The following is a 56,661-nucleotide window of genomic DNA, read 5'->3' on the forward strand; positions in this document are numbered from 1 at the left end:
GCGACCGAGGGCACCACCTACCGCAACCCCAACTTCACCCAGCAGTACAACGGTTCCGCGGCCGTCGGCATGATCAGGGGCTCCTACCACTTCGCGCTGCCGAACCGTTCCGACGGCGCGACGCAGGCACGGTTCTTCGTGCAGAACGGCGGCGGCTGGTCCCGTGACGGCCGGACGCTGCCCGGAACCCTCGACATCGAGTACAACCCCTACGGCGGCGACACCTGCTACGGCCTGAGCCACGCCGCGATGGTGAACTGGATCCGCAGCTTCAGCGACACCTACCACGCGCTCACCAAGCGCTGGCCGGTGATCTACACCTCCATGCAGTGGTGGGACAAGTGCACCGGCCGCAGCGGCGACTTCAGCTCCACCAACCCGTTGTGGCTCGCCAGGTACGCGGCCACGGTGGGCCCGATGCCGTTCAAGTGGCCGTTCCACACGATCTGGCAGTACACCTCGTCGCCGATCGACCAGAACGTCTTCAACGGGGGCGCCGACCGGCTCGCCGCCCTGGCGTCGGGATGAGCCGTGCGCGCCCCGGTCCGCAGGTCTGAACTCCTCCTGCTCGTCTTCCTCGGGATGGTGTTCGCGGTGTCGTCCACCCTCGTCGTGGCCTCCGTGACGCACATCGAGAAGATCGGGCTGACCATCGTCGGTCTCGAGGACGGCGCGGTGCTGAGGGCGGCGGCCTTCCGCGACGTCCACATCAGCGCGGGTGATCCGGACACCCTGGAACGGGTGGAGGTTCTCGTGGACGACGCCGTGATCGCGACGCGCCGTGACGGAGACCGGCTGACGATGGAGAGCTTCACGCCGACCGAGGGGAACCACGCGCTGATGGCTCGTGTCCGCAGCACCACACCGTTGATCATGGATGTCGTCGTGGACCACGAGTTCACGGTCGACAACGCCGCGCCATCCCCGTGAGCAGTCCGATGTGGACCTCCGCCGTGTCACTCGATGCGGTCGAATCCGGGACGGAACGATGACTCCCACGACCGTGCGGGTACCTGTCGGCTGCCCGATCGGCTGATCTCCAGGAGAACGACATGAAGACCAGGACGACCGCACTGGCCGCACTGTTCGCCGCGATCCCGCTGGTGCTCGCGCCCACGGCCGCGAACGCGATCGCGTGCTACGGCGACTTCAGCGACACAGTCGGCACGCTGACGAAGATCACGCGCGAGGAGTTCGTGTCACGGGTCTGCCAGGCACAACTACGACCGGGGACAGACCCCCGGGACGTTCAGGAGCTCAAGGACGTCGTGCTCCCGAAAGCGGTCTCCGGACTGGGCAGCATGGAGATGATCTACCGTCACGGCAAGCCCGCGATCGACGACGTCGTCGAGAAGTGCTACTCGCCGGAGGACTTCTGCAGCCCCGACGCCGTCGGCCGCGCCACCCGGTGCATGAAGGACGAACTGCCGGACGCCGCCATGAACGCGCTCGGCCCCGAATCGCTGGCCTCCAGCTGTGAGGGCCTGAAGGCCGCGGCGGCGACCGACCCGCAGGCGTTGCGGGACAGGGCCCGCGCCGCGGCCGAGTCCTACATCGGTTTCCTTCGGAGCCGGCAGAACTAGTGACGTGGCCCGGAACGTTGCCGGGCCACGCCGCCAGCCCTGACGACGTGCAGGCGCGCCGGATATCTCCGGCGCGCCTACACGTCGTTCTGCTGACCGGCGACCGCCCGCGCGAGCTCGGCCGCGTGTTGCATGGCTTCGGCGCACAGCGCCATGTGTCCCAGGGACTCCACCTCGTCCGACAGGTCGTCCGCCCCCGTCACGGGTGCCAGCCTCGTGTCCGCGATGGCGCGCACGATCGCCGCCGTCGCCGTGGCCATCCGCTGCGCGAGAGCGGCGATCGCGAGCATGACGTTCTCGGCCTGACTGGAACTGATCGGTGCGTGCTGCTCGCCGCCAGGGGATCGGCCGAGGCCGGCGTCCCACGTGGAGGCTGCCACGCACAGCGCGTCGACGAACGGTTGCCAGGCCGCGTCCGTCTCGGTAGCGGATTCGTGCTCGTTCAAAGGATACCTCCGGTCAGGTCCTCATTGGGTACCCGCGGCGATGACGGTCCGTGAGGAATTCACTAGACAGGGTGCTTCCAGGTCGGACATGTCTGGCGGAGGGGACGGCGGGTAGCCACTTACCACATGAACCACCCACGTTCAGGAAAGGGACATGAGCATGGCTATGGATGATCTCCTGAACGAGGGTTCCCGGCACTTCCGCACCCGGTGGCTCGGTTACGACCGGGCCCAGGTCGACGAGGAGTACGCCCGGCTGGAGGCACAGCTGGAGCTGGCCTGCACCGACCGCGACGCCGCCCTCGAGACGGCCGAGGACCTCGCCCGTCACCTGGAGGAAGCGCGTTCGGAGCTCGCGGAGTACCACACGCTCCACGCCGGGCACAGCAAGGACAACGCCGTCTCCGGGTGCATCCGCTACCTGCTGCACGTGGCCAGGCGCAAGGCCGACGAGATCGAGGCCGAGGCCCGCGCCCGCGCCGAGGACGCCGTGCAGCGCGCGGAGGAGGCCGCCGGACGCCAGGCCGTCCTGCTGGACGAGGCCGAGCAGGAGAGCCAGCGCAGGCTGGCCGAGGCGAACCGGCGTGCCCAGGAGATCGTCGGTGAGGCGCTGGAGCGGTCCCGCGTCATGCTCGCCGAACTGGCCGAGCGGCAGCGGCTGCTGGACCAGTGGTACGCCGAGGTCACCACCGCGCCGAACATGCCGGCGCCGAGGAGTCCCGAGCCGGCACCGGCCGAGACTATGCTCGCCGGCCCCGACACGACCCTCTCCGGCCCCGACACGACCCTCTCCGGCGCCGGGAAGACGCTCGCCGCCGACACGACGTTCTCCGCTCCGGAGAAGACGCTCGCCGCCCCCGACACGGAGCTCTCCACCGCCGACGCTCCGAGCGTGACACGATGACCGCGCTCGCGAACGAGTCGGTGCGGATCACGGCGACCTGCGTGCTGGTGGACGTTCGCGACTCGGGTGCCAAAGGCGTTCGATGGGCTGCCGCGTGCGCCGAGGCGCTCGGTGTCGGCCTGGTGGTGCACGAGGGTCCGAAGAACGCCCCCACGCACAACGCCGTCGCGGAGCTGCTCGCCGAGCACCCCGACCTGCCCGTCCACATCGAACACTCCGAGTGCACCCCCGGCCGCTGGGAAGGCGCCCTGGTGGTCATCTCCCGCGCTCGCGCCTTCGCCGCGCCACCTCTCGCGGGCCTCGACCTCCGTGACGTCGTCGTCGTGGGCGGTTCCGCCGCCGCGGTCGCCTGCCGCTTCGGCGTGGTCACGGCCGTCCTCGACGCGGTGGGGCGCGAAGGCGTTCTGCAGCGGGCGACGGCTTTCTGCCGCGCGCGAGGAGCCACCCGCCTGCGCGTGCTGACGCGTCCGTACCTCGACGCCGCCGACTCGCTCGACGCCGCCGCGGACCTGGTCCACGCCGCCTGCCCCGACGTCATCGTCGAGCTGGTGCGCGAGATCAGGTCGGTCCAGGACGAGACGCGGCTGTTCCCGAGCGACCTGCTCGTGGTGTCCGGACGGGAACGTGGTCCCGCGGAAGGCCTCCAGCCCGCCGCCAGGGCGGCGTTGCACCACGCGCCGTGCCCAGTGCTGTTCAGCTGCTCGTGATGGGGGAGTGAAGTCGTGACCGTCGGAAGAATCGTCATGTACGTCTTCGCCGCGATGCTCGCCGGAGTGACCATCGGCCTGTTCAAGAGCCTGCCGCAGGACGTGCCCGCGCAACACGTGGCGCAGCCGCAGATCCCGGTCATGGGCACGACCATCTCGGTGAGGCCGGCACCTTCGTCCTCCACGCCTTCACCACCCCCGTCGGAGCCGCCCTCGTCCGCCGCGCCGACGACGCCGCTCGCGCTGGCCGGCCAGGGCGTGTTCCGTCCGGGACCGGAACTCCCGCCGGGGGTTCCGGTGCGCGCGCAGGGCGAAGGGTGGTGGCGCACCGTGCCGGGCACGACCGCGCAGGTCGGCACCGGAAAGGTCCACACCTACTCCGTCGAGGTCGAACAGGGTGCCGTGGTGCCGCAGGCCCAGCTCCCGTTCGCCGCGGCCGTGGACGAGGCCCTCGCCGACCCGCGGGGCTGGACCGCGTCGGGCGACGTCGCCTTCCGCCGCGTCGACGTCGCCGAGCCGGACGTGCGGATCCGGCTCACCGCGACGGAGACCGCACGGGCGATCTGCGGGTTCGACCTCCCCTACGACACCTCCTGCTACGTCGGCGGTGTGGTGTACGTGAGCGCGCCGCGCTGGTTCCGGGGAGCCCAGTCGTTCGCGGGCGACCTGGAGGGGTACCGGAAGTACGTCGTCAACCACGAGGTCGGGCACTTCCTCGGCCACAGGCACGAGTCCTGCCCCGCCGACGGCGCCCCCGCGCCCGTGATGATGCAGCAGACGTTCTCGGTGTCGAACGACAAGCTCGCCGAGATCACCGCCGCCGCGCCCCAGGGACTGGCGGTGGCCCGGGACGGGAAGACCTGCGTGGCGAACCCGTGGCCCAACCCGGGGGTGACCAGGTGAAGATCGCGATGGTCTCGATGCGGGAGAACCCGCTGACCGCCCTGCGCGACCAGGACGTGACCGGGCCGCGCCTGCACGTCGCCAAGCTCTCCGAAGCACTGCACCTGCACGGGCACGACCTGACGGTCTACACCCGCCGGACCGACGCACGCCTGCCGGAACGGGTGCGAATCGCGAACGGGTTCGAGGTGGTGCACGTGCCCGCCGGACCCGTCCGGCAGCTCGACGTCACCCCGTACGTCGGCGAGTTCGCGCTGTCGCTCCAGAAGATCTGGACCGGCGACGCCCCGGACCTGATCCACGCCCACCACTGGACCTCCGGCTTCGCGGCGGTGCTCGGCGCACGCCACAGTGGAATCCCTGTCGTGCAGAGCTACCACGCACTCGAGGGAGGCGACTCCGCCACGTACGAGCGGCTGGTCGGCCGCGAGGCGGCGTGCGTGATCGCCACGTCGGGCCACGAGACGAACGAGCTCGCCAAGCTGGGGGTGCGCCGTTCGAAGATCTCGACTGCTCCCTGGGGTGTGGACCTGCGAGCTTTCACGCCGAACGGCCCCAGCGCACCGCGCAACGGGATGCCGCGCATCCTGACGGTCGGAGGCCTCGCGCCGCACGACGGGGTCGACGACCTGATCAGCGCCCTCGCCACGGTGAACTGGGCCGAGCTCGTGGTCGCCGGTGGTCCGAGCCGCTCCGCGCCGGACGCGGACCTGGCGCGACTGCGGGAGCTTGCAGGCCGGCGCGGTGTGGCGCACCGGGTCACCTTCCTCGGACGTGTGCCGCACGCGGAAATACCCGCTCTCCTCCGTTCCGCGGACGTCGTGGCGTGCCCGCAGTGGCACGAACCGTTCGGAATCGTGCCGATCGAGGCGATGGCGTGCGGGGTTCCGGTGGTGGCGTCGGCGGTGGGCGGCCTGACCGAGACCGTGGTGCACGGCGTGACCGGCGTGCACGTTCCGCCTCGGGAACCCAGCGCACTGGCGCGGGCGCTGCGATCACTGCTGTCCAACGAGGTCCAGCGCCAGGAGATGAGCTGTGCCGCGGAGGACCGTGCGCGCGTTCGCTACGACTGGCAACGCATCGCGCTCGAAGTGGGCCGGGCCTACCAGCGCGTGGGTGCACCGGCCGGAAAAGAGGCGATCCCAGCGCTGCGCTGACGCAGTCAGGCGCCGTCGCGCAGGGAGTGGACCATGCTCCGCAGCACCCGGAACGCGGCCGCCTGCTCGTCCCCGCTCAGGCCGGCCAGCATTCTGACCTCGACGGACCGGACCGCCGCCGTCGCCTTCTCGAGACTGCGCCGCCCGCGAGGCGTCAACCGGGCAGGAAGGACCTTCCCGACGGGCGCCTCGGCGGGCCTGCTCACGTAACCGTCCCGTTCGAGGGCCTGCAGCAGCACGTTCATCGACTGCCGCGTCACGAACGCGCCGCGCGCGAGCTCGGAGTTCGACAAACCGGGCCGCTGAGCCAGCAACTCGAGGCAGGAGTAGTGCGTCACGCTCATCCCGAGCGGCCGCAGCACCTCCTCCATGGCGGCGCGAAGCACGCTCGACGCCTCCTTCAGCAGGTAGCCCAGCGACGTCTCCAGGTCGACACCGTCTTGACTCATGTCAGCATTCTGACATAGATTGCCCCGTGTCAGAATACTGACACGAAGCGAAGGAGCACCATGCCCGCCACCGGCCCCGACTTCATCTCGCTGCAAGCACGCGACCTCAAGGCCTCCCAGGCGTTCTACGAGCGGTACCTGGGCCTCGTCCGCTCACCGGCCGGACCTCCGCACGCCGTCGTCTTCGAGACGAAGCCGATCGCGTTCGCACTCCGCGACGTCCTCCCCGGCACGGACCTCGACTCCGTCACCCAGCCCGGCGTCGGCGCCGCGATCTGGCTGCACGCCACAGAAGTGCAGTCCATCCACGACGCCCTCGCCGCTGACGGCCACCCCGTCGTCTCGGCACCGGTCGACGGCCCGTTCGGCCGTACGTTCACCTTCGCCGACCCCGACGGCTACCACGTCACCCTCCACGACCACGCCTGACAGGCCTGAACCCCGCACGCCCGGCGAGGACTGTGCGCGCAAAGTGTCGTGAAATTCGGTACTGGCTGTGCCGGGACTAGACGCGGTGCGTGGCCTGCAGGAGGCCACACATCGACTGCCGCGTTTCGTGTTCGACGAGATCTGCGATGGAACGGTGTCGCGCGGGCAGTGCAGCATCCGCAAGCTGCGGCTGAGGACGTTCGCCGAGGCGCTCGTTCACGAAATCCAGCACTTCAAGGTGAACGCACTGCTCGATCTGGTGGCGAGGGCGAGGACGAGTGCCTGTTCTACGCGTCGTGGCTGGACTACCCGCGGTCGTTGACCGGGCTGCTGCACGGCATCTACGCGTACACGACCGTGGTGGAGTTTCTCGTGCCTGCGGCGCGAACTGGCGCCCACGCACTACAAGCGCGGCGCACCGCTCGACGTGCCTGGCGACGTGGAATTGGCCGCCCAGCGGTTCATGGCACGACTCGCGGTTCCGCCGGAGGACGTCTCGTGGTCCGGCCTGGCCGTTGTCCTGGGATCACCCACTTGTCGCGAAGGCCCGAACTCGTCCGTGGTGGCGGCACGCTCCGGGAACGCACCGGATCCGGTCAGCTGGCGGTGACCGGGCCGCCAGCTGACCGGCGCTCACAGCTGCATGGTGTCGGTGTCGCAGTTCGCCCTGATGTACTGCTCGGCCGCGATGGTCGCAGGGTGGTCCTCACCCAGGACCCTCTGGAACGCCGTGACGGTCTGACGGTGCAACGTCCTCGCGGCGGTGTGCTCGCCCAGCGCCTCCAAGTCGATCGAGAGGTTGAGCGACAGCGCCAGCGTCGAGGGGTGCTCGGGACCGAGCACCCTTCGGGATCGTTCCAGCGCCCCCTCGCTCAGGGCCCTCGCCTCTTCCACCCGGTCGAGCGCCGCCAGGTCGCTGGCCAGGTTCGTGGCGGCGACCAGTGACGACGGGTGGTCGGCGTCGAGGACCTCGAGCAGGTCGGCGTATGCCTGCCTGTCGATCCGCAGCGCCTGCTCCGACTCGCCGCGAAGCCGGTGGATGACAGCGACGTTGAGCGCGGCGATGAGCGTGTACGGGTGACGTCGCCCGCGGAGCTCCTCGAACCGCCTGTAGCTGCGTTGCGCGAACTCGTCCGCCTTCTCGAGGTCGCCGGAGTGCCGCAGGTCGGTGGAGAGGTTCATCAAAGCGGTGACCGTGTCGATGTGGGTGTCGCCGTGCCTGCTGCGGTACCGGTCCAGGCAGTCCTCGGAGAGCTGCTGGGCCCGCATGTGGTCACCCGCTTTGCGCAACGCCACCGACAGGTTGCGTTTCGCCCCGATCACACGGGGATGGTCGGGACCGAGTTTCTCGAGGTCGTACATCGCCTGGTCCTGGCTCTGGGCCGCTTCCGCGTAGTAGCCGCATTCGCGCAGATCCACGCAGAGGGCGTTGCGAGAGCCGAGCGTCTGCGAGTGGTCTGCTCCCAGTACGGCTGTGCGCCGGCGCAGGGTGTCCTCGTCGAGCTCGCGTGCCCTGGCGAAGTCGCCCATGAGCCGCAGACAGCCTCCGAGGTTGTGCGCGTACCTCAGTGTCGTCGGATCGTCTTCGCCGAGCAGCTGCCGCGCCCGGTCGTACACCGTCTGCTGCAGCTCGAGCTCTTCGCGGAACCGGCCTTCGGACCGGCGGTCCGCCGCGACCACGTCGAGCATTTCGAGCATGCTCTCGTGGTGTTCACCGACGCTCTCGGCGAACAGCCGGTGAGTCTGCTCGTTGAGACTGATGGCTTTGTCGATCTCACCGAGCCTTCTCATGGCCACCGCGAGGCGTAGGGACAACTTGAGGATGTCCGGCGCGGCTTCACCCAGTGTCTCCGTCCACGAGCCGACCGCCTGCTCCGCCAGGTCTCGGGCACCGCCTAAGTCACCGGTGTTCAGCAGGTACCTGACCAGGCTGTCGATCAGTTCGCGGACCCACTCGTCCTGGCAATCCACGGCTTGCGACGCCAGCACGTGCGGCAGCAGCTCGGCGTACCGGGGCCAGTTCTCCGTCGAGTCCGGGTCTCCTGGAGCGCCGTTGGAAAGCAGGACGTGCGCGGCGTGCCGCAAGTCCGCCTGTTCCACTGGCGAAAGACTGTTCTTCAACACCGTCTGCACCAAGCGGTGCAGTTGCAGGGAGTTGGTGCGGTGGTCGAGCTTGGCGAGGCTGTACCGGCTGATCTGGCGCACGGCTCGAGCGAGCTTGATCGGGTCACGCAGCGCAGCCTGCAGGTCGTGCGGGACAGGGGCGCTGCGCACACTGCGGAACAGCCGCTGCGAAATGGGCTCTGGACCGAAGAACGCACATACCTGCAACAACTGCAGGGCGTCGGGGTGCTGGTCGCGCAGCCGATCCAGCGGAACGTTCCACACCGCCGCGACCACGGGAACCTGTGTGTCGTCGAACTCGTCGGAGTCCAGCAGTTCTGGCCGGTTCTGCTCCAGCAGTTCCAGGTACTCGGGCACCTGCATGCCCGTGGTCGCCCGCCACGCGGCCGCCTGTTCCACGGCGAGTGGCAGGTCACCGAGCGCTTCGGCGAGTGCGTTCGCTTCGGCTTCGTCGATCTCTCCACCGCGCCTGTGGAGCAGTTCGATGCTTTCCGCGCGTGTGAAGAGGTCCACGTGCACGGAGCGAGCGACGCCGCTCCACTCGGGGTTGCGCGACGTGACGATGATGTGGCCCGTCCCCATCGGGAAGAACTGCCGCACTTCGCGCGGGTTGTCCGCGTTGTCGAAGACCAGCAACCAGCGTTTCGCCGGATCGTAGGTGCGCAAGGTCTCCAGCACGGCGGGCACCGCCGTGTCCGCGGACCCCGCCGTCGCCACTCCGAGCCGCTTGGCGAGCTCGACGAAACTGAAGGTGATCTGCGCGGACTGCTCGGCGGGCACCCACCACACGAGGTCGTACTCGGTGGCGTGGCGGTGGATGTACTCCACCACCGTCTGGGACTTTCCCACACCGCCCAGACCGTGGAGCGTGCTGGGAAGGACGGCAGTCGTTTTCGCAGCGTTCAGCCGGTCCTGCAACTGCTCGAGCAGCTCGGTCCGCCCGACGAAGTCGGGATTTCGCAACGGCACAGACCCCCAGATCTTTGGTTGCGTGCCGGACGTGTGCCGCTCACGGTCCGGAGTGTGCGTGCCGGGTGCGCTCACTTGGTCAACTCCTTGCGGCGTATTGGTTTCCTGCGGCTCCGCTGCCGTGTCGACCTTCGGCTGGGAGGTTGTGATCACGTATTCGTCTCCGTCAGGTGTTCGGCGACTGGGGCCATCCAGGTCCGCTGAGGTGTCCGTTGGCCGCGGAGAAATCAGGAACTCGTCGAGCGCCCTGCGGAGTTGCTTGGCGCGTGGGGCATGTGGTCCAGCGAGTGCCCGCAACACGGCGGCCTGGACTTCGAGGTAGGGGCGGTTTTCCGGCGAGACGTCCGAAGCGAGGACGTGGGCCGGATCGTCGAGGGCGGTGCGGAGGTCACGCAGCGCGGCGATGTCCGACCCGGCGTGGTCGTCGAGAACACGGGCGACGCGTGCCGTCTCCATCCGGCGGCCGGTGGACAGGAGCTCTTCACGCACACCGTTCGCGAACTCGTAGGCGACCGCGTGCGCGGACGTGCCGGAGGACGGGATCCGGTGCATCAGGCCGCCCAGTGTGACTTCGGCGAGTGCGGAGAGATCGGAGCCGGGCAGCAGCACGCGTTGCACCAGCTTCATCAGCGGCGGGCTCAACGGTGTCGCCGCGAGCAGGCCAGCGAGGTGGAACCCTTCGCTGGACGCGTGAGTGCGGAACCGCAGCACCCGTTCCTCCGCCGACAGCACCTCGTCGTCGTCCGGCTCGAGCGGCACTTCCTCCGGGTGGGCGCTCACCAGGGTGGCCGTGGTCTCGACGGTCTGCGCGCCGGGCGAGGCGATCAGCCGGGACCAGCCCGACATCCATTCGGCGGACAGGCCGAGCACGGGCACGGGTGCCACGCCGGGTGTGGTGAGTCCGGGGACGCGGAGACGCTTGTTCGGCACACCGGGCGCGGGGGAGCGCAGCCGCATCCGGCGCGTCACGATGCCGCCCCACGACCAGAGCCGCTGCGCGAGCGTCTGCACGATGGCGACGGGCATGTGCTCCGCCCACAGGTGGAGCGCACGGCTCATCGCGCCGCTGTGCCACGCCCTGCCGATGGTGTCCGTGAGCACCAGCACTACGCGCCTGCCTGTGGGATCGACGAGGAAACCGCAGTCGTGGGCGGCATCTCCCTCGCTGCGCAGCGGCCTGTCTGGCAGTTCCGCGCTGCCGGTGTCGAAGAAGTAGGTTCGCACGTCGCGGAAGGCGCCCTGCTGTTCGAGCATCGCACGGAACTCACGGGTGGTGTGTTCCCAGATGCCACCCGCCACAGCGGTGTCGACGACGAAGGCGACGTCGAACCGGCGTGAGGGGGCCGCCGTCAGCTCGGGTATCCAGAGACCGTCCTGGGCGGCGCGGATCGCCGTGGCCTCCTCGTCGACGACCTGCTGCCACGGCGACGGGTGCCGCCGGGACAGTGGGCGCAGCGCACGGCTGATCGCGCGGCGTTCCGGCATGGCGGGCATGGTCGGCCATGCCGACACCGCACGGCCCTTCCTGTCGGTCGCGTCCGCGACACCGGTGAACACCACGGTCTCCGGGCTGGGCGTCCACTGCTGGAAGCGCTCTGGTGCCGGCTCGCGCCCGGTGATGTCGAAGGGCTCGGCTTCCGGAGTCTCCCGTGGTTGTTCTTCCTGCGGCGCGGGCGTTTCCGAAGTTGACCCGGATGGTGTGGAGATCGGCCCGCCGAGTTCCGGCGGCACTTCCCGAGGCTCTGGTCCGGGGCCGTGGATTCGTGCTGCCAGCCACAACGAGTCCCGAACCTCGCGGTACGACAGCCCGCTGGTGGACAGCCTTCCGACGTCGCCGTCGGCGACGTCGAAGTGCTGGAGCACCACGTCCTGCACGGGGGGAGGGTTCAGTGGGCTCTTCATCTTGGTTCCGCCAAAGGGTGCCAGATGGCGGTGAGCAGGTTCCTCCACTCGTCATCGGGTGTGTAGGCACCCGATGTCGCCAGACCGGTGGCGAGGTGAACGGCGTTGAGGAGCTGGTCCGCCGCCAGCCCGCCCACCTCGCCGCTGCGTTCGAGGAACTCGGTGATCAGGCGGCCGGTGTCGGCGCGTTCATTGCCGTCGAAGTGGGCCGCGACCATGGCGCCGAGCTGGTGTGCCCCCGGATTGTGGATGTGCAGGCGCAGACAGCGGCGCAGGAACGCCGGCGGGAACTCGCGCTCGCCGTTGCTGGTGATGATGACGATCGGGAACTCGCGGCACCGGACCAGTCCGTTGTGGATGGTCGTGGTGTGACCCCGGTCGTGGGTCAGCACGGGTACCTCGGCCTGCCGCTTGGAATAGCGGACCAGCTCCGGGATTTCGTACTCGCCTTCCTCGAAGACGTTGAGCAGGTCGTTGGGCAGGTCGATGTCGCCCTTGTCGAGCTCGTCGATCAACAGCACCCGCGGGAGGTCCGCCGGCAGCAACGCCGTGCCGAGCGGTCCGAGGTGGATGAACTCACCGATGTCGGCTTCGCCCTCGTGCGCCGCGGCCTGCACCCTGGCGATCGCGTCGTAGAGGAACAGCCCCTGGGTCAGCGTGGTCCGGCTGCTGACCGGCCATCGCAGCACCGGGCCCAGGCCCAGCTCGCGGGCTATGAGGTAGGCGAGCGAGGACTTGCCCGTGCCTGGTGCTCCGGTCACGAGCAGCGGACGCCTCAGGTAGATACTGGAGTTGACCATGGCGACCTCGGCGGGGTGCGGGTCGCGTGGCCGCCGCGGGACCGCGCCCACCCGGCGTTCACCCTCTCCGCCGTCGTCCTCGGGCCGCGATGTGTTGCCCTGTCCGGAGAACTTGCGCCACGGCGGTGGCGCGGGAAGGTTTCCGAGTGGCGACTCCGCCACCGAACCATCGCCCCGGTACACGTGCCACGTGGTCATCCGACCGCTCCCTCCACGCCCGGATGTCCCGGCCGGTGTGGAGTCACCAGGCGGGTCGGGTCGTCGTACAGCACCGTCAGCGCGCCGCCGACGTGCCGTTCTTCCAGTGCTTTCGCGTATGCGCTCAACCGTGCGTGGCGGACCCGTTCGAGCAAGTGGTCCGCATCGTCATCGTGCATCAGCCGGTCGATTGCTGAGGTGAACTCGAGCTAGGCGGAGTCCTCGCGGTGGAGCAGGGTCAACGGCACGCCAACCGTGATGCCGATCGAGATCTTGCGCTGGTCCGTGCTCTGCCTGCGACGATGCGCTGAGCATGAGGGCCACGGTGTCGGACCTCCTGCTCAGCGCGGCCCGGAGCTGGCGCAGACCGCGTTCGTCCGTTCCGTAACCCCGTGGCACGCTGTGCGGCTCGACGCGGCCGGCGTGCTCGAGCTGTGCCGACAGCACGTCCCAGCGACGGCGCCAGTCCCGGTGGTAGCGGCGTGACCGCATTCGCTCCGTACTGCGGACGGTCTTGGGGTAACGGCATCCCACCGGCTCGGAGTGCGGGGCGTTCTCTCAGGACCACCGGTCCACGTCGAGCGTGCCCAGATCGTAGATGTCGAGCACGAACTCGATGCGGATGTCGGGCTGGCGTTCGCCCGTCGGCCCCTCCACTCCAGCTTGAGCGCGAGGTGGGCGATCAGCGTCGGCGAAGAGGCCGGGATCGCTGTGCCCGATTCCCGCTGGACCTCGTCGCGCAGCGCCGAAATCTCCTCGTCGAGGCCCATCGCGGCGACCCGCTTCAAGAAGGCCGGCGACCGCGGCAGTCCGTCGGTCGCGCGTTGGGTGATTCCAGCGCATAAAGAATGCGCGGATGAGTTGTGTGCCTGCCCAGATCGGGCGCAGAGGAACTCCACCCGCGGCACGATAGATGTCCGCGATGTCAGGATGACTTCACCCGCCGGCAACTTCGGGAATCGCGAACAGGGCACCGCGGAGCCGGGCCACACGTTCCTCCTCGACGTACCGATGACGCAGCACATCCAGTTGCCGTGAGTACCGCGCGCCACCGGCGAGGTTCCTTAACGCACCGGCCAGGTGGTCGAGCCCACCGCCGTGTTCGACGCAGAGGATGGCGAGGTTCTGCGCGCAGGACAGGAAGTCCGGCTGACGAGGCATGGCGAGGGAGATCTCGTTCGGCAGCATGCCGGGCAACTGGGTCCTCACCTCCTCACACCGCAGTGCAGGCACCGCAACGATGACGTCGAGCGGTGCGTCCACTTCGGCCGGACGGTTGTGGCTGCTCGAGACTCCTCCGGCCACTATGGGTTGCGGCTGGCAGGGGCAGCCGCGCCTGCGAGCGGATCCACGCGATCGAGGGTCCTTCCTTCAGGCGAACCGGTACTCGCTGGTACTTCTCGGGTTCGGTGTGCAGCACCGGGGCGTCCGCATTTCCGTTCTCGACGACCCTCCGCAGCCGGCCGTCACCGCTGCACGCATGGCCGGGAATGTAGGAAGTCGGCCGTTGTGCCTGGCCTGGATCGACTTGCCCGGCGCCGTCACGGTGAACGTCGCCGGGCTGGCAAGAACCAGCTGTCACCGGCCCGATCAGCCGGACGCGAGCCTCACACCGCGCCGCCAGACCCCTTGGATGCCGAGCGTGTCGGAGATGGCCGACGTCGGGTCTCCCTCGACCAGGAGCAGGTCCGCGCGCAGGCCTTCGGCGATGCGCCCGCGGTCGGTGAGGCCGAAGCGACGTGCCGGGGTGCTCGTTGCCGCGCGCAGGGCCTCGACGGGGGTGAGGCCTGCCTGGACGAGGTACTGGAGTTCGTGGTGAACGCTCGCGCCGTGGGCGAGTCCGCCGAGGAACGGCACCGGCACCGATGCGTCGGTGCCCACGATGAGGTCGACGCCTGCCTGGTGCAGTGCCGCGACCGACGCCATGACGTCGCTGAGAGCGCCCTTGTGGTAGAGGTCGAAGCTGGAGCGCAGCGTCTTCATCCACGCGTCGTCCAGCCGGGAGCTCACTCGGGGGTCCGCCGCGAGCTCGGCACCCGTGATGCCCATCAGCGAGGCGTTCAGCACCACGCACGGCACGACGAAGGCGCCGGAACGGGCGATCAGGCCGATGACCTGGTCGTCGTGGGGCCGGTCGAGGAACAGGTGGGCGAAGCCGTCGACACCGGCTTCGAGGGCCATCCAGGTGGCGTCGACGGTCAGGGCGTGCGCGACCGTGAGCATGCCGTGGCGCTTGGCCTCCGCGACTCCCGCGTCCAGGGTCGCCTGGTCGAGTGCGGGGATTCCCGGATGTCCTTCGACGCTGCCGTCGTCCACCATGAACTTGATGTAGTCCGAGCCGGTCTCGACCAGCTGGGGGATGAAGGCGACCGCCTGCTCCGGAGTCGTGGAGAACGGCATGACCGGCGGGCCGAAGTCACCGTTGGGGTAGCGGACGGTGCGGTCGCCGACCGGCTCGAAGCCTTCCGGGAACAGTTCGCTGGGATGTCCTCCCGGCGGGGTGATGGCGAATCCCGCGGACCGCACGTCGGCGACTGAGTCGTTGTCCGTGATGTGTCCGCGGTTGCCGCGCGTGTGGCTGCCCTGCATCTCCAGCTCCGTGGTCACCCCGAAACGCAGGGCGAGAGCGAGGGATTGCTCGCTGGTGTGGACGTGTGCGTCGATCAGGCCCGGCAGCAGGGTGCCGCCGCGTGCGTCGACGATCTCGGCATCGGCGGGGGCCTCGCCGCCGACCGCGGTGATCAGTCCGTTCTCGACGAGAACCGTCCGTGCGTCAAGGACTTCACGGCCATCGAAGATCCGTGCGTTGGTGATGGCGATGGTCATGGTCGGTGCACCTTTCGGAGAAGTGGGGGTGGATGAGCCGGCGGCAGGACTACTTCCTCGCCTGACGAACGCCTCGGCGCCAGACCTCCTTGATCGACAGCGAGTCACTGATCTTCGTCGTCGGATCGCCCTCGACCAGCAGCAGGTCCGCGCGTGCTCCCGCGGCGATGCGGCCCCGGTCGAGCAGTCCGAACCGCCGCGCGGGCGTGGACGTGGCCGCTTTCAGCGCTGCGACGGGGGTCAGGCCGGCTTGGACGAGCAACTGCATCTCGTGGTGGACGCTGGCGCCGTGGGCCATGCCACCGAGTTCGGGCCACGCGACGGACACGTCGGTGCCGACGAGGACGTCCACCCCGGCGGTGTGCAGGGCCGCGACGGTCGCGAGGACCGCGTCGAAGTCGCCCTGCGGGTACTTGCCGAGGCTGCCGTTGAGCGTGGCGAGCCACTCGGGGCTCAGCTTCGGGCCCACGCGCGGGTCGGCCGCGAGTCCGGCGCCGGTCCGGCCCATGATGGAGGCGTTGAGGCACAGGCACGGAGTCACGAACACACCGGACCGCACCACGTTCTCGATGATCTGCGGTGTGTGCGGCCGGTCGATGAACAGGTGCGCCAGGCCGTCCATGCCGGCGGCGACGGCCTGCTCGGTCGCCGCCACGGTCAGCGTGTGAGCGACGGTGAGCTTGCCCAGCCGTCGCGCCTCCAGCACTGCCGCCTTGACCGTGGCATCGCTCATCATCGGCAGGCCGGGCGCGCCCAGGACGTGCCCGTCCTCGATCATGATCTTGATGAAGTCGGAACCGCCCTCCACGCGCGTGCGCACCGCGGCGATGGCCTCTTCCGGCGTGGTGACCTCCGACTCCGCCGGGTTCGCCGTGGACTCACCCTCCGGAGGGCCCTGCCCGTCGCCCGTGTCCGGCTGAGCGTCGTCGGGGACCAGTTCGCTGGGGTGTCCGCCCGGTGCGGTCAGGCCGAACCCGGCTGAACGGACGTCGGCCAGGTCGTCCCGGTCCGCGATCGACTTCCGGCCGGCCGCGTCGAACCCGCCCTGCATCTCCAGTTCCGTGGTGACGCCGAACAGCAAGGCGTCACGCAGACCTTCCTCGGAGGTGTGCACGTGGGAGTCGATCAGTCCCGGCAGGAGCGTGGCTCCCGCGGCGTCGACGATCTGGGCGTGCGACGGGGGAGTGCCGGTGATCCCGGCGATCGAGCCGCCCTCGATCAGAACGGTGTGCTGGTCGAGCACTCGCTCCCCGTCGAAGATCCGCGCGTTCGTGATGGCCGTCAGGCCCGGCGACCGCTGCGGCGTGTCACCGGCGCAGGCCCCCAGCAGCGTTGACGAGCCCACGGCGGCTGCCGTCAGCCCCGCCGTCTTCAGCAGCCCGCGACGGTTGATTGCACACATCGGAACGACCCCCTTCTTTGACTATCGGCATGTATATGCATACCGTCTATGTATGCAATCTACATGCTTTTTGAGGGGCGCCGCGCCGCCGCTGAGAGTTCCCTCAGCTGGCAGGACGGTTGCCGCCGCGCGGCTGGCTCTAGACTTCGGCCTGTGGTGAAGAGGGACGAGTCCGGGTCTGGCCGCGAGGCGGACCTGCTGGACGCGGTCGGTCCGGCGTTCGCCCGGTTGCGCAGGCGCACGACGCAGGTGCCGGTGGATCCGCCGGTCGAGCGCAAGGACATGAACCGCAACCTGGTGCTCAACGTCGTCGACGAGGCGGTGGGCGAGATCAGCGTCGGAGGCGTGGCCGAGGCGCTCGGGATCGACCCGTCGGTGGCCAGCAGGATGGCCGGCGACTGCATCGCGCACGGCTACCTGTTGCGCGTGCCGTCGCAGGCCGACGGCCGCCGGGCGGTGCTGCAACTCACCGAGGCCGGGATCGCACTGCGCGACCGCTTCCGGTCACAACAACGCCAAGCCTTCGAATACATCACCCGCGACTGGCCCGACGCCGAACGCCGCGAACTCGCACGCTTGATCATCAAATACGCCGACGCCGCGGCCGAAGCAACCAGCCATTGAGTCACCGGCGCCACTTGAAGTGTGCAACTGTCCCGCGGGAGTGAGCTGTTGACAACAGCTCGGACGTCACAGTAGTGGCATTCTCTTAGAGAATTGCGTCCTGGGGGATGGCTCTATGCTGGAAGCGCTTGGGCTGAGCGGGACTTCCGAGCTGGTATATCCAGCCTTGCTGGATTGTGCGGGCGACGACTGTCATCATCTCGCCGATCATCTCGATCTCACGGAACGCGAAGTCTGCGAGGCGCTGGAAGATCTGACGAAAATGGCGCTGCTGCAGGCCGGTGACAATTGTCAGCAGCAGCCGCCGCGGCTGGTCGACCCCGAAGTCGGCATGGCGGCACTGGTAGCCCGGCAGTGGGCCGAGGTCGCGCGCCGTCAGCAGGAAGTCGAAGAGAGCAAACTCGCGCTCACCCGGTTTCTTTCACAACATTCCGAATTCCGTCCCGAATTGGCCGACCCGGCCGTCGAGCACCTGATCGGCCTGGCCGCGGTCCGGCAGCGGCTGCGCGAGATGGCGGCGATCTGCGAATGGGAGGCGTGCTCGTTCATACCGGGCGGCGCGGAGAACCAGCCGGCCGATCCGTTCCTGGACTCCGGCGCCGCCGGCCGGGACGTGCGCCTGCGGACGATCTACCTCGACAGCATCCGCAACCACCCGTCCGCGATCGAGCACGCTCATCGGCTGTCCGAACTCGGCAGTGAGGTGCGCACCGCGCCGTCGCCTCCGCTGCGGATGTTCGTCGCCGATCGGCGGATCGCCATGGTCTCGGTCAACGTCGACGACGAATCGGCGGTCGTCGTCTCGATCGACGGTGTCGCCAGTGCGCTGTACACCCTGTTCGAGCCGGTGTGGCGGACGGGCTGACCGACCAGGGCCGGGAGGCGCTCAAGCTGCTGGGCAAGGGGCGCACCGACGAGATGATCGCCCGCCGGCTGGGCGTCTCGGTGCGCACGGCCCGCCGCGTCGCGTCCTCGAACACGACATCCAGACGGTCGACGACGCCCAGTCGCTGACGCTGTCCCGGCAGCTGGCGCGGAGTTCCCAGCCGCACGTCGACCAGGCTGCCAACGTGCTCGCACGGGTGTGGCCGGCCGCCGCGCAGGAGTTCCGGACTCTGGTGCAGTCGATCGTGTACGTGGACGGAACGGTGTTCCGCTCGGCGACGGTCGAGCAGACGTACGGCGTCATCTACGCCGCGCCACAATCGCTGGGCAGTGTGGCCGCCGCGTTCGAGATGCCGCTGCACGAGACCGGCCATCACGCCCTGTACCTGCGGAACTCGTTCGGGCCGTTCGTGCTCAACGGTTCGGCGCCGGCCTCGCACCCGCTCCGACCGGACCCGAGGCCGATCTTCGGAGTCCTGCACTCGGCGCACGTCCTGGCCCGGATGGCCACCGGCCTGCACCGCTGGACGGTGGAAGCCGACGCTCCCGACGAAGCGCACGAGCGAAGGGAGCAGGCGCTGAAGAACTTGTCGCAAAGCCTGGACGTCCTCGGCCGGGAAGCCGAGTGGACGGATCAGGGCGTCGACTACTTCAACGACCTCCGCGCTTGTGAGGATTCGTTGCGGGCGGCCTGACCGGCCCAGAAGGGGAAGCCATGACAGGCCGACCACCATTGCTGGTCGTCGTCGGCAGCGGCCATCGGGTGTACCACGAATATCTGCTGAGCCTGTGGCCGAACGCGCACGGGTGTGGCTGGCGTGCGATGCCGAGCCGACCTGGGAGAAGCTCTACGTCTCCGGCTGCACTGTGGCGGACACCCGCGATTCGGCGGCGGTGGCCGAGGCGGCTACGCGCCTCGCCGACAGGGCGGCGGTCGACGGAGTGTCGAGTTTGGACGGTGCCAGGTCCGTGCAGAGCGCGCGCACGCCGCCGCAGCGCTCGGACTGCCGGCCACCGGCGTGGATTCGGCGTTCGCCGACGAGGAGACGACCGCGTTGGCGACAGCTGCGCAGCGGGCGGTCGGCGTGCGATACGGCATCACCCACACACGAGTACGGCGCACGGCACGCGGACCGAAGGTCGTCAGTGTCCACTGGGGACTCAGCGATCTGGTGGCGGCGAAGGTGGAGGAGGCCGAGCAACCGGGCGCCGTGCCGGGCGACCACCTGATTGGCCGGGTCATCGCCAAGAACCAGGAGAAGCGCGTCCTCGACCAGGAGGACATCGCCGCGTTGTGCCTGGTCGCTCCTGACCGCCGGGCACGAGACCACGGCCAACGTGATCTCACTCGGCACCGTGCTGCTGCTCGACAACCCCGAGCAGCTGGCCGCGATCCGCGCCGACCCGTCCCGCACCTCTGGCGCGGTGGAGGAGATCCTGCGCCACCCAGCATCACCGACCCGAGTGGGCTGCGGGTGGCGACGGCCGACATCGAGGTCGGCGACATGGTCGTCAAGGAGGGCGACGCCGTCGTCGTGTCCACCGCGGCGGCCAACTGGGACGAGAGTGTCTTCGCCCATCCGGAGAAACTCGACTTCGACCGCGACGCGGGACATCAGCAGCCGGCCTTCGGCCACGGCATCCACCGGTGCATCGCCCAGAACCTGGCCCGTGTAGAACTCGAGATCGTGTTCAACACCCTGTTCGCCCGAGTTCCCGGCCTCCGGCTCGCCGCCCCCGTCGAGGAACTGTCGTTCAAGGATGGCGCGCTCCTCTACGGCATCCACTCGCTGCCCGTCACCTGGTGAACGCGACCTCCGAAGAGCCCGCCGTCCGCCTGCTGGCTCCGCTGCGGGAACGACGCTTCGCGCTGTACCTCGTCGGCCAGCTGCTGTCCCAGATCGGCGACGGCATCTACCTGGTCACACTGCCGTTCGTCATGCTCGACCAGGGCGGCGGTCCGGCGAACCTCGGCGTGGTGCTGGCCTGCTACGGAACGGCCAGACTGGCCTTCCTCCCGGTGGGCGGAGCGCTCGCCGACCGCCTGGGAGCCCGGCCGGTGATGCTCGCCGCGGACGCGCTCCGTGGCCTCGTCGTGCTCGGTTTCGTCGTGCTCACCGCCAACGAACACATCCCGCTCTGGGCCATGATCACGGTTGCGGTTCCGTTCGGCGCCCTCGGCGGGATCTTCATGCCGGCCTCGTTCGCCGTGCTACCGCAGATCGTGCGTCCCGAGTCGCTCGCCGCGGGCAACTCCCTGATCCAGATCATGCAGAGCACGTCGAGGATCGCCGGGCCGGCGCTGGGCGGAATGCTGGTCGCGTCGCTCAGGAGCGGCGTGGGCCTGCTGATCGACGCGATCACGTTCCTGGTGTCCAGCCTGACCCTGATGGTGATCCGGCCGCCCAAGCCCGCAGCCGGAACAGCCGGCGAGACGGCTGTGCTGGACGCCGGCGACGGCGACCGGCTGCGGACGTGGCGATCGGTGCTGCGCTATGCCGCCGGCGCGCCCCTGGTGAGGATGACCCTGCTGACCACGCTCGTGTTCAACCTCGCCGCTGTCGGCCTGATCGAGATCGCACTACCGGTCTTCGCCCAGGACTCGCTGGGCCGGGGAGCCTTCGGGTTCGGGGTCATGATGGCCGGCCTCGGTGCCGGCTCGGTCATGGGAGCACTGCTGGGCCCGGCACTCCTGCGCCTGCGCCGCCGCGGGCTCGTGGCGCTCTGCCTCGGCATCGCCGAGGGACTCGCACTGGCAGGTGTCCCAGTGGGTTCCTCGCTGGCGGTGGCGACCGCGGCGATGTTCACCGCCGCGTCCCTGCAAACCACGGTGAACGTCTTCTACATGACGATGCTCCAGCGGACGGTGCCCGCCCGGGCGCTGGGCAGAGTCATGAGCCTGCTGGCCACCTGCGCCGGTCTCGCCTACCCGGCCTCCGCGTTGCTCGCGGGGACCGCGCTGGCCAAGGGCGCCCCGGAGGTCGTGATCGTCGTCGCCGGACTGGGCGTGTCCGCGGCCTTCTCGGTCGGGTTCTTCAGCAGGCCGTACCGCAACCTCTGAGCCTCAGGTCACTCAGCGGGCTTCCGGTAGATCAGCCGGATGTTCTGCGGACCGGCCGAGGCGCGACGGCGTTCGAAGAGCTCGTCCAGCAGTGCGACGACCGGGCGGCGGCGATGCCGGGTGAACACGGGCCGCCAGAGGAACAGGACGAGTTCACCGCCTGGTCGAAGTACCCGGTGTGCCTCGCGGATGGCGGCCAGCGGGTCCTGCATCTCCTCGAGGCTGTACCCGTAGAACAGGGTGTCGGCCTGGTCGTCGGCCAGGGGAAGCTTGCAGCCGTCACCGGCCACGTAGGACATCCGCGCACCGGGCACGCCGTCCAGCCGGTGCCGCAGAGATCGCATGGCCGACGGTGCCGGGTCGAGGGCGATCAGCGTGTTCTCGCTGCCCAGGTGGGTTTTGAGCGCCGTGGTGTAGAAGCCGCCTCCGCTGCCGACTTCCAGGCAGACCGTGCCGGGGCGCCGGTCGATCACGCGCAGGTCGTAGCGCGGCAGGTCCCACCCGAGGACCATCCGCAGGACCGGGCTGCTGATCAGCCGGTACAGGCGGTCGGGTGTGCGCCAGCCACCCCTGACACCCGGCTGGGCCGGATGTGTCGTGCTGGTCTTGAGATCAAGCTCGGTCATCGTGGTGTGATTCCTTCGTCTTGGGCAGGGCACGTGCCGCGGCGATCGTGGCGAGGACGAACAGGACGACACCGACCACCAGCGCGGCTCGCAGGCCGTCCACGAACGCGGCACGGGCCAGCTCGAGCAACTGGGAGCCCGCTTCGGCCGGCAGCCCGGCCGCAGCCGCTGTCGCCTCGGTCAGCCCGTCGCGCGCCTGTGCCGCCACGCCGGGAAGACCGGCCGAGTAGATCAGGGTGGCGATGCTGCCCAGAACCGTGACACCGAGCCCAGCGCCGAGCTCGTAGGCGGTCTCCTCGACAGCGGCCGCAGCGCCCGCCTGCTCGGCCGGTGCGGCGGCGAGCAACGCGTCGGAGGCGGCGGTGAGCGAGATGGAGACACCGAACCCGGTCGCCGCCAGCACCGGCCCGAGCAGCCAGAGGTTCTCGGTCACCGTCAGACCCGCGGCGCAGACCGCCAGGGCCACCGCACTGACGGCGAACCCGGCGATCGTCATCCGGCGATTGCCGAACCGCTGCAACAACGGCCCGGCGACGACGCTGCCGACGACCGCCGAGACCATGACGAACATCAGCCGCAACGCGGCGGGCATGGGTTGCAGCGCGAGCACGAGCTGCAGGTACTGGGCGAACAACAGGCCCAGGCCGACCAACGAGGTGAGGACCAGCAGGACGCTGGCGACCGCGACGCTGAAGGCGCGGTCGCGGAACAGCGTCACGTCGAGCAGCGGAACAGACAGCTTTCGTTGCCGCCGCACGAACGCCACGAGCAACAGACACCCGAGCAGCCCGGCAACCGGCCCGAGCACGAACATCGCCCCGCCGTGCGGAGTCTGCTTGACCGCGAAGGCGACCCCGATGACGCCCAGCCCGGCAAGCACCGCACTGAGTGCGTCCCACGGCCCGTCCGGCGGGTCCGCGGACTCCGGGATCAGCCAGTAGGTCAACGGAATCGCCACGACCATCACCGGCACGTTGATCAGGAACGCGGCGTGCCAGGAGAACGTCTCCACCAGGAAGCCACCGAGCAGCGGCCCCAGCACCGCCCCCGAACCGGCCACCCCGCTCCAGATGCCGATGGCGGTCTGACGTTCGGCACGGTCGGGAAAAGCCTGGCGCAACAACGACAGCGTGGCCGGCATGATCATCGCGCCACCGACGCCGAGCGCGGCCCGCGCGCCGATGAGCACCGCGACGTTGGGAGCCCACGCGCACGCGAGCGAAGCCAGCCCGAACACCACGTAGCCGAGCACCAGAACCCGGCGCCGCCCGTACCGGTCGCCCAACGTGCCGAAGGCGAGCAGCAGGGGCGCCGCGACCAGCGAGTAGACCGCGATGATCCACAGCTGGCTGGTGGCGGTGGGCCGCAGGTCCTCCGCCAGCGCGGGCAAGGCCATGTGCAGCACCGTGGCGTCCACGGACACCAGCAGCAGACTGGCGCACAAGATCGCCAGCACGAGCCAGCGCCTGTCCGCCAGCACTCTGGGAGGAACGGTCACAACCAGTCGGCCTTACGTAGATGGCGATGCACAGGTTCCAGTCTGGCCAATTCCGGTCCGTGACACCTCATCCTCCAGGCGCTCGTGAATCATCCTGTGGTAGCAGAAGCGCAGGTCCGCTGGCCATGCCCACGTTAGCCGAAAGCCGGCGCCGGAATCGCCGGAGATCCGGTTTCGCGACGTCCGGCACCTCCACGCGACGGTCTCGTGCCGGCGGCCAACCGGTCTGAGCGCCGTTCTAACGGTCGTCTCAGGTCCGCTCGGTATGAAGTAGGCATCGCCGGACGGCGGCTGGCCCGTCCACGCGACCCTGGAAGGCAGCCGTTCATGATCTCTGTGCTCGTGGTGGACGCCCAGCCGCTGCAGCGCTTCGGGTTTCGCATGCTGCTGGAGAGCACCCCCGACACCGAGATCGTCGGCGAGGCCGAGAACGGCGCGGAGGCCGTTCGGCGGGCCACCGAGCTGCATCCCGACGTGGTGCTGATGGACATCCGCATGCCGGGCGTCGACGGGATCGAAGCCACCCGGCGCATCGTCGCCGCCGGTGGGCGTTCGCGAATCCTTGTGCTGACGACGTTCGACGTGGACCGGTACGCGTTCGCCGTGCTGCGGGCCGGGGCGAGCGGGTTCCTGCTCGAGGACACCCGCCCGGAGGAGCTGCTCGCCGGCATCCGGGCCGTCGCCGCGGGGAACGCGGTGATCGCGCCGGCGCTGACCCGGCGGCTGCTCGACGCGTTCGCCGACCAGCTCGACGACGACCTCGGCGGGCCCGTGCGGGAGGATCCCCGGCTGGACTCCTTGACCGGCCGCGAGCGCGAGATCCTCGTCGCCATCGGCCACGGCCTCACCAACGGCGAGATCGCGCAACGGTTCACGCTCTCGGAGTCGACGGTGAAGACCCATGTCGGGCGGGTCCTCGCCAAGATCGGCGCACGGGACCGGATCCAGGCCGTCATCCTCGCCTACGACATGAGACTCACCCGGCCTGTCTAGCGCTTCACCTCGCGCGTCCGCCGGAACTCCGAAGATCAGGCGAGCACGACCCGGCCCTCGACGACCTTGACCGGGATCTCGGTCAGCGGTGCGGGTGCCGGCCCTCCGGTCACCCTTCCGTTCTCGTCGTAGGTGGCGCCGTGGCAAGGACACCGGAACCCAGGGCCGGCGTAGGAGACCGGGCAGCCCTGATGACTGCAGGTGGCGTTGAACGCCAGGAAGGTGTCCGGCGCCGGGCGCAGGAGATGGGCGGGCGTCCCGTTCGGCATCGTGAAGCTCTTCGACGAGCCGACGGCGACGTCGTCGGCCGCGGCGATCACCGGGCCGCGGCTCACCGGGTCCGCGGGCGAGCCGGCAGGGCGCCGGGCGAGCGCCAGCGCGCTGCCCGCGGTGACTCCGGCAGCGGTCGCCGCCCCCGCGATCAGACCGCTCCGCAGCACCGTGCGCCGCTCGACGTCGTCCTGCACCGTCCCGTCTTCCTCCGGCGTGGGGTGCTCCGGCAAGCCGAGCCCGTGCCGCACCTTCGCGCGCAGCCGGGCACTCAGTGACAACACCCCGGCGTCGCCCGCGATCAGCAACGGGGTCCAGGCGAAGGCGAACACGATGTCAGCCCCGACGTAGTACGGCCGAGTCGTCCAGCTCACCGTCAGGAAGAAGCTGAGCGAGAGGAGGACACCGCCGAGTGCGGCGAGCCGGGTGAACAGCCCGAGCAGGGTGGCGAGCCCGGCCGCGATCTCCCCGAAAGCGATCGCCAGCCCGGCGGCGGTCGCGTGGCCGGCGGCCAGCGAGACCAGCGGGCCGATCGGGGAGGTCGCGGCGGCGCTCACCATCTGCGCGTGGACACCGAGTGGGGAGGTGTCGTCCAAGTAGTGCGTGTCGAGGAGCTTGGAGAGACCGGCGTGGGCGAAGGTGCCGCCGAGAAAAGCACGCAGCGGCAGCAACACCCAGACCGGCGACCGCCTCGGGGAGTCCCAACGCAACCGTGTCATGTCAGGACTTGCGGGGGGAGACCGTCATGATGCCCGCGCACATCTCGTCGCTGGTGCCGTCGCCCCACACCACGTAGCGAGGCGGCAGCTTGCTCAGCTGCGGCAGCTGTTTGCGCAGCCCCGCGTCGTGCGTGCACGTCACCCTCAGCGTGTCCCCCGGACCGATCTCCACCGGTGAAGGCAGCTTCAGCAGCCGCTGGTCGTCGAAGTCGAACTGCGGCACGTCCAGCACGACCTCGGCGTTCGGCGTGCCCGGGTTGAGTTCGACCTTGATGGCGCGCCCGAGCAGGTGCATGTGGCCGAAACCGGCGAACAGCGTCATCGGCGCCTCCACCTGGTGGTCGCAGGTCTGGGTGTTGCCAGGCTTCGGCGCACTCTGGCCGCACTCCTCCAGTTGCTCGTCCGCGGTACCGCCGACCTCCGGCCCGAACCGCTTCGTCACGTCCGCGATCGAGGCTGCCCGGTCACAGAGCGGACCGGACTCGTCGGGGGAGCAGGGCAGGTCGGTCGGCGCGTCGAGCGGCCACGTGACGAATTCCCGGGTCTGCGGCGTGCCGTCCGTCAGCCGCAGCCGCACCGCCGAGCGGTCCGACCCGGCCGGTCTGCCGTCGGTCGCGAGCAGGTTGTAGTGGAGCTGGAGGACGATCAGGCTGCCCGGTTCGAGCTTGAAGCCGGCGTCCTCGGTGAACAGCGTCTCCGCGGCGCCCGGCGCCCAGGTGTCCACCCACGCCGCTTCCCCCTCTTCGACTTCGGCACCTTTCACGCCGGTTCCGCCGAAACACTGCCAGCCGAGGCCGGGGGTCTTCGCGTCCTGCTCGCGCACCGCGGCTGCGCCGCCCGGCGGCACCGCGTACACGATGGCGTGGTGCGCGATCGCGACGTTCTCAGGCGTGACCTGGGTCCCCGTCAGGAACGCCGCCTTGGTCAGACCCGGATCGATCACCTGACACCGGTACTCGTCCGTGCCACCGCCCTCCGGCGGAGCGGGCGTGTAGGCCTCGGCCATCTTCAGGTCGGCGAACCGCTCGCCTGCGCGCAGCGGTTGCGGTGGAGCCGGCTGCCGGCCCGCGTGAGCGTTGTGCGAGCCGGGCGGGACGGGCGCCGCGCCGTTGCCGGCGTTCGACCCGCAGGCGACGACGGCGAACGTCGTCGCCAGCGCCACGGTGGCCGCCCCGAACCTCCACAGTGGACTATGAGTTCTCGTCATGGCCTGAACGCTAGGGCCAGATCCGTCCCGTTTCGTCGTACCGCGGTCGTCACTTCGGCAGGGAGGCGGTACGACGGTACTACTCCGTCGAGTCCCTTTAGGACTAACGGCGGGCCTGAGCACCGCATTAACGGTCTTCTCAGATTCGCTCGGTAGGAAGTCGGCGCCAGGTAGGCGAAGTAACACGTGTGCAGGAGGCTCGTGAATGGCAGTCGACGCAGTGCCGTCCGGGAGAACACCGGCAGGTCGGTTGGCAGGCCGGTGGGTGCCGTGGTCGGTGATCGGCTTGTGGTTGGTGCTGACGGTGGTCATGGGGCCGTTGAGCGGAAAGCTGAGTTCGGTCACCACCGACAAAGCCGCGGACACCCTGCCGGCCAGCGCCGAGTCCACCAAGGTCGCGGTGCTGGAGGACAGTCTCCCCGGCGGGGACGACAACACGTTCGTCTTCGTGTACCACCGCGCCGGCGGCATGACCGACGCCGACCGCGCGACGGTCGAGCGCCACCACAACACCCTTGCCCAGCAGTACCCGCCGAAGGCGCTGGCCCCGGCCGGCGAGGAGGACGAGGGCCCGCGGACGAGACCCTCCGCCGACGGCAAGGCGATGATGTTCACCCTCGACGTGAGCACGACCTACGGCGCACCGGAGGCCATCGTCGGCCCGCTGCGCGACGCCGCGAAGGACCGCCCCGCCGGCCTGGAACTCGACGTGACCGGCCCGGCCGCGGTCGACGGCGACATGGACGCCGTCTTCGACGGCATCGACCTGCAGGTCCTCCTCACCACCATCGTCGTCGTCACGCTGCTGCTCGTCATCACCTACCGCAGCCCGGTGTTGTGGCTCATTCCGCTCGTGGCCGTGGGCGCGGCCGCACTGACCTCGATGGCGACCGTCTACCTGCTCGTCAAGGGCTTCGGCATCGTGGTCAACGACCAGAACTCGGCGCTGCTGACGATCCTGGTGTTCGGCGTCGGCACGGACTACGCGCTGTTGCTCATCGCCCGATATCGGGAAGCGTTGCACCACCACGAGAACGTCCGGGTCGCGATGGTCCACGCGCTCCGCGGCGCGGCGCCGGCCATCGTCGCGTCCGCGGCCACCGTGATCGCGGGTCTGCTCTGCCTGCTCGTCGCGGACCTGAACAGCACCAGCGGGTTGGGCCCGATCGGCGCGGCCGGCATCCTGTGCGCGCTGGTGGCCATGCTGACGCTGTTCCCGGCGATGCTGGTGTTGCTCGGCAGGCGGATCTTCTGGCCGGCCATTCCGCGGTTCAGCACGGCGGTGGAGGAGAAGCCGGGGCTGTGGGTCCGGCTCGGCGCCGCCATCAGCCGCCGCCGGTGGGTGGCGACGCTCGGCTCGCTCGGAGTCCTGGGCGTGCTCGCCATCGGGCTGGTGGGCAACACCAGTGCCCTGCGGGAGCAGGACCAGTTCGTGTCCGCGCCGGAGTCGGTCACCGGCTTCTCCGTTCTCCGCCAGCACTTCCCGGAGCTCGGCGGCCAGCCGATGACGATCTTCACGCGGCCGGCCTACCAGGAGCGGGTGCTCGCCAGCGTCGAGAAAATTCCCGGCGTGGCAGTGGCCATCCCGGGTCAGACCAGCGGTGGCTGGACCGACATCTCCGTGTTCCCGGCGGACGCGCCGGACACCACCGCGGAGTACGACACGATCAAGCGGGTGCGCACCGCCGTGCACGCGGTGAGCGGGGCGGAGGCGATCGTCGGCGGGCCGAGCGCGGAGAACCTCGACACCTCGGTGACCGCCGGCCGCGACGAGAAGCTGGTGATCCCGTTGGTGCTCATCGTCGTCCTGCTCGTCCTCGGGCTGCTGCTTCGAGCGGTCGTGGCCCCGCTGGTCCTGATGGCCACCGTGATCGTCTCGTTCGCGGCGGCCTTCGGCGGCAGCGTGTTCGTCTTCGACACGATTCTCGGGTTCAAGGGCGTCGACTACTCGGTGCCGCTGCTGGCGTTCCTGTTCCTGGTGGCGCTCGGCGTCGACTACAACATCTTCCTGGCCAGCCGGGCCAGGGAGGAGACCGTGCGTCTGGGCACCAGAGAGGGGATGCTCAAAGCCCTTTCCGCCACCGGTGGCGTCATCACCTCGGCGGGCCTGGTCCTGGCGGCCACGTTCGCGGTCCTCACCACGCTTCCGCTGGTGATGCTGATCGAGGTCGGGTTCCTGGTCGCCTTCGGCGTGCTGCTCGACGCCCTGCTGGTGCGGTCGGTCCTGGTGCCCGCCCTCACCCTGCTGATCGGCCGGCGGATGTGGTGGCCGAGCAAGCTGTCGCGGCCGGCGGAGCCGCCGGACGGTCAACGGCCGCGCGCCGACGATGAGGAGCCCGCGCTGCAACGGTGAGCGCGGACGAGATCCGGGACGGGGCCCAGGCTCCGTCCCGGATCTGTTCACGGGCCCGACGTTCGCCGCCCTCCGGTCCTGCGCCGTGCGGCCGGGGCGGGTCAGCGCACCGCGGTGTCGTCCCCGGCGGTGAGCCGCGCGATCGGGACGGCCGGAAGGTCGACCCGGAGCAGCGCGCCACCGCGTGGGGAGCGGCCCACGGTGGCCTGGCCGCCGTGGGCGTCGACGACCCGCTGCACGATCGACAGCCCCAGACCGGATCCCGGCAACGCCCTGGCGCTGTCGGCGCGGTAGAACCGGTCGAACACCCGCGGTACGTCGGTGGCGTCGATGCCCGGCCCGGCGTCGTCGACCTCGAGCACCGCCGAAGTGCCCTGGGCGCTGAGCCGCACCTGGACCGGCTGGTCCGCGGGGGACCACTTGCCGGCGTTGTCGATGAGGTTGAGCACCGCCCGTCGGAGCGCGGCGGGACGCCCGCTCACCCACACGGAGGTCACGTCGAGCGCGACCTCGACGTCGGGCATGCGGGAACACGCCTGCGCCGAGGCGGCCACCACCACGTCGGCGAGGTCGAGCAGTTCGGTGTTCTCGTCGGTGACGTCACCGCGCGCCAGGTCGGTCAGCTCGGCGGCAAGGGTGCTCAACTCGGCCACTTGGGCGCCGAGGTCGTTGAGCAGCCGGGTCCGGCTCTCCGAGGGCAGTGCGCTGTCCAGGGTGCCGCGCCGATCGAGCCGGACCAGCAGCTCGATGTTGAGGCGCAGGCTGGTGAGCGGGGTCTTGAGCTCGTGGGCGGCGTCCTCGGCGAGCAGCCGCTGGGCCCGCCGGGAGTCCTGGAGCGCGGCGAGCATGTCGTTGATGGACTGGATCAGCTCCCGGATCTCCCCGCCGCCCTCGTCCGGGATGTCGGCGTCGAGATCCCGGGTGTGCGCGACACGGACCGCGGCGGCGGTCAGCCGGTCGATCGGTGCCAGCCCGGTCCGCGCCACGGCACGCCCGACAAGGGCGCCGCAGGCCACGCAGAACAGCCCGATCAGCAGCATGCCCAACCCGAACCGGTTGATCGGGGTGTCGTCGGCGGCGCGGGCCACCTGGACCGCGCCGCCGCCCGCCCGCAGCGTGTGGACGAGGTAGCCGTCGTCATCGCTGTCGCCCGACTCCATCAGGTCGGCCGACGCGCCCTGCGCCACGCGCCCGGCGTGCTCGCTGACCGGGGGCAGCGCGGGTTGGCCGACCGGCGTCCGGATCGAGCCGTCGGGCAGGATGATCCGCACCAGCCGACCGGATCCGGGATACGGCGGTAGCTGGACCTGCGCCAGACCGGCGCGCTCCGCGTTCGCCGCCAGGACGCGGGAGTCGGCGCGCAGCTGGTCCTCCGCGGTGTTCCGCAGCTCCCAGTCCAGCAGTTCGCTGGCCACCTGGAAGGCCATGAACACGCTGGCCGCGATGGCCGTCGCCGCGATCACCGTCAGCCTGGTCCGCAGGGACCGCCGACGCCACCAGCGGCTCAGCCGGCGCGAGCCCCGGCCGTCGGGCCTGCTCACGGGGGAGTCTCCCGCAGCGTGTACCCCAGGCCGCGCCGCGTGTAGATCAGCCGGGGCTCGCCCCCGGCCTCCATCTTGCGGCGCAGGTAGCTCACGTACACCTGGAGGTTGTTGGAGGTGACGCTCATGTCGAAGCCCCAGATCGCGCCGAACAGCTCGCCTCGGGTCAGCACTCGGGTCGCGTTGCGCACGAGGACCTCCAGCAGGAAGAACTCGGTCCGGGTCAGGCGGAGCGGCCGCCCGCCCCGCCACGCCTCGAACCTGTCGGGATCGACCCGGACGTCGGCGAACGTCAGGATCTGCGACTCGTCGTCACCCGGCGCGCGGCGGCGCAGCAGGGCCCGGACCCTGGCCAGCAACTCCTCGGTGGCGAACGGCTTGGGCAGGTAGTCGTCGGCGCCCGCGTCCAGCCCCGCGACCCGGTCGGAGACCTGATCCCGGGCGGTCAGCATCAGCACCGGCAGATCCCGGCCGGCTGCCCGCAACCGCCGGCAGGTCTCCACCCCGCCGAGGCGGGGCATCATCACGTCGAGGATCAGCAGATCCGGCTCGTCGCCGTCGATCCCGTCGAGCACGGCGAGACCGTTGGCGACGGTGCTGGTGTCGTAACCCTCGACCTGGAGCACCCGCTCCAGCGACTCGCGGATGGCCGCCTCGTCATCCGCGATCATGATCCGCACGCCGGCCCGCCCCTCCAGTCGGTGCTTTTGCCGCTCATCGTCCCGGATCAACCTGAGGCCAGGGTTAGAGCGTCACCGCTGTGGCCACGGCGCGCCGATGACGTCCGTGTCGTCGAATCCAGGCTGGGATCACCGCGGAGCAAGAGGTACAGCCTGCGCTACCAGAAGCGGCCTGCTGCCTGGGTCGTTCCGGCGGGAGGGCGACATTACCGTCCTGCCTGGGAAATCGACGAATAGGACCTCGGGTTTTTTGTGATGTCAATCCAAAATGTACAAGTTGATGGACCTTCTGGTGCGGGCGTTGGCAGACCCGCGTCAGCGGTGCGGGTTCAGGGCCTGAGAAAGGTCTACGGCACGGAACCGCAGGCGGTGACTGCCCTTGCGGGCGTCGACGCGATGTTCGAGCGGGGCACGTTCACCGCGGTGATGGGGCCGTCCGGTTCGGGCAAGAGCACGTTGCTGCAGACCGCGGCGGGGCTGGACCGGCCGACCGGCGGCCAGGTGTGGGTCGGCGACACGGAGTTGTCGCGACTGTCCGAGACCGACCTGACGAAGCTGCGGCGGTCGAAGATCGGGTTCGTCTTCCAGGCGTTCAACCTCATCGGAGCGTTGACGGTGCAGGAGAACATCGTGTTGCCGTTGCAGCTGTCGGGGAAACGTGCCGACGCCGCATGGGTGCGGCAGGTCGTCGATCAGGTCGGGCTGACTGATCGGCTGTCGCACCGGCCGTCGGAGCTGTCCGGCGGTCAGCAGCAGCGGGTCGCGATCGCGCGGGCGTTGGCGACGCGCCCGGAGGTCATCTTCTGTGACGAGCCGACCGGTGCGCTGGACACCCAGACCGCGGCGGAAGTGTTGAGCCTGCTGCGTTCGGTGGTGGACGAGGCGGGTCAGACGGTGATCATGGTGACGCACGACCCGGTGGCGGCGTCGTACGCCGATCGTGTGATGGTGCTGGCCGACGGCCGGATCGTGCACGACATGCCGCAGCCGGGTGCGGAGCGCATCGCGGAGCAACTGGCCCTGCTGGGCCGCCGTCAGCGCGTGACGCAGGAGCGCTGACCGATGCTGAAGTTAGCCGCGAAGATGTTGCGCCACCGCAAGGGCAGCGCGGTCGCCACCCTGCTGGCCTTGACGGCCGGAGTGGTGATCTTGATGTCGATGGGACTGCTCGTGGAGTCCGGCCTGCGGTTCGAGGCCGCGTCGCAGCGTTACGCCGCAACGGACGTCGTCGTCGCCAATCGCGACATCACGCTCACGACGAACGGCCAGGAGGCCACCGCACCGCTGCCTGAGGGAGGCACCGTCCCGGCCTCGATGGTCGAACGGCTCCGGCAGGTACCGGGCGTGGCCACCGTCGTGGCGGACACGTCGTTGACCGCGATCTTGGAGAACGGCGGGGCCACCGGACACGGGTGGAGCAGCACGGTTCTCACCCCCTACCAGCTGACCAAGGGCGCCCAGCCGAAGAACGACAACGAGGTCGCGCTGGACGAACGCGTGGCCGGCTCGGTGGCACCAGGCGACGAGGTCCCTGTTCTGATGGAGGGGACGGCACGCGTGTACCGGGTCAGCGGCCTCGTGCGCAACGCCGGTCCCCGGCCGGGCCCCGACACGTCGCCCGCGGTGTTCTTCACCGACGAGCACGCGGCGGCCGTGTACCCGCGGCAGGGCCAGGTCGACGCCGTCGGCGTCATCGCCGAGCCAGGTGCCTCCAGCGCCGCACTGGTCGCCGACGTGCGCAAGCTGGCCGCCGAGGCCGGTGTCAAGGCATACGCCGGTGCCGAGCGCGGGCAGCTGGAACAGTCAGCGGACCTGGCGGCCGGCGACATGCTGATCCAGCTGGGCATCATCTTCGGCGGGTTCGTGGTGCTGCTGGTGATGTTCGTCGTGGCCGGAACCATCGGCCTCGCGGTCCGGCACCGGCGACGCGACCTCGCTCTGCTCCGGGCCGTCGCCGCGACTCCAGGCCAGATCTCCCGGCTGATCCTCACGGAGGTGGGGCTGCTCAGTCTGCTGTCGGTCGTGATCGGTGTGCCCTCGGGCTGGTTCGCCACTCGATGGGTGCGCGGGGAACTGGTCGACCGCGGGTTCATCCCGAGCACGTTCCCGTTCAGCGGCGGGGCCCTGACCGCGGCCGCCGTGGTGGGGGCGACAACGGCGGTGGCGGTGGGGGCCGCGCTGATCGCCGCGCGTCGGACGATGCTGATCCGCCCGACAGAGGCGCTCGGCGAGATCGCCGTGGAATCCAGCCGGAACAGCAAGATCCGCCTGGTCGTCGGGTTCGCCACGCTGGCCGGTGCCGTCTACCTGACGACGCTCAGCACGACGCAGAAGGGGAACGCCGCCCTCGGCACCGCGCTCGGCATGTTGTTCGCGCTCGTCCTCGCGGTCGCCCTGCTCGCCCCCTGGATCAACCGGGTGGCCGCCCGGCTTCTCGGCCCGGTGCTGCGCGCGGTGTGGGGCGACAGCGGCTACCTGGCCGCGGCGAACCTGCGCGCCAACGCCCAGGGCATGGTCACCGTGCTGACCGCACTGGTGCTGACGGTCGGCCTCGGTGGCTCGATCTGGTTCCTCCAGGACAACCTGGAACGACAGAGCGTCACCCAGAACGGCGCCGGGATGCTCGCCCAGCACTCCATGAGCTCCGCCACCAGCCTGCCTGAGACGGCCCTCGCAGAGATACGCGAGATTCCCGGCGTGGTGGCCGCCACCGGAGTGCGGAACACCTCGATCATCCTCGGAGGCGGGGAAGGCGGTGGTGTGCAGGCGATCGATCCGGACGGCGTCGAGCACACCATGGACCTCCAGGTTCGCAGCGGAAGCCTGGCCGACCTGCGGGGGCCCACCATGGCGGTGTCGGCCCTGCAAGCCGATTCGAACGGCTGGAAAGTCGGCGACCAGGCCGAGGTGTGGCTCGGCGACGGCACACCGGCCACCCTGCGCATCGTCGCGATCTACGGCCGGGGCATCGGCTTCGGCGACTTCACCGTCACCAAGGACGTCATCGAGGGCCACACCGCCTCCACCGGCTACGAGCGGATCCTCGTCCGCGCCGAACCGGGCACCGACATCACCACCGCGCTGGCCGACGTCACCGACCGGCACCCCGGCAGCACCGTGACGAACACGGCCGGGCTCACCGGCCGGCTCGCCAACGACCTGGCGCTCAGTGCTTGGTTGAACAAGCTGCTGATGGGCATCATGATCGGTTACGCCGCCATGGCCGCCGCCAACACGATGGTCATGGCCGCCCTCACCCGTGGCCGTGAACTGGCTTCACTGCGCATGGTCGGCGTCACCCGGAAGCAGGTGAAAAGAATGGTCCACGCGGAACAGTCCGGCCTGCTCGGTGTTTCCCTGCTCATCGGCGGATCCATCGCCGCGCTCACCCTGATATCGGTGGTGCGCACTCTCACCGGGCAGAGCATTCCTTACGTCCCCCCGCTGGGATGGGTGTCCATCATCGGCGGCACGACGCTGCTCGCCCTGCTCACCACCGTCCTGCCCATCGCACGACTGCTCCGCGTCCCGCCGATCGCCGGCATCGGCGTCAAGGAGTGACGGCCACCGGGGACGGCAGACGTCCCCGATCTGGTTGAGCGACAACCGAAGGGCGCGTTCGCACCGCGGGACGCCCTTCGGCTGTCGTCGTCCAGCGCGCGGCCGGAAAGGACCACGCGAACCTGCGCTACCTCGGTCCGCTGCCCTCGAGGTAGCGCAGGACCGCGGTGACGCGCCGGTCGGCCCGGTCGTCGGGTGCGAGGTCGAGTTTCGCGAAGATGCTGCGGATGTGCTTGTGCACTCCGCCTTCGGTGATGACGAGCTTCTCGGCGATGGCGGTGTTGCCGAGTCCTTGGGCCATGAGCGCGAGCACGTCGCGTTCCCTGGGGCTCAGCCGGCCCAGCGCACTGGTGTGCGGGTTGCGGGCCAGCAGCTGGCCGACGACTTCGGGGTCCACCGCGGTGCCGCCGCCGGCCACCCGGTGCAGCGCGCTCAGGAACTCGTCGACGCGCCCCACGCGTTCCTTCAGCATGTAGCCGAGCCGGCTGGCGCCGCCGGCCAGCAGCTCGGTGGCGAACGTCTGCTCCACGTACGCCGAGAGCACGAGCACCGCGAGACCTGGCCGGCGGCGGCGTGCCTCGACGGCCGCCACGATCCCCTCGTCGGTGTGGGTGGGCGGCATCCGCACGTCGACGATGGCGACGTCCGGCTCGTGTTCGGCCACCGCGGCCAAGAACGATCCCGGCGTGTCGGTGGTGGCCACCACGTCGAGCGACTCGGCGCGCAGCAACAGCGCCAACCCCTCGCGCAGCAACGGGTCGTCCTCCGCGATCACGATCCGCACGGCAGCTCCACTCGCATCGTCGTCGGCCCGCCGGCCGGGCTGTCCAGGGTGAAACGCCCGTCATAGGCCTCGATCCGCCGGCGGATACCGGCCAGGCCCGACCCGCTGCTCTCGTCCGCGCCACCCCGGCCGTCGTCGCCGATTCGCAGCAGCAGCCGATCGCCCTCCCTGGCCACCTGCACCACGGCTTTCGCGGCGTCGCTGTGCTTGGTCACGTTGGAGAGAGCCTCGGCTATCACGAAGTAGGCGGTGGCCTCGACGGAGGCGGCGCACCGGCCCTGTACGTCGACCGTCATCTCGCACGGCACGCCGCAGCTGCTCGCGAGGCCGTCCAGGGCACCGGCGAGCCCGCGGTCGGCCAGCACCGGGGGCAGGATGCTGCGCGCTACCGCACGCAGCTCGGAGAGCGCCTGTTCGGCGGCGTCCTGAGCTCGGTCCAGCGCGGCATGGGCCGCGGCGGGGTCCCGGTCCACGGCTCGTCGCACGGCGCCGAGCAGCACGTTCACCGCGACGAGCCGGTTCTGCGTGCCGTCGTGCAGTGACCGCTCGATGCGGCGCAGCTCGGCGGCGTGCGCGTCGAGAGCGGCGGCGCGGGTGGAGGTCAGCTCAGCGACTCGCAGCGAGAGGTCGGCACCGGCGGGTGGCGCCAGCAGGTGCCGGCCCGGCCACTCCTGCACCCGGACGAGCGCCGGCCCGAGCGCGACGATGAAGGCGCCGCAGAGCACGCCGCTCAGCGCCACGACCAACGCGCCGGCCAGGTCTGTGACGTCCCAGAAGATGTCCCAGAAGATGAAGCTGGGGGTGTTGTCCACGGGCGGCAGCAAGCGGTACCAGAACGGGTACGTCGTGTTCTGCAGCATCGTGACCGGCATCGCGATTCCGATGAACCCGGCAGCAAGGCCCACCGCGGCGTGCAGCGGCAGCCAGGCCAGCTCACGCCGCACAGCCACGTCGCGCACCGCGGCCCGCGCCTCGCGCGGCACGGGGCCGGGGTCGAGAACGTCGAGCCGGGCCCGTTCCCGGTTCGCGACCGCCCGCAGCAGGCGCAGAGCGGAGGGCACCAGGAGAATGCCGATGCCGACACAGCTGAGCAGCACGACCACGCCGATCCAGACGAGGACGGCCACTGCGAGCAATGCCGTGCCCAGGCCACCTATCAGGCGCGCAACGGTATCGAGCGACGCCCACAGGCGCTGCCACACCCGTGCCATTCGACCTCCCCGAGCCGGGACCCTATCCGATCAGCACAACTCCACATCGGACCGAGCCGACCTGCCCCGGCTTGGTGGTGCCACCACTACCTCGGTTGTCCAGCGAGCTGGATTGTCCACTCGGGAGGAGATGAGCAGCCTGGAGCCAGTCGGTCATCGCAAGATCGACGTCCGTGGAACCCAGGAGTTGTCTGCCTTGTTCACATCCTCTTCCCAGCGATATCGACCTTTCTCCTCGGTGTATCGCCGCATGGCCACGACGGCGGCGGCGGTCGCGGCGGGCGGTCTCGCGTTCGCCGGCCCGGTCCCAGCCGCCCAGGCCGAGCCCCGCCGCGATGCGGTCCAGCAGAGCATCGACAAGGTCGTCGGTGCCGACCGGCACCCAGGAGCACTGGCCGCTGTCCGGGACCGGCACGGCCGGACCCGCCACTACACGGCTGGGCTCGGCGACCTGCGGACCGGCGAGCAGGTACCGGTGAACGGCAGGGTGCGGATCGGCAGCGCGAGCAAGATGTTCACCTCCGTGGTCGTGCTGCAGCTCGCCGGTGAGGGCAAGGTGGAGCTCGACGCGTCGATCGAGAAGTACCTGCCGGGCCTGGTGCGCGCCAAGGGCGTGGACACCACCAAGGTCACGGTTCGCCGGCTCCTGCAGCACAACAGCGGCCTGCCCGACTACACCAACTCGATGTTCGCGCCCTTGGGCGACTTCTTCCCGTACCGGCACGTCTACCTCGAACCGCGCGAACTGCTCGACCTGGCGAACGCCAGGGAGGACGGCGGGCCCGCCGGCGGCGGCTGGTCCTACAGCAACACGAACTACGTCCTGGCCGGGCTGATCGCCCAACGGGTCACCGGTCGCCCGTTCAACGAACTGGTGACCACCAGGGTCATCGAGCGGATCGGTCTGCGCGACACGTACGTGCCCGAGGTCGGCGAGCAGGACATCCGCGGCCGGCACCCCCAGGGCTACCAGCGCACCATCGGAACCCGCGAACTGGTCGACTTCACCCGGATGGACCCGAGCTGGGGCTGGGCAGCCGGTCAGCTGGTCTCCACACCCGACGACCTCAACACCTTCCTGCGCGCGCTGCTGGGCGGCAAGCTGCTCGAACCGGCCCAGCTGGCCCAGATGCGCACCACCATCCCGCTGGACCCGGAGACGAAGTCGGGCCCCGGCTACGGACTCGGCATCTTCAGCCTGCCGTTGAGCTGCGGAACGGTCGCGTGGGGTCACGGCGGCGACATCCCGGGCTACGCGACCCTCAACGCGGCCACCGATGACGGTCGCGCGGCGACCCTCACGGTCACCTCGCTCAACGGATCGGTTATCGACGATTCCGTCGCCGCGGACCGGGGCGCACTCATCGACGCCGCGCTGTGCGCGAAATGACCTCCGGTCTCAGGACCGCTTGCCAGGCCTGAGAACCAGCGAGCGGTAAGGGCTCTGTCGTGGTGCGGTGACGCGCCATGGCAGAGCCCTTGTCGTTGTGCGGGGAATCGGGCCGTCGGTAGTGCTGGCTGTACTGCGGTTGTGCAGCACGGGGGATCGCGGGGCCGTTGGGGCGGCGGCAACACTGAGCGTGTCAGTGCAAACAGTCCATTTTGGAGAGTGTGTCTTGTCGAAAGGTCTGAGTCGCCCGGCCGGAACCAGCCCGGGCCCCGCGCGCCGGCGTCGTGGTGCGGCGATCGCGGCGATCGCGGCGGTGGCGGTCGCCGGACTCGCGGTCACCTCGGTGGCGTCGGCGGGTGCGTGGGAGCAGAGGTCGAAGCCGGGTCAGGACAAGACGCTGCAGGCGGGTCTCGACGCGCTGGTCAAGGAAGGCGGGGTCCAGGACGGCTTCCTGCCCGGGGCGCTGATGTCGGTGCGCAACCCTGACGGGCGGGTGACGAACTACACCGCCGGGGTGGGGGACATCCGGACGAAGTCGAAGGTGCCCACGGACGGCTACGTGCGCATCGCAAGCAACACCAAGATGTACACCGCGGTGGCCGTCCTGCAGCTGGCCGGCGAGGGCAAGCTCGCACTGGACGACACGGTGGAGAAGTTCCTTCCGGGTGTGGTGCGGGGTACCGGTGACGGTGCGGCGATCGACGGCCGGAACATCACCATCAGGCAACTGCTGAACCACACCAGCGGGCTGACCCGCGCAATGCCCCTCATGCCCCAGGGCATCCTGCCGATCAGGGATCGCTACTTCGACGCCCGGGAGTTGCTGGACGCGGCGCTGACGCAAGCGCCCACGTTCGCTCCAGGACAGGACAGGGTGTGGGAGTACAGCAACGCCGGGTACGTGCTGCTGGGTCTGGTGGCGCAGAAAGCGGCGGGGCGGCCCCTCGCCGAGGTGATCACGGAGAAGATCATCAACCGGATCGGCCTCAAGGAGACGTACTACCCGGGACCGGGCGACCGCGAGATCCGCACGCCGCATCCGCGGGGCTACCTGCCGAGCAGCGACGCCAACGGCAAGCCGATCCCCGGTGAGCTGACCGACATCACCCGCTTCGACCCGTCGATCGCCGGTGCCGCGGGGCAGATGATCGCCACCCCCAGTGACGTCAACAAGTTCCTCGTCGCCCTGCACGACGGCCAGCTGCTCAAGCCCCAGGAACTGGCGGAGATGAACCGCACGATCGAGGCACCCGGCTTCCCCCCGGGGTGGAGCTACGGCCTGGGCGTCATCAAGATGGCCCTGAGCTGCGGCACCACCGCCTACGGCCACGGCGGCGACGCCGACGGCTACCAGACCCGCACCGCGATCACCACTGACGGCCGGGCGGTCACCGTAGCGGTGACGAACGACGAGCCCGGCCGCGCCGAGGTCCTCGAGTTCTTCGACAAGGCCTTGTGCGCCAAGAAGTAGTAGCTGTTGTGCTTGAACACGCTCGCCGGCCGGTGCGATGGAGGAACCAACGCACCGGCCGGTGAGCTTTGTCGGAAAGAACTGACGGTCTGACGACGCTCGTCCACAGGACAACGCGCGCCGGTTCGGGTCCCTGAACAGCGGCGTGCGCCGCTGTTCAAAGGGATCGTGCAGGTCTTAGGCGTACCGAGCTCTGCTGGGAGGACGGTCGGCCGATTTACCCGGACACGATCACTGAACAGTTCAACCGGCTGGTGGACCGCGCCAAGGTGCCGCTCATTCGACTGCACGACGTCCGGCACGCCTACGCCACGATCTCGCTGCGGTCCGGTGTGCACCCCAAGATCGTGAGCAGCCGGCTTGGGCATGCGACGGTCGCGTTCACTCTCGACACCTACACCGAGGACATCCCGGACTTCGATGCGGGGGCGGCGGAGAGCATCAGTGGCCTATTCCTGCCGAAGGAGGCCGACTGACCTTGTAGACCCCGTTTGTGTACGGATTTGTGTCCCGCAGGCCGATGCGGGCAGTTGTTGGCGCGTGCGAAAACCGGAAGACCCCTCATCTGTGCAGATGAGGGGTCTTCCGGCTGATATGGGCGATACTGGGATCGAACCAGTGACCTCTTCGGTGTGAACGAAGCGCTCTCCCGCTGAGCTAAACGCCCGTGTTCTGTTGTCGTGCTGTCCCGCTCTCGCGGTGTGGCCATAGCCTACAACATCATCAACGAGAACCAAAAATCGGGCTCTGCAACCAGCTCCACTCGAGGCCGAACCAGCCGCCTACCAGCGCGAACACGTTCAGGAAGTAGCAGGTCACGAGGACGATGGCGCAGACGCCCGCCATCACCAGGCCGCGGACCCAGGACGGCTGGCGCTTGAGCCACTCGACCCAGCGGTCGTAGTAGCGTTTGGCGAACTTGAGGACTCGGCCTGCCCACTCGAACTCCGTGGCGAGGATGGCCAGGCCCGCGAACACCACGAGCCAGCCTGGGCCCGGGTACGGGATCATGATGACGCCCGCGACCAGGACCAGGCCGCCGATCACGCCCACGCCGATTCGGTAGGCCAGGTTCAGCGCCGGGTTCCGGTGGAACCAGTGGCGCCAGCCCTTGTGCTCTTCGGGCTTCACGTCGGGCTTCGTCATGTGTCGATCATCCTGTTGGGATTCAGGCGGGTGCAACCTGGCCGCCCGCTAGCACTTCCGAGGGTTTCGGAGGGGCTTGGCGGCCTGGTTCGAGCGACACCGCGAAGGTCGTGTGCTTGTGCGCGTCGGAGGACCAGACCAGCAGTTGCGGGTCGGTCGAACCGGCTCGTACGTCGAACACCGCCAACGGTACCGGCGCCGGGGTGCTTGCGCCCCAAACTACGTAAACGTGTCCCGAGTCGTTCGGTTTGAGGCTGGTCGGCATCACGGCGGCAGAGGTCGGGTTCGAGAGGACCACTGCCACCTCGTCGCCTGAGCCTGTGCGCAGGACCGCTCTGTTCGTCGACGGGTCGGCGGCCAGGGAAAGGGCCTTGTTCAGGTCGTTGGTGCGGGCCTCGGAGGCCCGTACCTGGTTCGAGAGCTGGTTCACGCGCACGCCCAGGTAGCCGGCGCCTGCCAGCACGGCCAGTACTGCCGCGGCGGCCAGCAGGACGCGGCCTGTGCGGCGGCGGTGTTGCGGGCGCAGCGGGATCGGCGCCGCGTGGCGCGGGGTGTGCTGGACGGGCACTTCCTGGGGGATGTGCTCGATCTGCTCCATCAGCTTCGCGCGCAGGCGCGGTGGTGGTTGTTCCTGGTGGACCGCGCTGCCTATGCCGGCCAGCACCTCCTGCGTCGCCTGCACGGTGCGCTGGCAGGTGGCGCAGGTCGGCACGTGGTCGCGCGCCACTGCTTCCTCGTCTGGCTCCAAGGAGTGCATCGCCCAGCCGACGGCGAGCTCCTCGTGAGCGCACAGGTCGCCGTTCACCGGTGAACTCCTGTCGTCTCGCCGGTTTCTCCGGCCCACAAGTTCCCCAACGTGCCTCTAAGGCGTCTGATCGCCGCGAACGTGCGCGATTTCACAGTCCCCAGCGGGACGCCTGTCAGCTTCGCCACCTCGCACTGCGTGTAGCCGCCGAGATAGGCGAGCGCTATTACTTGGCGCTGTTCTTCCGGCAACGTGTGCAGGGCTGCTCTGACCTCGGCGCTCACCACGCTGACCAACGCTGCGTGGTCGGAACCTTCGGCAGGAGGGGAGATGTCGTCGGTGAGGGGAACAGTCCGACGACGCTGAGTGTTCTCCTTACGTACGGCGTCGACCGCGCGGTGGTGCACCAAAGTCATCAACCAGGTGCCGAAACTTCCGCGGGCGGGGTCGAACCTGGCGGGGTGCCGCCAGAGCGCGAGGAAGGCTTCCTGGACGACGTCCTCGGCCAGTTCCGGGTCCACGCAGATGCGCCTGGCCAGCGAATATGCTGGTGTGCCGTACCTGTCGTACAGCTCACCGAACGCCGACCGATCGCCCTGTGCGAGTCTTTGCACGAGCTCGAAATCGGTCGGCCGGCCGTCGCTCGACGCAACGGTTGGGCCGGGCGAGTCAGCCACCAGAGATGTCCTCACGTCCAACATTCGCGCAACAGCCGGTACCGGGTTCAGGTTAGACCCAGCAAGATGGGAGTCGCTGAACACCGGCTAACGAGCGAGGAGGCCACGGAGCGCGTGCAAACGGTCGCGTTGCGGAGTCGAGCTGACCCGATGGGGTGATCTGGACCCGATTCACGAGCGTTCCTCGCCACATGCACGTCACAACTAAGGTGCTCGGTCGTTTCATTGACCGGGAAGGGAGAAGAGGGTAACGACGATGCGCAACGATCACGTGACGCTCCGCTCGACAGCGGTCTTCGACCTGCTGGCACCGAGGACCCCTGCGGTCCCGGTTCAGGTGGAGCTTCGATACGACACGAAGGACCCGTACGCGGTCGTCGCCGCGTTCCGCACCGGCCGCGCCGGTTGGGTCGAGTGGGTGTACGCCCGCGACCTGCTCGCAGACGGTCTCATCGCCGACGCCGGCGACGGTGACGTCCGGATCCGCCCCGCCGCCGACGACCCCGAGGTCGTCGTGATCGAGCTGAGTTCGCCTTCCGGGCACGCCATGTTCGAGGCGTCCGCTCAGGAACTCGCCGACTTCCTCGACCGGACATACGACGTCGTCGTGCCGGGCAACGAGCACCTCTGGGTCAACGTCGACGAGGCGCTGACGCACCTCATTTCGAACGACCTGAGCTGAAAAACCCGAGGTAGGGGGCCCGCGATGGCGAAGCGGGCACCCCCGGTGAAACCCGCTTGATCCCCTCGTATAAGCTTCGTTTCAACATCATGAAGTCAGTGGTGTACGCGGATGTAGCGCAGTTGGTAGCGCATCACCTTGCCAAGGTGAGGGTCGCGAGTTCGAGTCTCGTCATCCGCTCTGTGGTTCCACGGTGTACTTTGCGTGGGGTCATGCTCCTGGCGGAGTGGCCGAGTGGCTTAGGCAAGGGCCTGCAAAGCCCTGTACACGGGTTCGATTCCCGTCTCCGCCTCGGACGATTAGCTCAGCGGGAGAGCACTACCTTGACACGGTAGGGGTCACAGGTTCAATCCCTGTATCGTCCACTTTGGATCGACAGCGGGGCCAGGTGCACAGAGCACCTGGCCCCGCTGTCGTTTGCGCTGTCCGGGGCCGCCGACGTGGCGGCGAATGAGTCGCCGGTCAGATGTCACTACCTGCGGCCGAGCGCTCGGGATCAGCCGATTTGGAGCTTCCGGGGACCGTCGGATAAAGTTCCTCTCGCACCACGGGAAACCGAGGCGCACGCGGATGTAGCGCAGTTGGTAGCGCATCACCTTGCCAAGGTGAGGGTCGCGAGTTCGAGTCTCGTCATCCGCTCGGACGATTAGCTCAGCGGGAGAGCACTACCTTGACACGGTAGGGGTCACAGGTTCAATCCCTGTATCGTCCACTCAACGCAGAAGCCCTCGATCGAACATGATCGAGGGCTTCTTGCTGTTCGCGGCACCCTCTCGCCCGCCCAGTTTATGTCCAATTATTGGTCGGAAGGGCTGAAAATGCCCACTTTTTTGTCTTTTATCGCGGCATAGTCGCATCTACTGTTGGTCGCTGTGTCCGGCTATCAGTTCGATTTCTTCATCAGCTACAGCCGCCAGGGCAGTGTGCAGAAATGGCTGCTGAACCACTTCTACAACAAACTCGTCGAGTGTCTCGCCGACGAGTGCGCGCCCGCGCCCAAGGTCTACATGGACCGGTTCATGCCGAAGGCGGTGGAGTGGTCGCACAACCTGGAGACCTCGCTGCGGCGCAGCAAGATCATGATCCAGGTCATGACGCCGCACTACTTCACGTCCGGCTGGTGCATGGCGGAGCTCTACAGCATGCGGGCGCGGGAGGACCTGCTCGGTTTCGCGAGCGCCAAGATCCCCCAGGGCCTGATCTACCCGATCCTCTACTCGGATTCGGAGAACTTCCCGATCGAGGAACGGATGCGCAGTTGGCACGACTTCAAGGAATACGCGCATCCCGATCCGGTTTACCAGCAGACCGTTCACTACTTCCAGTTCCACAAAGAGGTGAAGCAGCTGGCGCGCGATCTGGTCGAACTGGCGGACCAGGTTCCTGACTGGGAGCCCGACTGGCCGATCGTCGAACGTCCAGACCCGATCGTCACTCCGCGAACGCCCTTGCCGAGGTTCAAGCCATGTCCGGAACCGTGATCACGTTCTACTCCTACAAAGGCGGTGTCGGGCGCAGCTTCACCTTGGCCAACACGGCGGTGTTGCTCGCTCGGTGGGGTTACCGGGTGCTCGTCATCGATTGGGACCTGGAGGCACCAGGTCTTCACCTCTACTTCCGCCCGCACCTCGCCCAGATGCCCGACAGCGGCGTGGTCGATCTCACCTACGACTTCATCAGGAAGGTCGAAGCACCCGGATCACACACCGTCCGGGTCGATGTCGAGGGCGGCGTGCTCGACCTGATGGCCGCCGGCAAGGTCGTCGGGAACAAGCTCGATGCCTCCTACACGTACCGGATGCAGGAGATCGACTGGTCGCACCTCTACGAGCAGGGGTTCGCCGCGTTCCTCGAAGACCGCCGCGACGAGTGGACCGCCAAGTACGACTTCGTGCTGATCGACAGCCGGACCGGTGTCTCCGACATCGCGGGCATCTGCACCGCGCAGCTCCCGGACCGCCTGGTGGTGGTGTTCACCGCCAACGAGCAGAACCTCAACGAGGTGGTGGACATCGCCTACCTCGCGGACATGGCGAGGGATCGGCTGCCCTACGACCGGCCACGTCATCAGGTGATGCCGGTGCTGTCCCGGCTGGACAACCGGATGGAGTACCAGCGGGCCGAGGAGTGGCAGCAGAAGTGCGTAGGGGTCGTCGCCCCCTTGTTCGACAACTGGCTGGTCAAGGGGGTCACCCCGGAACAGATGGTGCGGCATCTGACGGTTCCGTACATCTCCTACTGGAGTTTCGGCGAACTGCTTCCCGTGCTGGCAGAGCGCCCTCCGTCGCCGGACCAGATCTCCTTCGCCCTGGAGACCGTGGCCGCGGTGATGGCGCACGAGTTCGATCGGACCGACCTGCTGGCCGACAACCGTGACGCCTACGTCGCGGCCGCTCGCACGCGGCGGCGCAAGTTCGACTGGGATCTCCTCGTGTCCAGCCCGCGAACGCTGTGGCGCACGGGAACGGAGCTGATCACCGAGCTGCGACTGCTCGGCGTGACGGCGGACAGGTCGGTGTCGGGTGATCCGGAGTTCCTCGATCAGACCGGTGACCCCGCCGAGCACCTCTGTCTCGTGGTCGACGGCGAGCTGAGCCGGTGGCAGCTGACCGAAGCGGAACGGTTCATGCGGCGCACGCTCGGGCCAGACGGCGCCCAGCGGCAGATGTTCTGCCTGCTGACTCGCGGAACGGACCGCGAGCGGTTGCCCGGCTTCCTGCGCAGCCTGAGACACCTCGAGTTCGACCGGACCTCGCGTCCCGTCCGGGTGGCGCGGGAACTGCACGACCTCATCAGAGCGACACCGGCCCCCGAGACCGAACCGGACCTCGAGGCCCTGCGCGGTGCTGAGGCGGCTCTGAGGGAGCTGCCCGAGTTGCTGCCGTACGCGGAGAGGTTCGCGCTCATCGACGAGACGGTGCTCGGCATGGCCTCAGCGCTCGACGACGGGGACATGGACCTGCTGCGCGACCGATCGGCCGACCTCCTGCTGCTCAGCAAGTCCCACCGCGACGGTGCCGGGATCGAGGTACCGGTGCGACTGCGTGCCGAGGTGGGCGCCCTGCTCACCCGGATCGATCGACGAATCAACGCGTTGACGAACTGAAAGGCGGCGTGATGCCGGAGACGTACGGCCCTCAGGCACGGGCGGCACTGATGCAGCTGATGCTGGAAGACCGCGCCATCGAGCACAAGGAGATGAACGACCGGTTCAAGATCAAGCTGCCGCCCAAGGAACGCGGTCCGCTGAACGACGACGAGTTGATGTCGACCTCGAAAGAGGGCCGCAGGCTGGTGCACGAGATCACCGACAAAGGTGTCGAGTGGTGCATGAACGACCTCGTGGGCGGGGAAGGGCCGGCCAGCTCGGGACCACTGGCGCGGGCGCACACCGAGATTCTTCGCCGTGCCATCGGGTTCCTCCACCGGCGTGGCCTGCTCTCCGAGGCCGTTCGTTCGGGCGACCTGCAGTCGTTGATCCGCGCGGCCTACGCCGATCTGGCCACCGCGCCGGAGGACTGGATCCGTCTGGCCAGGGTCCGTCCCCGGTTGAACGGCGCCGGCAAGAACGAGGTGGACGACGTGCTGCTGGAGATGATGAAGACGGGGACCGTCCACCTGGCACCGGACTCGAACACCAAGATGCTCACCTCGGAAGACCGTGCCTCGGCGGTTCGGATCGGTGGTGAGGACTTGCACCTCATCGCGATCGAGGAGTCGTCATGACCGCCCAGTTGCGGGAAGCGCTGGCCGCACTGCGCTTCAACTCCGCCGAGACGCCCGACGACGTCTGGCAGACCTCGCCGTCGCACGTCGACGGTCTGCACCCGAGGGCGGAGCACCGCATCAGGACCGGTATCGCGGATGCCAAGGCGAGCAACGGTCCCAGCCCCATCGGGCTCGCGTTGCAGGGACGCAAGGGCATCGGGAAGACCCACCTGCTCGGCTCGGTGCGTCGCATGGTGCAGCGGGAAGGCGGGTACTTCTTCCTGATCGAGCTCACGTCCGGTCAGATGTTCTGGGACGACGTCGCCGACGCGATGCGCAGCGAACTGCTCAGGACCAACGATGACGGCGACTTCCAACTGACGGTGTTGCTGAAGCAGTTGTGCGAGCGGGCGAACGCCTCGGAGGAGGTCACGAGGGCGGTCCTGGGTGAGGCTCCGTTGATTCCGGACGACCTCCGTGTGCTGCTCAACGGCCTGCGCCAGGTAGAAGGCCGGATCGCGGTCGAATGCGGTGACACGGTCAAAGCGCTCGTGCTGTACGCCTCCGAGCACGCGGAGATCGGTCGTGCCTACCTGGAAGGACTGGACGAGTCGCAGGACGAACGTCGTCACTGGGGCCTGCCGGTCAAGCCCAAGCGCCCGCAGACGCTCGTGCGGGACATCTCCCGCATCCTCGCGCTGACGGGTCCGTGCGTGGTCGCCGTCGACCAGCTGGACACGCTCGTCAACAAGAGCCAGGAAGCCTTCGACGAGGAGACGACGAACAGCGAGCTGGCACAGGAGATCGCACTCATCTCCGACGGGCTGATGCAGCTCCGCGAGACCACGAGGCGAACGCTGACGGTGGTGGCGTGCCTGCCCAACACCTGGGTGCGGCTCGGGTCGATCGCGAGCGACACCGTGGGCGACCGCTTCACCACGACCCCGATCCTCGTCGCCATCACGGATGCCGAGCTCGCCCGCGTCCTCGTGGAGAAGTGGCTGGGCTCCATCTACCAGCGCAAGGGGATCACGCCACCGCACCCGACGTGGCCAGTCGCTCCTGAGGCGTTCAGATCCTGGCAGCCGATGACTCCACGAGAGCTGCTCAAGCGCATCCACGCGCACGCGGAAAGCTGCTTCCACGGCGATATCAGGGAGCTGCGCTCGTTCGAGGAGCAGCCCCCTCAGGAGCAGCCGACCCAGAAATCGGCGCGGAAAACGGCCAAGAAGCCCGAACAGGCTCCCGTCACATCCCCGGAGCAGGAGCCCGACGACCTGGCCGAGCTCGACGCCGAGTTCGAAAGACTGCGCGCACTGGCCAGTCTGGCGGCGGCGGACGTCAAGCCGCACAACGAGGACGAGGTCATGCCGGCGTTGCTGCTGGCCGGCCTGAAGTCGTGGGTCACCGAGATCGGCAACGACGACCTGACCTGGCATCCGGAACCTCAGGCCGACGACAACAGCCTGCACGCGGGGCTGCGCCACACCGTGGACGAGGAGAAGGACGTCGAGGAGCGCTGGGTGTTCCGGCTCATCGCCAGCAGCCACGGCAACCGCGTGCTGCGCAGGTTGCGGGACGCCCGTGCCGCGGCGGCGATCGTCCGGGGCCGTCACCTGATCCTGATCCGCAACGGCTCCAAGGGGTGGACCGGCGCCAAGACGCGCGGCGAGGTCGCGGAGTTCGAACGCGCCGGCGGCAGGAGCATCGACGTTTCCGACGACGACCTGCGGACTTTCGGTGCGCTCAAGGAGATGTGGTCGACGCAGAGCTATCAGCTGTTCGCGTGGCTCGCCGCGCGCAAACCGGCCAGCAGCACCACGTTCCTGCGACAGATCATGCCTGGTGCGGTACGGACCACCGCGAGGAGCGGTCACCAGGAGACACGCCCTCCGCCGGCGCCGGAGATGCCACAGCCAGAAGAACCGCAGCGGGCGAAGCCGGAGAACCAGGCTGCGAGACCAGAACCGCTGCAGGAGCAGGGCGGCGGTGAGATCGTGCTCGGGATGGACGGGGAGATCCGGATCGAGCTCGAGTCGTTGCGCAAGCACGCGATCGTGTTCGCCGGGTCCGGTAGCGGTAAGACGGTGTTGTTGCGCCGGATCGTCGAAGAGTGTGCGCTGCAAGGGGTTTCGGCGATCGTGCTGGACCCCAACAACGACCTGGCGCGGCTGGGGGATGCGTGGCCCGAGGTGCCGGGGGAGTGGCGGGCCGGGGACGAGGCCAGGGCCGCTGAGTACCTCGCCGGTACCGAGGTCGTTGTGTGGACGCCTGGGCGGTCCGGTGGGCGGCCGCTGAGTTTTCATCCCTTGCCTGATTTTGCGCTGGTGCGCGGGGACGAGGACGAGTTCGGGGCGGCGGTGGAGGCCGCTGTGGCCCGGCTGTTGCCTCATGCGCGGATCGCCAACGGGACGAAGTTCGCTGTTCGGGGGCGGGCTGTGCTCAAGGAGGCGTTGCGGTACTACGCGCGTGACGACAGGCGGGATCTGAACGGGTTCGTGGACCTGCTGGCGGAGTTGCCGGAGGGTGTCAGCAAGTTGCACTCCGCGGCGGCCACGGCGGCTGATCTCGCGGAGACGTTGCGGGCCGCGATGGTCAACGATCCTCTGCTGGCCGGGCAGGGGGAACCCACGGATCCCGGTGTGCTGCTGGAGCCGGCGCCGGGCAAGAAGGCGCGGATCTCGGTGATCAGTTTCGTGGGGTTGCCGTCCGACGAGCAACGGCAGGGGTTCATCAGCCAGTTGCAGCTGGAGGTGTTCGCCTGGATCAAGCGGAACCCGGCGGTCGATCGGCCGCTCGGTGGGCTGATGGTCATGGACGAGGCGCAGACGATCGCGCCGTCGGGTCAGGCGACGGCCAGCACGCAGACGACGATCCTGCTGGCGTCGCAGGCCCGGAAGTACGGGCTGGGGCTGTTGCTCGCCACCCAGGCGCCGAAGGGTGTGCACAACCAGGTCACCGGCAACGCGACCACGCAGTTCTTCGGGCGGTTGAACAGTCCTGCTCAGATCGCCGCGGCCACGGACATGGCGCGGGCCAAGGGGAGTTCGATCGCGGACATCTCCCGGCTGGAGCGGGGGCAGTTCTACGTCACCGGGGACACGTTCGGGTTCCGGCGGATGCGGGCGCCGTTGTGCCTGAGTCATCACCCGCCGAGCCCGTTGCGGCTCGAGGAAGTGGTCGAGCGAGCCGGCAGGCAGTGAAAAGGGCGGTGTCCCCGACGGGGGCACCGCCCATTTTCGCGTTACGAGGCCAGCATGTCTTCGATCCGCTGGTGCAGCGTGGAGAGCAGCTCGGTGGTGCCGCCCAGGACGACGAAGTTCACGGTCTCGTCGCGAACCTCCACCGCGTACACGGTGTCGCCCGCACGTTCGACGCGGACCGCGATCGTGGTGTCGCCGAGGTGCAGGGTGCCGGAGAGGTCGCGCTTGGCACCCGCGGCGGCGAACTGTTCGGCCAGAGAACGCAAGGGGCTCGTGGCGGGGACCTCCTCGGTCGTGGGCGCCACCTCGGGCTCGGTCGCCACCTGAGCGACGGACACCCGTTCCCTGCCCGCCGTTTCGGCCGCCTCCACTCGACTGACGAGCGTGTCGACCAGACCTTCGTCCGTGCGCAGGAACGATGACGGCGCGGGGGCGTCACCTGTCAGCACGGGCAGCACGTGCTCGTCGCCGTTCACCACCAGTTCGTCCACACTGGACACGAAGGGCACGAAGAAGCGCACTCGTGCCTCTGGCAGGTCGTTGCCTTCCAGCACGGTCAGGCCGCGTTGCCGGCACGCCTCGACCACCTCGCCGACCACGGCGCGCTGCTCTTCTGCGAACGACACGGCGATGTCGTAGGTCGCGGATTCGGTCACTCCAACCTCCTCGGTGAGGCCGGCCGGCGGCCGGGTGCGCGCAGCATCCACGCCGGGTGTCGACCAGAAGTGGATGAGGAGTGGACGTGTTGACCACCTCGGTGGGCAACGGGAAACACCTGTTGTTGCGAATTCTGAAGATGAATCCTCGAAGTAGCCCGCAGAACGGCGGGCGAAATCCCGAAATCAATTGCGATTTCCTTCGGAGGATTCGTCATGTCCAAAATCGTGTCCACTTTCGTCGCCGGTGCCGCCACGCTGGTGACCGCGCTCGCTGTCGCCGCCGCCGTTTCCGGTGGCGGCACGGCGAACGCGGACGACACCCCGCCGCCACCTCCCACCACCACGACCACCACGGAGAACCAGAACGGCGGCGGCAACCCGTGGCACGGATGACATAGCCGCTAATGCGCCCTGGCCATTTTTTGTCATGGCCAGGGCGATTGCGCCGGGCAGATTCTGGTGATGTACTCGGCTGACGCCGGACCGGGAGGAAATCGTGGCCGGAAGTTTTGGTGAGCTGCTGCGTGAACACCGCATCGCCGCAGGTCTGTCGATGGGGCAGCTGGCGAAGTCGATTCATTACAGCAAGGGCTATCTGAGCAAGATCGAGAACGACCTGAAACCGCCGACGCCGACGGTGGCCCGTCTGTGCGACGGCGTGCTCGGCGTGGGCGGGCGGCTGATCGAGGCCGCGATGCGCGGCGCCCCGGCACTCGCCCGCCGTCAGGTGCTGGTGGCGGGCACGATGCTCGGTGCGGGCGCGCTCGCCGGCAGCGGGTTCCGGCCGGTCCCGGACGCACAGGTGGTCGCGGGGATGCGCACCTCGTTCGAGAACCTGCGCGCACTGGGGCTGCGCACCAGCCCGATGGTGCTCATCGAGCCGCTGAAAGCGTTGCAGCACACGGTGCACGGAATGGCGCGGGAGAACACGGGGTCTATCGGCACGGGGTTGCTGAGGCTCGCCGCACGCCTCTCCGAGTACACCGGCTGGATGAGCCAGGAGGCAGGCGACGAGCAGGCGGCGCTCTGGTGGACCAGGCAGGCCTCCGAACTGTCGCGCGCGGCGGGGGACCCGGACATCGCGAGTTACTCGTTCGTGCGGGAGGCGGGGATCGCGTTCTACCGGCAGGATGCCCGGAGCACGATCAACCTCGCCCAGCAGGCGCAGTGGATCGGCAACGCCGGCTCACGAGTCCTCGCGCTGGCCGCACGACGCGAAGCGCAGGGACACGCACTCGCCGGAGATCGCTACGCCGCCGAAAGCGCGTTCGACCGCGCCGTGCGACTGATGGACTTCGCGCAGCCCGACAGCCCGTACCCGGCGCTCGGCCCCAGCGCGCCCGATCCGCTGGAACTGGCCAGGGGATGGGCGTTGAGCGACCTCGGGCTCAACGCCGAGGCCGCCGTCGTGCTGGACCGGCAGCTGGCGCTCGTGCCCCTCACGTCACGCCGCACCAGGGCACGCTTCGGCACGCGCAAGGCGCTCGCCCAGGCGTTGTCCGGTGACGTCGACCAGAGCTGCCGCACGCTCGCCGCCACGATCGACGACGCGGCGCACGTCGACTCGGCCACCATCCGGACGGATCTGCGGCAACTGGCCAGAACCCTGGGCAGGTGGCACAACCACGCGGCGGTGCGCGAGGTCTACCCCGACCTGAAACGGCTCCTGTCTCACCGCTGACCGCACGCACAGGTCATCCCCGCGCGCTCGGCCCGCACCTCCTGCGCCTCCGGCTGGTCGAGCTCGGTGAACACGGCCTCGGCCGCGTTCCAGTGCGCCACCGCGTCGGAATGCCTGCCCAGCGCGTGCATCGTCCGTGCCACACCGATTTCACCGTGGGACTGGTGCGTGCGGTTGCCCGTTCCGGTGGCCACGTCCAGCAACGCCAGGTAGAGGCGCAGCGCGCCGGCCAGATCGCCTCCGTCGCGTGCCGTGGCGGCCCGGTCGCGGAAGAGCCTCGCGCGCAGGTCGGCGTCTGCCAGGTCCGCCGCGGCGGCGGAGGCCAGTTCGTGGTGGTGCAGTGCCTCGCCCAGCCGGCCGGCGAGCCGGTGGGCGTCGGCGATGTTGGTCAACGCGTAGGCGGCCACGCAGTCGTCGCCGAGCTCGACCGCGATCTCGTGCGCCTCCAGGTGGTCGGGGATGGCGTCCTCCAGCATCCCGAGGTGCTGCCGGTTCGCGCCGCGGTTGTTCAACGCGTGCGCCAGTCCCTGCTGGTGGCCGATCTCCCGCAGGATGTGCACGGCCTCGCCGTGCTGCCGCAACGCGATGTCGTACCTGCGGTGCTGTTCGTTGAGGTAGCCCAGCATGCTGAGCGCGTGCGCCCGGCCCCGGAGGTCCCCGCACTGCTCGTACTTCGTCAGCCCGGCTTCGAAGCACCGGACCGCCTCGTCATGGGAGCCGAGTTGCATCGCGGACATGGCGAGCGCGCACAGCGTCGCCGCCTCGCCCGCCACGTCACCGAGCCGGGACCACCTCTTCAGCGCCTGTTCGGCGAACTCGAACGCCTCGCTGTGCCTGCCGAGCCGGTCGTGGGCGGTGGACAGGCGCAGCAGCACGTGCGCCTGGCCGTGGTCGTCCTCCGGGCGAACGGAGTCGACGGCCTCGATCCAGTCCTCGAACCGGTTCGCCGTGTTGAAGTGCCGCCAGATCAGCGCCGCCAGCCGCCACGCGTGGTCCGGGCCCGAACGCCGGATGGCGGCCATCAGGTTGTCGCGCTCGGAGGTGATCCACGCCAGTGCCTCGTCCTCGCGGGTGAACCGCAGACCGAGCGGGCTCACGCGGTTCACCGACGGCTGGACGATGCGGTCGAACGGGTAGGCCGCGCTCACGGCGCTGCTCAGCGACACGAGGTAGAAGTCGAGCAAGCGCACCAGGGCGTCCGCGGGCGGGGGTTCGAGAGCGGCGAACTCCTTGATCGGGTCGAGCATCTGGTACCGGTCCGGCGCGACCTCCTCCAGCAGGCAGACCTCGTGCAGGTCGTCGAGCAGCTCGCGGGTGCCGGCGACGGTGAGCCCCGCGAGGGCCGCGGCGCCGACGAGGTCGACGTCCGGTCCAGGAAGGTGCCCGAAGAGCCGGAAGAGCTGCTGCTGCCGGTCGTCGAGCTGCCGGTAGGACGCCAGCACCGCGGCGTCCTCCCGCAACGGCCCTTCCTCGTCCATCAGGCCGAGCAGGTGGTCGAGCGACCACCGGTCGTGCCTGCGCAGCAACGCCGCCGCGACCGTGATCGACACCGGCAGGTACCCGCAGCGCTTCACCAGGCCCGCGATGTCCGCCGCCCTGCCGCGCACCCGGAACGGGTCGGTCAGCCTCCGGAACAGCGCGGACGCGTCGGCGGCGGGCATCGGGGCCAGCCGCACGTGTTCGCTGATGTCCGGCTCGCCCATCCTGCGGCTCGTGACGATGGCGAAGCAGTCGTGCGCTTCGGGCAGCAGCGGCCGGATCTGCTCGGGTGACGCCGCGTTGTCCAGCACCACCAGCGTTTTCGTGCCGTAGAGCTGGGTCTGGTAGAGCGATGCCTTGCGGCCCACCGTGTCCGGGATCTGCTCGGCCGGCACGCCCAGTTCGGTGAGCAGCTGGCTCAGCGCGTCCGACACGGACATCGCTGCCACGTTCGGGGTGAACCCGTTGAGCCGCAACAGGAGCTGGCCGTCGGGAAACCGGGGGCGCAACCGGTGTGCCGCCTCGACGGCCAGGCCGGTCTTGCCGACGCCGAGCGCGCCGCTGATCCACACCGCGCGTCGCTCACCGGTGCCCGCGGCGGCCACCTCGATCGCCTCCAGCTCGCTGGACCGGCCGGTGAACCCGCCTGGACGGGATGGCAGCGAGCTGACCGGCTCACCGTGTTCCGCCCGCGCCGCGAGCTTGCGCAGCGCCGACCCCGGCTCGTAGCCGGCTTCTGCGAGCGCCGCGCAGGCGTTCTTGTAGACCCGGATGGCGCCCACACCGTCAGCACCCGCGATCAGCGCGCGCATGAGGAGTTCGGCGTACCTCTGGTTGGCGGGGTCTTTCGGCAGGGCACGCCGCATGCGGTCGCGCGCCGAGCGGTGATCACCTACGAGCAGTTCCAGCTCGGCCACGTCACCCAGCGCGTCGGCGAAGCTCTCGGCCGGTGAGATCACCGCAGCGCCACCGACCCGGTCGATGTCGATGTCCTCCAAGAACCTCCCGCGCCATAGGTCGACCGCGGCACACAGGAGATCGACGGCCTTGCGCTGGTCGTTGTTCCGCAAGGCTTGTGCGGCTTGCGCACGCAACCGGTCGAAGCGCACGGTGTCGATCTGGTTCTCGTCGACGCGCAGCACGTAGCCGGTCGGTGTCGTGTCGATCGCGGCGTCGGTGTGTTCGAACGCCTTGCGCAGCTTGTTGATGTAACCGCGGACCAGCGTTCTGCGCTCGGGGTTGTCGGGCCACACGGTCTCTGTGAGCCGTTCGGGTGACACGGGCTTGTTGGCGTGCAGCAGGAGGACGACGAGGATGAAGCGTTGTTGCTGGTCTCCCAGGGGCACGGAAGTGTTGGCGTGCCAGCATTCCAACGGACCCAGCATACGAAATTCCACGCCGTCCTCCCGGTGCACGAGCTGCCATCTGGGTGGAATGTCGCGCAAAGCCCCTTTGGTGTGTCAGCGAATCAGCTTTTTGTCCACGTTTGATCAACGCGATCCGGTAACGGTGTTCGCACCACGCATCGTGTTGAGGGGGAAGTCGGATGGTTCTCGATGTGTTGCCGTGCTATCTCGTGTGCGACGTGTCGTTCTCGATGAGCGACCACATCGACGAGGTGAACGCCGGGATGCGCGAGTTCCGCGGGGTGGTGCACGCGGATCGGCACGCCACGGCCCAGATCCGGCTTTGCGTGGTCGTCTTCGCGGACAGCCCGCTGGTCGTGCGGCCGTTGCTGCCCGCGCTCGACCCCGCCGAGGAGATCACGCCGCGCGAGGAACCGGGTTCCGACTTCGGTGCCGCGTTCACCCTCGTGCGCACCGTCGTCGAGCGCGACGTGAACCACCTCAAGACGCAGCGGGTCCAGGTGCGAAGACCGCTGCTCTTCTTCGTCTCCGACGGCAGGGCGACCGATCCGGCGTGGCCCGCGGCGCTCGCGAGGCTCACCGCCACCACGCTGTGCCCGGAGATGGTCGCGTTCGGACTCGGGGCGGTCGACCAGCGAGCGCTCGGCCGCATCGGCAGCTCGCGGGTCTTCCTCGGCTGCGACGGTGTGCGCCTGGGCATCGCGCTGGCCTCTTCGGTGGCACGGACCGTCCTGCGACCGGAGCACGTCTGACCGATCCACGGCGTGTCCACTTCTCGTCCACACGCCCCCCGCAACCTGACTCCGCCGCACGTGAGCGAGCAAGGGGAGGAGAGCGGAGATGTTGAAGAACCTGGTCCGTGAGCTGAAGACCCTCCGTAAAGGACGAGGTGTGCACGCCGGACGGATCGTGGACAAGATCGGCCCGACGCTGGCCGCCGCCTGCGGGATCACCAGCGCGGACGGCTCGGTCGCCGCGAAGCAGAAGCTGGTCACGAGGCTGACCGAGCTGGTCGAGCAGCTCCCCGACGACCTGCAGCTAGCCGCGCGGGCGGCGTTCGGGCTCATCACCGACGTCCGGCAGCCGCTCTACCAGGAGCGCGTCACCTGGGTGGCCGCGCGGATCGACCGTGACTCGCGCACCGTGCGCCGCCGCGTGGACGAGGCCGTGGAGCAGCTGGCCGAACTGGCGGCCACGACGTCTCCGCGTGCCGACGGCGGCTGGCACACCTCGGAGCTCAGCGTCGCCGTGGTGCTGGACCAGGGGCAGCCGGAGGTGCTGGAGCGCTACCAGGTCGTGGTGGACCAGGACGGCGTCGAGTCGCTCGACTTCGCCTCGGTCTTCCCGGTCCGGCGGCGCGACGTCGACGTGCACCTGCTCTACGGCGGCACGCTTCGGGAGCGCGGCGACGGTGGCCGTCCCGGCTTCACGCTGGTCCCGGCCGAACCGCTGGTGCGCGGCGAGATCCACGACTTCGCGATCCGCTACCGGATGTCGAACCGCGACGCCATGCACCCGTGCGTGCTGCACGTGCCTGAACGGCCGTGCGACCTGTTCGACCTGCGCGTGCGGTTCGAGCACGACCGCAAGCGGCTCGTGCGGACGTTCGACGGCGTGCTGGTGCAACGGTCCGACGCCGAG

The 56,661-nt window shown here is 69.1% G+C and carries 52 protein-coding genes, 6 tRNA genes and 1 pseudogene (1 of these 59 only partly in view); 36 read left to right on the forward strand and 23 right to left on the reverse strand.

Annotation, left to right across the window (positions count from 1 at the left end):
* The 3 genes from LX88_RS34735 to LX88_RS34745 all read left to right on the forward strand — a co-directional run.
* Positions 1-528 (forward strand): GH25 family lysozyme (locus LX88_RS34735; protein WP_258952029.1); only part of this gene is annotated, 528 nt, incomplete at its 5' end.
* A 3-nt stretch (positions 529-531) separates the two neighbouring features.
* Positions 532-930, forward strand: coding sequence for a hypothetical protein (locus LX88_RS34740; protein WP_258952030.1), 399 nt, complete (start codon positions 532-534; stop codon positions 928-930).
* Between the two features lie 122 nt (positions 931-1,052).
* Positions 1,053-1,583, forward strand: coding sequence for a hypothetical protein (locus LX88_RS34745; RefSeq protein ID WP_258952031.1), 531 nt, complete (start codon positions 1,053-1,055; stop codon positions 1,581-1,583).
* 77 nt (positions 1,584-1,660) lie between these two features.
* On the opposite strand, the gene LX88_RS34750 is transcribed toward LX88_RS34745, so the two are convergent.
* Positions 1,661-2,029, reverse strand: a complete 369-nt coding sequence (locus tag LX88_RS34750; RefSeq protein WP_258952032.1) for a hypothetical protein — start codon at positions 2,027-2,029, stop codon at positions 1,661-1,663.
* A gap of 166 nt (positions 2,030-2,195) precedes the next feature.
* On the opposite strand from LX88_RS34750, the gene LX88_RS34755 reads away from it, so the two are divergent.
* The 4 genes from LX88_RS34755 to LX88_RS34770 are packed head-to-tail and all read left to right on the forward strand — an operon-like array spanning position 2,196 to position 5,700.
* Positions 2,196-2,933 carry a F0F1 ATP synthase subunit B family protein gene (locus tag LX88_RS34755; RefSeq protein WP_258952033.1) on the forward strand — a complete coding sequence of 246 codons (738 nt, stop codon included), beginning with the start codon at positions 2,196-2,198 and terminating at the stop codon, positions 2,931-2,933.
* Entirely contained in the window at positions 2,930-3,640 is a 711-nt protein-coding gene (locus tag LX88_RS34760) for a hypothetical protein (protein WP_258952034.1), read from the forward strand. The genes LX88_RS34755 and LX88_RS34760 overlap by 4 nt, the downstream gene beginning before the upstream one ends.
* Positions 3,641-3,655: 15 nt before the next feature.
* On the forward strand, positions 3,656-4,543 hold the full coding sequence (locus LX88_RS34765) for a DUF3152 domain-containing protein (RefSeq protein ID WP_258952035.1): 888 nt from the start codon (positions 3,656-3,658) through the stop codon (positions 4,541-4,543).
* On the forward strand, positions 4,540-5,700 hold the full coding sequence (locus LX88_RS34770) for a glycosyltransferase (RefSeq protein WP_258952036.1): 1,161 nt from the start codon (positions 4,540-4,542) through the stop codon (positions 5,698-5,700). Before LX88_RS34765 ends, LX88_RS34770 begins: the two co-directional genes overlap by 4 nt.
* Before the next feature lie 5 nt (positions 5,701-5,705).
* On the opposite strand, the gene LX88_RS34775 is transcribed toward LX88_RS34770, so the two are convergent.
* Positions 5,706-6,149 carry a MarR family winged helix-turn-helix transcriptional regulator gene (locus tag LX88_RS34775; RefSeq protein WP_258952037.1) on the reverse strand — a complete coding sequence of 148 codons (444 nt, stop codon included), beginning with the start codon at positions 6,147-6,149 and terminating at the stop codon, positions 5,706-5,708.
* A gap of 60 nt (positions 6,150-6,209) precedes the next feature.
* Between LX88_RS34775 and LX88_RS34780 the strand changes: the two genes are divergently transcribed.
* Together LX88_RS34780 and LX88_RS34785 are read left to right on the forward strand one after the other, a co-directional pair.
* Complete coding sequence (locus LX88_RS34780; RefSeq protein WP_258952038.1) at positions 6,210-6,578, forward strand: VOC family protein; 369 nt, start codon at positions 6,210-6,212, stop codon at positions 6,576-6,578.
* An 85-nt stretch (positions 6,579-6,663) separates the two neighbouring features.
* Complete coding sequence (locus tag LX88_RS34785; RefSeq protein ID WP_258952039.1) at positions 6,664-6,900, forward strand: hypothetical protein; 237 nt, start codon at positions 6,664-6,666, stop codon at positions 6,898-6,900.
* Between the two features lie 311 nt (positions 6,901-7,211).
* Here LX88_RS34785 and fxsT read toward each other — a convergent pair whose 3' ends face one another.
* The 7 genes and pseudogenes from fxsT to LX88_RS34815 form a co-directional block, all read right to left on the reverse strand.
* A complete protein-coding gene (gene fxsT, locus LX88_RS34790; RefSeq protein ID WP_258952040.1) occupies positions 7,212-11,573 on the reverse strand; it encodes an FxSxx-COOH system tetratricopeptide repeat protein in 4,362 nt (1,453 codons plus the stop codon).
* Positions 11,570-12,571 (reverse strand): AAA family ATPase, encoded by a 1,002-nt coding sequence (locus LX88_RS34795; RefSeq protein WP_258952041.1) that lies wholly within the window; start codon positions 12,569-12,571, stop codon positions 11,570-11,572. The genes fxsT and LX88_RS34795 overlap by 4 nt, the downstream gene beginning before the upstream one ends.
* Positions 12,568-12,762 carry a hypothetical protein gene (locus LX88_RS34800; RefSeq protein WP_372511488.1) on the reverse strand — a complete coding sequence of 65 codons (195 nt, stop codon included), beginning with the start codon at positions 12,760-12,762 and terminating at the stop codon, positions 12,568-12,570. The genes LX88_RS34795 and LX88_RS34800 overlap by 4 nt, the downstream gene beginning before the upstream one ends.
* A pseudogene (locus tag LX88_RS44680) lies at positions 12,740-13,108 on the reverse strand (VMAP-C domain-containing protein); the annotation flags it as partial. The pseudogene LX88_RS44680 and the gene LX88_RS34800, both read right to left, overlap by 23 nt.
* A gap of 399 nt (positions 13,109-13,507) precedes the next feature.
* On the reverse strand, positions 13,508-13,876 hold the full coding sequence (locus LX88_RS34805; protein WP_308203477.1) for an effector-associated domain 2-containing protein: 369 nt from the start codon (positions 13,874-13,876) through the stop codon (positions 13,508-13,510).
* A gap of 285 nt (positions 13,877-14,161) precedes the next feature.
* Positions 14,162-15,397 (reverse strand): amidohydrolase family protein, encoded by a 1,236-nt coding sequence (locus tag LX88_RS34810; protein ID WP_258952044.1) that lies wholly within the window; start codon positions 15,395-15,397, stop codon positions 14,162-14,164.
* 49 nt (positions 15,398-15,446) lie between these two features.
* Positions 15,447-16,799: an amidohydrolase family protein gene (locus tag LX88_RS34815; RefSeq protein ID WP_258952045.1), complete on the reverse strand. Its 1,353-nt coding sequence runs from the start codon at positions 16,797-16,799 to the stop codon at positions 15,447-15,449.
* Between the two features lie 153 nt (positions 16,800-16,952).
* Between LX88_RS34815 and LX88_RS34820 the strand changes: the two genes are divergently transcribed.
* From LX88_RS34820 to LX88_RS34845, 6 genes are all read left to right on the forward strand, one after another.
* Entirely contained in the window at positions 16,953-17,423 is a 471-nt protein-coding gene (locus LX88_RS34820) for a MarR family winged helix-turn-helix transcriptional regulator (protein WP_258952046.1), read from the forward strand.
* Positions 17,424-17,538: 115 nt separating this feature from the next.
* Positions 17,539-18,288, forward strand: a complete 750-nt coding sequence (locus LX88_RS34825; protein WP_258952047.1) for a TrmB family transcriptional regulator — start codon at positions 17,539-17,541, stop codon at positions 18,286-18,288.
* Positions 18,273-18,437 carry a helix-turn-helix domain-containing protein gene (locus tag LX88_RS34830; RefSeq protein WP_258952250.1) on the forward strand — a complete coding sequence of 55 codons (165 nt, stop codon included), beginning with the start codon at positions 18,273-18,275 and terminating at the stop codon, positions 18,435-18,437. The genes LX88_RS34825 and LX88_RS34830 overlap by 16 nt, the downstream gene beginning before the upstream one ends.
* 14 nt (positions 18,438-18,451) lie before the next feature.
* Positions 18,452-19,003: an aKG-HExxH-type peptide beta-hydroxylase gene (locus tag LX88_RS34835; protein ID WP_258952240.1), complete on the forward strand. Its 552-nt coding sequence runs from the start codon at positions 18,452-18,454 to the stop codon at positions 19,001-19,003.
* A gap of 324 nt (positions 19,004-19,327) precedes the next feature.
* Positions 19,328-20,116 carry a cytochrome P450 gene (locus LX88_RS34840; protein ID WP_258952048.1) on the forward strand — a complete coding sequence of 263 codons (789 nt, stop codon included), beginning with the start codon at positions 19,328-19,330 and terminating at the stop codon, positions 20,114-20,116.
* Entirely contained in the window at positions 20,113-21,369 is a 1,257-nt protein-coding gene (locus LX88_RS34845) for an MFS transporter (RefSeq protein WP_258952049.1), read from the forward strand. Before LX88_RS34840 ends, LX88_RS34845 begins: the two co-directional genes overlap by 4 nt.
* A gap of 8 nt (positions 21,370-21,377) precedes the next feature.
* Here LX88_RS34845 and LX88_RS34850 read toward each other — a convergent pair whose 3' ends face one another.
* Both LX88_RS34850 and LX88_RS34855 read right to left on the reverse strand, forming a co-directional pair.
* Positions 21,378-21,995, reverse strand: coding sequence for a class I SAM-dependent methyltransferase (locus LX88_RS34850; protein ID WP_258952050.1), 618 nt, complete (start codon positions 21,993-21,995; stop codon positions 21,378-21,380).
* The gene (locus LX88_RS34855; protein ID WP_258952051.1) at positions 21,982-23,475 is read right to left on the reverse strand and encodes an MFS transporter; all 1,494 of its coding nucleotides are present in this window, start codon (positions 23,473-23,475) and stop codon (positions 21,982-21,984) included. Before LX88_RS34855 ends, LX88_RS34850 begins: the two co-directional genes overlap by 14 nt.
* A 345-nt stretch (positions 23,476-23,820) precedes the next feature.
* Here LX88_RS34855 and LX88_RS34860 point away from each other — a divergent pair, with 345 nt between their 5' ends.
* On the forward strand, positions 23,821-24,486 hold the full coding sequence (locus tag LX88_RS34860) for a response regulator (protein ID WP_258952052.1): 666 nt from the start codon (positions 23,821-23,823) through the stop codon (positions 24,484-24,486).
* A gap of 35 nt (positions 24,487-24,521) precedes the next feature.
* Here the strand turns inward: LX88_RS34860 and LX88_RS34865 are convergent, their stop codons facing one another.
* Both LX88_RS34865 and LX88_RS34870 read right to left on the reverse strand, forming a co-directional pair.
* Positions 24,522-25,475: a Rieske 2Fe-2S domain-containing protein gene (locus LX88_RS34865; protein ID WP_258952053.1), complete on the reverse strand. Its 954-nt coding sequence runs from the start codon at positions 25,473-25,475 to the stop codon at positions 24,522-24,524.
* A 1-nt stretch (position 25,476) separates the two neighbouring features.
* Positions 25,477-26,682, reverse strand: coding sequence for a monooxygenase (locus LX88_RS34870; RefSeq protein ID WP_258952054.1), 1,206 nt, complete (start codon positions 26,680-26,682; stop codon positions 25,477-25,479).
* Between the two features lie 205 nt (positions 26,683-26,887).
* Between LX88_RS34870 and LX88_RS34875 the strand changes: the two genes are divergently transcribed.
* Positions 26,888-29,035, forward strand: a complete 2,148-nt coding sequence (locus LX88_RS34875) for an MMPL family transporter (RefSeq protein ID WP_258952055.1) — start codon at positions 26,888-26,890, stop codon at positions 29,033-29,035.
* Between the two features lie 101 nt (positions 29,036-29,136).
* Here LX88_RS34875 and LX88_RS34880 read toward each other — a convergent pair whose 3' ends face one another.
* Together LX88_RS34880 and LX88_RS34885 are read right to left on the reverse strand one after the other, a co-directional pair.
* Positions 29,137-30,576 (reverse strand): HAMP domain-containing sensor histidine kinase, encoded by a 1,440-nt coding sequence (locus LX88_RS34880; protein WP_258952056.1) that lies wholly within the window; start codon positions 30,574-30,576, stop codon positions 29,137-29,139.
* Complete coding sequence (locus LX88_RS34885) at positions 30,573-31,256, reverse strand: response regulator transcription factor (RefSeq protein WP_308203478.1); 684 nt, start codon at positions 31,254-31,256, stop codon at positions 30,573-30,575. The genes LX88_RS34880 and LX88_RS34885 overlap by 4 nt, the downstream gene beginning before the upstream one ends.
* A 255-nt stretch (positions 31,257-31,511) precedes the next feature.
* Here LX88_RS34885 and LX88_RS34890 point away from each other — a divergent pair, with 255 nt between their 5' ends.
* Together LX88_RS34890 and LX88_RS34895 are read left to right on the forward strand one after the other, a co-directional pair.
* On the forward strand, positions 31,512-32,315 hold the full coding sequence (locus LX88_RS34890) for an ABC transporter ATP-binding protein (RefSeq protein ID WP_258952058.1): 804 nt from the start codon (positions 31,512-31,514) through the stop codon (positions 32,313-32,315).
* Between the two features lie 3 nt (positions 32,316-32,318).
* The gene (locus LX88_RS34895) at positions 32,319-34,817 is read left to right on the forward strand and encodes an ABC transporter permease (RefSeq protein WP_258952059.1); all 2,499 of its coding nucleotides are present in this window, start codon (positions 32,319-32,321) and stop codon (positions 34,815-34,817) included.
* 127 nt (positions 34,818-34,944) lie between these two features.
* Here LX88_RS34895 and LX88_RS34900 read toward each other — a convergent pair whose 3' ends face one another.
* Together LX88_RS34900 and LX88_RS34905 are read right to left on the reverse strand one after the other, a co-directional pair.
* Positions 34,945-35,601 (reverse strand): response regulator, encoded by a 657-nt coding sequence (locus tag LX88_RS34900; protein ID WP_258952060.1) that lies wholly within the window; start codon positions 35,599-35,601, stop codon positions 34,945-34,947.
* On the reverse strand, positions 35,589-36,812 hold the full coding sequence (locus LX88_RS34905) for a sensor histidine kinase (protein ID WP_258952061.1): 1,224 nt from the start codon (positions 36,810-36,812) through the stop codon (positions 35,589-35,591). The genes LX88_RS34900 and LX88_RS34905 overlap by 13 nt, the downstream gene beginning before the upstream one ends.
* Before the next feature lie 250 nt (positions 36,813-37,062).
* Between LX88_RS34905 and LX88_RS34910 the strand changes: the two genes are divergently transcribed.
* The 3 genes from LX88_RS34910 to LX88_RS34920 all read left to right on the forward strand — a co-directional run bounded on the left by LX88_RS34910 (position 37,063) and on the right by LX88_RS34920 (position 40,149).
* Positions 37,063-38,202 (forward strand): serine hydrolase domain-containing protein, encoded by a 1,140-nt coding sequence (locus LX88_RS34910; RefSeq protein ID WP_258952062.1) that lies wholly within the window; start codon positions 37,063-37,065, stop codon positions 38,200-38,202.
* Positions 38,203-38,428: 226 nt separating this feature from the next.
* Positions 38,429-39,673: a serine hydrolase domain-containing protein gene (locus LX88_RS34915; RefSeq protein WP_258952063.1), complete on the forward strand. Its 1,245-nt coding sequence runs from the start codon at positions 38,429-38,431 to the stop codon at positions 39,671-39,673.
* 215 nt (positions 39,674-39,888) lie between these two features.
* Positions 39,889-40,149, forward strand: a complete 261-nt coding sequence (locus LX88_RS34920) for a tyrosine-type recombinase/integrase (RefSeq protein ID WP_372511489.1) — start codon at positions 39,889-39,891, stop codon at positions 40,147-40,149.
* Between the two features lie 119 nt (positions 40,150-40,268).
* Here LX88_RS34920 and LX88_RS34925 read toward each other — a convergent pair.
* From LX88_RS34925 to LX88_RS34940, 4 genes are all read right to left on the reverse strand, one after another.
* Positions 40,269-40,340 (reverse strand) — tRNA-Val (locus LX88_RS34925).
* A gap of 56 nt (positions 40,341-40,396) precedes the next feature.
* Positions 40,397-40,819: a TIGR02611 family protein gene (locus LX88_RS34930; protein ID WP_258952064.1), complete on the reverse strand. Its 423-nt coding sequence runs from the start codon at positions 40,817-40,819 to the stop codon at positions 40,397-40,399.
* A 22-nt stretch (positions 40,820-40,841) separates the two neighbouring features.
* Positions 40,842-41,624: an anti-sigma factor gene (locus tag LX88_RS34935; protein ID WP_258952065.1), complete on the reverse strand. Its 783-nt coding sequence runs from the start codon at positions 41,622-41,624 to the stop codon at positions 40,842-40,844.
* Entirely contained in the window at positions 41,621-42,241 is a 621-nt protein-coding gene (locus LX88_RS34940) for an RNA polymerase sigma factor (protein ID WP_308203479.1), read from the reverse strand. Before LX88_RS34940 ends, LX88_RS34935 begins: the two co-directional genes overlap by 4 nt.
* Positions 42,242-42,497: 256 nt before the next feature.
* Here LX88_RS34940 and LX88_RS34945 point away from each other — a divergent pair, with 256 nt between their 5' ends.
* The 10 genes from LX88_RS34945 (at position 42,498) to LX88_RS34990 (ending at position 49,834) form a co-directional block, all read left to right on the forward strand.
* Positions 42,498-42,923 (forward strand): SsgA family sporulation/cell division regulator, encoded by a 426-nt coding sequence (locus LX88_RS34945; RefSeq protein ID WP_030477975.1) that lies wholly within the window; start codon positions 42,498-42,500, stop codon positions 42,921-42,923.
* Between the two features lie 107 nt (positions 42,924-43,030).
* A tRNA-Gly gene (locus LX88_RS34950) sits at positions 43,031-43,103 on the forward strand.
* Positions 43,104-43,143: 40 nt separating this feature from the next.
* Positions 43,144-43,215: transfer RNA gene (locus tag LX88_RS34955), tRNA-Cys, on the forward strand.
* A gap of 1 nt (position 43,216) precedes the next feature.
* Positions 43,217-43,288 (forward strand) — tRNA-Val (locus tag LX88_RS34960).
* Positions 43,289-43,489: 201 nt separating this feature from the next.
* Positions 43,490-43,562, forward strand: a tRNA-Gly gene (locus LX88_RS34965).
* 1 nt (position 43,563) lies between these two features.
* A tRNA-Val gene (locus tag LX88_RS34970) sits at positions 43,564-43,635 on the forward strand.
* Positions 43,636-43,795: 160 nt separating this feature from the next.
* Positions 43,796-44,404 carry a TIR domain-containing protein gene (locus tag LX88_RS34975; RefSeq protein WP_258952066.1) on the forward strand — a complete coding sequence of 203 codons (609 nt, stop codon included), beginning with the start codon at positions 43,796-43,798 and terminating at the stop codon, positions 44,402-44,404.
* The gene (locus LX88_RS34980; protein WP_258952067.1) at positions 44,389-46,029 is read left to right on the forward strand and encodes a KGGVGR-motif variant AAA ATPase; all 1,641 of its coding nucleotides are present in this window, start codon (positions 44,389-44,391) and stop codon (positions 46,027-46,029) included. The genes LX88_RS34975 and LX88_RS34980 overlap by 16 nt, the downstream gene beginning before the upstream one ends.
* A gap of 11 nt (positions 46,030-46,040) precedes the next feature.
* Entirely contained in the window at positions 46,041-46,649 is a 609-nt protein-coding gene (locus LX88_RS34985; protein ID WP_258952068.1) for a hypothetical protein, read from the forward strand.
* Complete coding sequence (locus LX88_RS34990) at positions 46,646-49,834, forward strand: ATP-binding protein (protein WP_258952069.1); 3,189 nt, start codon at positions 46,646-46,648, stop codon at positions 49,832-49,834. Before LX88_RS34985 ends, LX88_RS34990 begins: the two co-directional genes overlap by 4 nt.
* Before the next feature lie 41 nt (positions 49,835-49,875).
* Here LX88_RS34990 and LX88_RS34995 read toward each other — a convergent pair whose 3' ends face one another.
* Positions 49,876-50,490 (reverse strand): hypothetical protein, encoded by a 615-nt coding sequence (locus LX88_RS34995; RefSeq protein ID WP_258952070.1) that lies wholly within the window; start codon positions 50,488-50,490, stop codon positions 49,876-49,878.
* A 216-nt stretch (positions 50,491-50,706) separates the two neighbouring features.
* Between LX88_RS34995 and LX88_RS35000 the strand changes: the two genes are divergently transcribed.
* On the forward strand, positions 50,707-50,886 hold the full coding sequence (locus LX88_RS35000; protein WP_090066917.1) for a hypothetical protein: 180 nt from the start codon (positions 50,707-50,709) through the stop codon (positions 50,884-50,886).
* A gap of 103 nt (positions 50,887-50,989) precedes the next feature.
* Positions 50,990-52,174, forward strand: coding sequence for a helix-turn-helix domain-containing protein (locus LX88_RS35005; protein ID WP_258952071.1), 1,185 nt, complete (start codon positions 50,990-50,992; stop codon positions 52,172-52,174).
* Here LX88_RS35005 and LX88_RS35010 read toward each other — a convergent pair.
* Positions 52,165-55,038: an AfsR/SARP family transcriptional regulator gene (locus tag LX88_RS35010; RefSeq protein WP_258952072.1), complete on the reverse strand. Its 2,874-nt coding sequence runs from the start codon at positions 55,036-55,038 to the stop codon at positions 52,165-52,167. The genes LX88_RS35005 and LX88_RS35010 overlap by 10 nt on opposite strands.
* A 161-nt stretch (positions 55,039-55,199) precedes the next feature.
* Here LX88_RS35010 and LX88_RS35015 point away from each other — a divergent pair, with 161 nt between their 5' ends.
* Positions 55,200-55,772, forward strand: coding sequence for a vWA domain-containing protein (locus LX88_RS35015; protein WP_258952073.1), 573 nt, complete (start codon positions 55,200-55,202; stop codon positions 55,770-55,772).
* Positions 55,773-55,860: 88 nt separating this feature from the next.
* On the forward strand, positions 55,861-56,661 hold the 5' portion of the coding sequence (locus LX88_RS35020; RefSeq protein WP_258952074.1) for a hypothetical protein. Its footprint extends 132 nt past the window's final position; only the first 801 of its 933 coding nucleotides appear in the window; it begins with the start codon at positions 55,861-55,863; its stop codon lies off the right edge, out of view.

This window comes from Lentzea californiensis (assembly GCF_024648825.1).
Taxonomy (GTDB): Bacteria; Actinomycetota; Actinomycetes; order Mycobacteriales; family Pseudonocardiaceae; genus Lentzea; species Lentzea californiensis.

Excerpts from the sequence above, each read along its gene's own strand:
- LX88_RS34745 (WP_258952031.1), top strand. The coding sequence starts at position 1,053 with ATGAAGACCAGGACGACCGCACTGGCCGCACTGTTCGCCGCGATCCCG.
- LX88_RS34755 (WP_258952033.1), top strand. The coding sequence starts at position 2,196 with ATGGATGATCTCCTGAACGAGGGTTCCCGGCACTTCCGCACCCGGTGG.
- LX88_RS34760 (WP_258952034.1), top strand. The coding sequence starts at position 2,930 with ATGACCGCGCTCGCGAACGAGTCGGTGCGGATCACGGCGACCTGCGTG.
- LX88_RS34775 (WP_258952037.1), bottom strand. The coding sequence starts at position 6,149 with ATGAGTCAAGACGGTGTCGACCTGGAGACGTCGCTGGGCTACCTGCTG.
- LX88_RS34780 (WP_258952038.1), top strand. The coding sequence starts at position 6,210 with ATGCCCGCCACCGGCCCCGACTTCATCTCGCTGCAAGCACGCGACCTC.
- fxsT (WP_258952040.1), bottom strand. The coding sequence starts at position 11,573 with ATGAAGAGCCCACTGAACCCTCCCCCCGTGCAGGACGTGGTGCTCCAG.
- LX88_RS34795 (WP_258952041.1), bottom strand. The coding sequence starts at position 12,571 with ATGACCACGTGGCACGTGTACCGGGGCGATGGTTCGGTGGCGGAGTCG.
- LX88_RS34810 (WP_258952044.1), bottom strand. The coding sequence starts at position 15,397 with ATGACCATCGCCATCACCAACGCACGGATCTTCGATGGCCGTGAAGTC.
- LX88_RS34815 (WP_258952045.1), bottom strand. The coding sequence starts at position 16,799 with ATGTGTGCAATCAACCGTCGCGGGCTGCTGAAGACGGCGGGGCTGACG.
- LX88_RS34825 (WP_258952047.1), top strand. The coding sequence starts at position 17,539 with ATGCTGGAAGCGCTTGGGCTGAGCGGGACTTCCGAGCTGGTATATCCA.
- LX88_RS34850 (WP_258952050.1), bottom strand. The coding sequence starts at position 21,995 with ATGACCGAGCTTGATCTCAAGACCAGCACGACACATCCGGCCCAGCCG.
- LX88_RS34860 (WP_258952052.1), top strand. The coding sequence starts at position 23,821 with ATGATCTCTGTGCTCGTGGTGGACGCCCAGCCGCTGCAGCGCTTCGGG.
- LX88_RS34865 (WP_258952053.1), bottom strand. The coding sequence starts at position 25,475 with ATGACACGGTTGCGTTGGGACTCCCCGAGGCGGTCGCCGGTCTGGGTG.
- LX88_RS34870 (WP_258952054.1), bottom strand. The coding sequence starts at position 26,682 with ATGACGAGAACTCATAGTCCACTGTGGAGGTTCGGGGCGGCCACCGTG.
- LX88_RS34875 (WP_258952055.1), top strand. The coding sequence starts at position 26,888 with ATGGCAGTCGACGCAGTGCCGTCCGGGAGAACACCGGCAGGTCGGTTG.
- LX88_RS34890 (WP_258952058.1), top strand. The coding sequence starts at position 31,512 with ATGTCAATCCAAAATGTACAAGTTGATGGACCTTCTGGTGCGGGCGTT.
- LX88_RS34895 (WP_258952059.1), top strand. The coding sequence starts at position 32,319 with ATGCTGAAGTTAGCCGCGAAGATGTTGCGCCACCGCAAGGGCAGCGCG.
- LX88_RS34905 (WP_258952061.1), bottom strand. The coding sequence starts at position 36,812 with ATGGCACGGGTGTGGCAGCGCCTGTGGGCGTCGCTCGATACCGTTGCG.
- LX88_RS34910 (WP_258952062.1), top strand. The coding sequence starts at position 37,063 with ATGGCCACGACGGCGGCGGCGGTCGCGGCGGGCGGTCTCGCGTTCGCC.
- LX88_RS34930 (WP_258952064.1), bottom strand. The coding sequence starts at position 40,819 with ATGACGAAGCCCGACGTGAAGCCCGAAGAGCACAAGGGCTGGCGCCAC.
- LX88_RS34945 (WP_030477975.1), top strand. The coding sequence starts at position 42,498 with ATGCGCAACGATCACGTGACGCTCCGCTCGACAGCGGTCTTCGACCTG.
- LX88_RS34980 (WP_258952067.1), top strand. The coding sequence starts at position 44,389 with ATGTCCGGAACCGTGATCACGTTCTACTCCTACAAAGGCGGTGTCGGG.
- LX88_RS34985 (WP_258952068.1), top strand. The coding sequence starts at position 46,041 with ATGCCGGAGACGTACGGCCCTCAGGCACGGGCGGCACTGATGCAGCTG.
- LX88_RS34990 (WP_258952069.1), top strand. The coding sequence starts at position 46,646 with ATGACCGCCCAGTTGCGGGAAGCGCTGGCCGCACTGCGCTTCAACTCC.
- LX88_RS35000 (WP_090066917.1), top strand. The coding sequence starts at position 50,707 with ATGTCCAAAATCGTGTCCACTTTCGTCGCCGGTGCCGCCACGCTGGTG.
- LX88_RS35010 (WP_258952072.1), bottom strand. The coding sequence starts at position 55,038 with ATGCTGGGTCCGTTGGAATGCTGGCACGCCAACACTTCCGTGCCCCTG.
- LX88_RS35015 (WP_258952073.1), top strand. The coding sequence starts at position 55,200 with ATGGTTCTCGATGTGTTGCCGTGCTATCTCGTGTGCGACGTGTCGTTC.